The organism is Nocardiopsis sp. NRRL B-16309 (assembly GCF_001279585.1).
Classification (GTDB): Bacteria; Actinomycetota; Actinomycetes; order Streptosporangiales; family Streptosporangiaceae; genus Nocardiopsis.
On record NZ_LGEC01000038.1, the window covers coordinates 57,672 to 114,512 of the forward strand.

At 73.2% G+C, this 56,841-nt stretch carries 49 protein-coding genes (2 of these 49 running past the window's edge); 24 read left to right on the forward strand and 25 right to left on the reverse strand.

The annotated features are described in order from the left end of the window. Positions 1–575, reverse strand: partial view of an HNH endonuclease gene (locus ADL05_RS05770; protein ID WP_053615868.1) — the 5' portion only. It extends 397 nt beyond the left edge of the window; 575 of the gene's 972 nt are visible here — the first part of the coding sequence; the start codon lies at positions 573–575; the stop codon falls past the left edge of the window. Positions 576–1,192: 617 nt separating this feature from the next. Between ADL05_RS05770 and ADL05_RS05775 the strand changes: the two genes are divergently transcribed. The 4 genes from ADL05_RS05775 to ADL05_RS05790 all read left to right on the forward strand — a co-directional run bounded on the left by ADL05_RS05775 (position 1,193) and on the right by ADL05_RS05790 (position 4,366). After that, the gene (locus tag ADL05_RS05775) at positions 1,193–1,891 is read left to right on the forward strand and encodes a DUF429 domain-containing protein (protein ID WP_053615822.1); all 699 of its coding nucleotides are present in this window, start codon (positions 1,193–1,195) and stop codon (positions 1,889–1,891) included. A gap of 146 nt (positions 1,892–2,037) precedes the next feature. Further along, a complete protein-coding gene (locus ADL05_RS05780) occupies positions 2,038–2,427 on the forward strand; it encodes a hypothetical protein (RefSeq protein ID WP_053615823.1) in 390 nt (129 codons plus the stop codon). Beyond that, the gene (locus ADL05_RS31585) at positions 2,424–3,923 is read left to right on the forward strand and encodes a caspase family protein (protein WP_053615824.1); all 1,500 of its coding nucleotides are present in this window, start codon (positions 2,424–2,426) and stop codon (positions 3,921–3,923) included. Before ADL05_RS05780 ends, ADL05_RS31585 begins: the two co-directional genes overlap by 4 nt. Before the next feature lie 32 nt (positions 3,924–3,955). Next, on the forward strand, positions 3,956–4,366 hold the full coding sequence (locus tag ADL05_RS05790; RefSeq protein WP_231640618.1) for an RDD family protein: 411 nt from the start codon (positions 3,956–3,958) through the stop codon (positions 4,364–4,366). 142 nt (positions 4,367–4,508) lie between these two features. Here ADL05_RS05790 and ADL05_RS05795 read toward each other — a convergent pair whose 3' ends face one another. From ADL05_RS05795 to ADL05_RS05805, 3 genes are all read right to left on the reverse strand, one after another. Further along, positions 4,509–5,207 carry a zf-HC2 domain-containing protein gene (locus tag ADL05_RS05795; RefSeq protein WP_053615825.1) on the reverse strand — a complete coding sequence of 233 codons (699 nt, stop codon included), beginning with the start codon at positions 5,205–5,207 and terminating at the stop codon, positions 4,509–4,511. Continuing rightward, entirely contained in the window at positions 5,204–5,755 is a 552-nt protein-coding gene (locus tag ADL05_RS05800) for a sigma-70 family RNA polymerase sigma factor (protein ID WP_053615826.1), read from the reverse strand. The genes ADL05_RS05795 and ADL05_RS05800 overlap by 4 nt, the downstream gene beginning before the upstream one ends. Before the next feature lie 157 nt (positions 5,756–5,912). Next, positions 5,913–6,872, reverse strand: a complete 960-nt coding sequence (locus tag ADL05_RS05805; RefSeq protein WP_053615827.1) for a hypothetical protein — start codon at positions 6,870–6,872, stop codon at positions 5,913–5,915. 237 nt (positions 6,873–7,109) lie between these two features. Between ADL05_RS05805 and ADL05_RS05810 the strand changes: the two genes are divergently transcribed. Further along, positions 7,110–7,313, forward strand: a complete 204-nt coding sequence (locus ADL05_RS05810; RefSeq protein WP_053615828.1) for a hypothetical protein — start codon at positions 7,110–7,112, stop codon at positions 7,311–7,313. On the opposite strand, the gene ADL05_RS05815 is transcribed toward ADL05_RS05810, so the two are convergent. Continuing rightward, positions 7,303–7,950, reverse strand: coding sequence for a metalloregulator ArsR/SmtB family transcription factor (locus ADL05_RS05815; RefSeq protein ID WP_053615829.1), 648 nt, complete (start codon positions 7,948–7,950; stop codon positions 7,303–7,305). The genes ADL05_RS05810 and ADL05_RS05815 overlap by 11 nt on opposite strands. Before the next feature lie 123 nt (positions 7,951–8,073). Between ADL05_RS05815 and ADL05_RS05820 the strand changes: the two genes are divergently transcribed. From ADL05_RS05820 to ADL05_RS05830, 3 genes are all read left to right on the forward strand, one after another. Next, a complete protein-coding gene (locus tag ADL05_RS05820; RefSeq protein ID WP_231640619.1) occupies positions 8,074–8,736 on the forward strand; it encodes a class I SAM-dependent methyltransferase in 663 nt (220 codons plus the stop codon). 361 nt (positions 8,737–9,097) lie between these two features. Further along, entirely contained in the window at positions 9,098–9,964 is an 867-nt protein-coding gene (locus tag ADL05_RS05825) for an acetylxylan esterase (protein ID WP_053615830.1), read from the forward strand. A 76-nt stretch (positions 9,965–10,040) separates the two neighbouring features. Further along, positions 10,041–11,654, forward strand: a complete 1,614-nt coding sequence (locus ADL05_RS05830; protein WP_053615831.1) for a carboxylesterase/lipase family protein — start codon at positions 10,041–10,043, stop codon at positions 11,652–11,654. Positions 11,655–11,719: 65 nt separating this feature from the next. Here ADL05_RS05830 and ADL05_RS32245 read toward each other — a convergent pair whose 3' ends face one another. Further along, positions 11,720–12,832 carry a helix-turn-helix domain-containing protein gene (locus tag ADL05_RS32245; RefSeq protein ID WP_156365730.1) on the reverse strand — a complete coding sequence of 371 codons (1,113 nt, stop codon included), beginning with the start codon at positions 12,830–12,832 and terminating at the stop codon, positions 11,720–11,722. A 317-nt stretch (positions 12,833–13,149) separates the two neighbouring features. On the opposite strand from ADL05_RS32245, the gene ADL05_RS05840 reads away from it, so the two are divergent. Then, a complete protein-coding gene (locus ADL05_RS05840; RefSeq protein ID WP_231640620.1) occupies positions 13,150–14,157 on the forward strand; it encodes a sodium:calcium antiporter in 1,008 nt (335 codons plus the stop codon). Between the two features lie 20 nt (positions 14,158–14,177). Here the strand turns inward: ADL05_RS05840 and ADL05_RS05845 are convergent, their stop codons facing one another. The 3 genes from ADL05_RS05845 to ADL05_RS05855 form a co-directional block, all read right to left on the reverse strand. Next, on the reverse strand, positions 14,178–15,332 hold the full coding sequence (locus ADL05_RS05845; protein WP_231640621.1) for an ImmA/IrrE family metallo-endopeptidase: 1,155 nt from the start codon (positions 15,330–15,332) through the stop codon (positions 14,178–14,180). Between the two features lie 37 nt (positions 15,333–15,369). Beyond that, positions 15,370–16,041 carry a hypothetical protein gene (locus tag ADL05_RS05850; protein ID WP_053615833.1) on the reverse strand — a complete coding sequence of 224 codons (672 nt, stop codon included), beginning with the start codon at positions 16,039–16,041 and terminating at the stop codon, positions 15,370–15,372. 445 nt (positions 16,042–16,486) lie between these two features. Then, complete coding sequence (locus ADL05_RS05855) at positions 16,487–17,305, reverse strand: hypothetical protein (RefSeq protein ID WP_053615834.1); 819 nt, start codon at positions 17,303–17,305, stop codon at positions 16,487–16,489. 710 nt (positions 17,306–18,015) lie between these two features. Here ADL05_RS05855 and ADL05_RS05860 point away from each other — a divergent pair. Beyond that, a complete protein-coding gene (locus ADL05_RS05860; protein WP_053615835.1) occupies positions 18,016–18,492 on the forward strand; it encodes a helix-hairpin-helix domain-containing protein in 477 nt (158 codons plus the stop codon). Positions 18,493–18,663: 171 nt separating this feature from the next. On the opposite strand, the gene ADL05_RS05865 is transcribed toward ADL05_RS05860, so the two are convergent. The 5 genes from ADL05_RS05865 to ADL05_RS05885 form a co-directional block, all read right to left on the reverse strand. Beyond that, positions 18,664–19,338, reverse strand: coding sequence for an HNH endonuclease family protein (locus ADL05_RS05865; protein ID WP_053615836.1), 675 nt, complete (start codon positions 19,336–19,338; stop codon positions 18,664–18,666). Positions 19,339–19,612: 274 nt separating this feature from the next. Next, positions 19,613–20,434: a metallophosphoesterase gene (locus ADL05_RS05870; protein ID WP_053615837.1), complete on the reverse strand. Its 822-nt coding sequence runs from the start codon at positions 20,432–20,434 to the stop codon at positions 19,613–19,615. A 312-nt stretch (positions 20,435–20,746) separates the two neighbouring features. Then, on the reverse strand, positions 20,747–21,574 hold the full coding sequence (locus ADL05_RS05875) for an SDR family NAD(P)-dependent oxidoreductase (protein ID WP_156365731.1): 828 nt from the start codon (positions 21,572–21,574) through the stop codon (positions 20,747–20,749). Positions 21,575–21,680: 106 nt separating this feature from the next. Further along, on the reverse strand, positions 21,681–22,178 hold the full coding sequence (locus tag ADL05_RS05880) for a DoxX family protein (protein WP_053615839.1): 498 nt from the start codon (positions 22,176–22,178) through the stop codon (positions 21,681–21,683). Between the two features lie 388 nt (positions 22,179–22,566). After that, entirely contained in the window at positions 22,567–23,958 is a 1,392-nt protein-coding gene (locus ADL05_RS05885) for a hypothetical protein (protein WP_231640622.1), read from the reverse strand. Between the two features lie 154 nt (positions 23,959–24,112). Between ADL05_RS05885 and ADL05_RS05890 the strand changes: the two genes are divergently transcribed. The 3 genes from ADL05_RS05890 (at position 24,113) to ADL05_RS05900 (ending at position 26,363) form a co-directional block, all read left to right on the forward strand. Then, positions 24,113–24,706 carry a histidine phosphatase family protein gene (locus ADL05_RS05890; protein WP_053615840.1) on the forward strand — a complete coding sequence of 198 codons (594 nt, stop codon included), beginning with the start codon at positions 24,113–24,115 and terminating at the stop codon, positions 24,704–24,706. Between the two features lie 180 nt (positions 24,707–24,886). After that, positions 24,887–25,723 carry a hypothetical protein gene (locus ADL05_RS05895; protein WP_053615841.1) on the forward strand — a complete coding sequence of 279 codons (837 nt, stop codon included), beginning with the start codon at positions 24,887–24,889 and terminating at the stop codon, positions 25,721–25,723. 184 nt (positions 25,724–25,907) lie between these two features. Further along, positions 25,908–26,363, forward strand: a complete 456-nt coding sequence (locus ADL05_RS05900) for a GNAT family N-acetyltransferase (RefSeq protein WP_053615874.1) — start codon at positions 25,908–25,910, stop codon at positions 26,361–26,363. Here the strand turns inward: ADL05_RS05900 and ADL05_RS05905 are convergent. Beyond that, a complete protein-coding gene (locus tag ADL05_RS05905) occupies positions 26,316–27,932 on the reverse strand; it encodes a hypothetical protein (protein ID WP_053615842.1) in 1,617 nt (538 codons plus the stop codon). The genes ADL05_RS05900 and ADL05_RS05905 overlap by 48 nt on opposite strands. Positions 27,933–28,518: 586 nt before the next feature. Between ADL05_RS05905 and ADL05_RS05910 the strand changes: the two genes are divergently transcribed. Beyond that, positions 28,519–29,790, forward strand: coding sequence for an FxsB family cyclophane-forming radical SAM/SPASM peptide maturase (locus ADL05_RS05910; protein WP_082376137.1), 1,272 nt, complete (start codon positions 28,519–28,521; stop codon positions 29,788–29,790). Further along, the gene (locus ADL05_RS32250; protein WP_304437776.1) at positions 29,787–31,121 is read left to right on the forward strand and encodes an HEXXH motif domain-containing protein; all 1,335 of its coding nucleotides are present in this window, start codon (positions 29,787–29,789) and stop codon (positions 31,119–31,121) included. The genes ADL05_RS05910 and ADL05_RS32250 overlap by 4 nt, the downstream gene beginning before the upstream one ends. Positions 31,122–31,309: 188 nt before the next feature. Here the strand turns inward: ADL05_RS32250 and fxsT are convergent, their stop codons facing one another. After that, positions 31,310–33,808, reverse strand: coding sequence for an FxSxx-COOH system tetratricopeptide repeat protein (fxsT, locus tag ADL05_RS05920; RefSeq protein ID WP_082376138.1), 2,499 nt, complete (start codon positions 33,806–33,808; stop codon positions 31,310–31,312). Positions 33,809–33,970: 162 nt separating this feature from the next. Here fxsT and ADL05_RS05925 point away from each other — a divergent pair, with 162 nt between their 5' ends. Next, positions 33,971–34,228: a hypothetical protein gene (locus tag ADL05_RS05925; protein WP_053615843.1), complete on the forward strand. Its 258-nt coding sequence runs from the start codon at positions 33,971–33,973 to the stop codon at positions 34,226–34,228. Between the two features lie 190 nt (positions 34,229–34,418). After that, entirely contained in the window at positions 34,419–36,065 is a 1,647-nt protein-coding gene (locus tag ADL05_RS05930) for an ATP-binding protein (RefSeq protein ID WP_053615844.1), read from the forward strand. Positions 36,066–36,483: 418 nt separating this feature from the next. Here the strand turns inward: ADL05_RS05930 and ADL05_RS05940 are convergent, their stop codons facing one another. The 4 genes from ADL05_RS05940 to ADL05_RS05955 all read right to left on the reverse strand — a co-directional run bounded on the left by ADL05_RS05940 (position 36,484) and on the right by ADL05_RS05955 (position 41,588). Beyond that, complete coding sequence (locus ADL05_RS05940; protein ID WP_231640623.1) at positions 36,484–37,866, reverse strand: MFS transporter; 1,383 nt, start codon at positions 37,864–37,866, stop codon at positions 36,484–36,486. Positions 37,867–38,184: 318 nt separating this feature from the next. After that, positions 38,185–39,315, reverse strand: coding sequence for an AAA family ATPase (locus ADL05_RS05945; protein WP_053615846.1), 1,131 nt, complete (start codon positions 39,313–39,315; stop codon positions 38,185–38,187). Further along, positions 39,299–40,087 (reverse strand): RNA ligase family protein, encoded by a 789-nt coding sequence (locus tag ADL05_RS05950; protein WP_053615847.1) that lies wholly within the window; start codon positions 40,085–40,087, stop codon positions 39,299–39,301. The genes ADL05_RS05945 and ADL05_RS05950 overlap by 17 nt, the downstream gene beginning before the upstream one ends. Positions 40,088–40,283: 196 nt before the next feature. Next, positions 40,284–41,588: a DUF2786 domain-containing protein gene (locus ADL05_RS05955; RefSeq protein ID WP_369800893.1), complete on the reverse strand. Its 1,305-nt coding sequence runs from the start codon at positions 41,586–41,588 to the stop codon at positions 40,284–40,286. 334 nt (positions 41,589–41,922) lie between these two features. Between ADL05_RS05955 and ADL05_RS05960 the strand changes: the two genes are divergently transcribed. Continuing rightward, positions 41,923–43,437, forward strand: coding sequence for a cytochrome P450 (locus ADL05_RS05960; RefSeq protein WP_053615849.1), 1,515 nt, complete (start codon positions 41,923–41,925; stop codon positions 43,435–43,437). A gap of 324 nt (positions 43,438–43,761) precedes the next feature. On the opposite strand, the gene ADL05_RS05965 is transcribed toward ADL05_RS05960, so the two are convergent. The 3 genes from ADL05_RS05965 to ADL05_RS05975 are packed head-to-tail and all read right to left on the reverse strand — an operon-like array spanning position 43,762 to position 46,558. Further along, entirely contained in the window at positions 43,762–44,397 is a 636-nt protein-coding gene (locus tag ADL05_RS05965; RefSeq protein ID WP_053615850.1) for an LUD domain-containing protein, read from the reverse strand. Further along, positions 44,394–45,821 (reverse strand): lactate utilization protein B, encoded by a 1,428-nt coding sequence (locus ADL05_RS05970; RefSeq protein ID WP_053615851.1) that lies wholly within the window; start codon positions 45,819–45,821, stop codon positions 44,394–44,396. Before ADL05_RS05970 ends, ADL05_RS05965 begins: the two co-directional genes overlap by 4 nt. Then, on the reverse strand, positions 45,818–46,558 hold the full coding sequence (locus tag ADL05_RS05975; protein ID WP_053615852.1) for a (Fe-S)-binding protein: 741 nt from the start codon (positions 46,556–46,558) through the stop codon (positions 45,818–45,820). Before ADL05_RS05975 ends, ADL05_RS05970 begins: the two co-directional genes overlap by 4 nt. A gap of 246 nt (positions 46,559–46,804) precedes the next feature. On the opposite strand from ADL05_RS05975, the gene ADL05_RS05980 reads away from it, so the two are divergent. Further along, a complete protein-coding gene (locus tag ADL05_RS05980) occupies positions 46,805–47,521 on the forward strand; it encodes a FadR/GntR family transcriptional regulator (protein ID WP_053615853.1) in 717 nt (238 codons plus the stop codon). Between the two features lie 53 nt (positions 47,522–47,574). Here the strand turns inward: ADL05_RS05980 and ADL05_RS05985 are convergent, their stop codons facing one another. Then, on the reverse strand, positions 47,575–47,943 hold the full coding sequence (locus ADL05_RS05985; protein ID WP_053615854.1) for a hypothetical protein: 369 nt from the start codon (positions 47,941–47,943) through the stop codon (positions 47,575–47,577). 162 nt (positions 47,944–48,105) lie between these two features. On the opposite strand from ADL05_RS05985, the gene ADL05_RS05990 reads away from it, so the two are divergent. The 5 genes from ADL05_RS05990 (at position 48,106) to ADL05_RS06010 (ending at position 56,248) form a co-directional block, all read left to right on the forward strand. Beyond that, positions 48,106–48,960 (forward strand): ion transporter, encoded by an 855-nt coding sequence (locus ADL05_RS05990; protein ID WP_053615855.1) that lies wholly within the window; start codon positions 48,106–48,108, stop codon positions 48,958–48,960. Between the two features lie 282 nt (positions 48,961–49,242). After that, positions 49,243–50,925, forward strand: coding sequence for a glucose-6-phosphate isomerase (gene pgi, locus ADL05_RS05995; protein ID WP_053615856.1), 1,683 nt, complete (start codon positions 49,243–49,245; stop codon positions 50,923–50,925). 557 nt (positions 50,926–51,482) lie between these two features. Further along, complete coding sequence (locus ADL05_RS06000; RefSeq protein WP_053615857.1) at positions 51,483–53,135, forward strand: ABC-F family ATP-binding cassette domain-containing protein; 1,653 nt, start codon at positions 51,483–51,485, stop codon at positions 53,133–53,135. Between the two features lie 170 nt (positions 53,136–53,305). After that, complete coding sequence (locus tag ADL05_RS06005) at positions 53,306–54,331, forward strand: ABC transporter permease (protein ID WP_053615858.1); 1,026 nt, start codon at positions 53,306–53,308, stop codon at positions 54,329–54,331. Between the two features lie 114 nt (positions 54,332–54,445). Further along, the gene (locus ADL05_RS06010) at positions 54,446–56,248 is read left to right on the forward strand and encodes an ABC transporter substrate-binding protein (RefSeq protein ID WP_369800894.1); all 1,803 of its coding nucleotides are present in this window, start codon (positions 54,446–54,448) and stop codon (positions 56,246–56,248) included. Positions 56,249–56,348: 100 nt separating this feature from the next. On the opposite strand, the gene ADL05_RS06015 is transcribed toward ADL05_RS06010, so the two are convergent. Then, positions 56,349–56,841, reverse strand: partial view of a WD40 repeat domain-containing serine/threonine protein kinase gene (locus tag ADL05_RS06015; RefSeq protein ID WP_053615860.1) — the final stretch only. It continues 1,688 nt past the right edge of the window; only the last 493 of its 2,181 coding nucleotides appear in the window; the start codon falls outside the window, past its right edge — the gene reads right to left on this strand; it ends in the stop codon at positions 56,349–56,351.

Genomic DNA, 56,841 nt, shown 5'->3' on the forward strand with positions numbered 1-56,841 from the left:
AACATCGGGCCGCTCCGCCGCCAGGTGTCGGTCTCATCCGCCGGATCCTCCTCGAGCGCCTTCTCCGCCGGCCGTCCCAGGACCTGGGCTGCGATCGGGGCGAAGTAGTCCGCGTGAGGGGCGGCCCCGATGTCGTCGTACCCCTTGCCCTGAACGAGGCTCTTGGCGAAGTCCGGCGGCGGGTCAAAGGTCGCGTTCTCGGAGAAGAACACCGGGTCGCGCAGCATGATGCAGCCGATGAGTGGGTCCTCTCCGGGCCGGATGGCGGCCATCTTGTTCTTCGCGCGGTAGCTGTTGATCGCCGCACGCACCTCGGCGACGCTGTCTCTTCCGTTGCCCTGCCCGAAGGTGGCCCAGGCTTCGGAGAGGGGCACGCGGGCGAACCCGCTGAATACGGCACCTCCGACGATCCGGTTCTGTGGGAAATGGGTCTTGAACAGGAACAGGTCGCCCAACTCGATGCGTTTGAACACGCTGCCGGACGAGGGTCGCCAGAAGTTGATCTCGTTCAGGTGGGAGCGTTCGGAGAGGAAGTCAGCCCATGCCTTGTCGGTAACCCCGACATATGCCTTCATGACCGACATTATGAATCTTTGGGATGGTGGGTTCGACTGCTTGAACGGGCCTCCCGCCGCCTGCCAGCCACGGGACCTACTCACGTGTCCAGAAGTGGCCACTTGCCTTGCCGAGCGCCCCACCACGGTGCTCAGGCGAAGGCCTGGACCATCAGGGGCCAGAGGCCGCTGTGTCGTCAAACCTGAGGCTGGTGACGCCGTTGTTGGAGAGTTCGCGAGCGGCAGTTTTGCCGATCGCGTTCGGGAGATCCCCGACCGGGCGTACGTCCGTTGTGGCGGCCATGGCGAATCCCTCCGGTCAGATCACTGTGAACGCCAGGTTCACGACGAGGAGTGTTCCGGACCATCGGACACCACTGCCGAGTTCCACTGCGTGGGTCGGCCTGGCCGGGGGAGTGGAGCTACTCGGGGAGCTGGAGAAACGGGTGCTGCGGCGAATGGACCCGCCGCTGAACCTGGGTTCGGTACCGGTGATGCCACTGCGTCAGCGTCTGGGTGAGCCGCGTCGGGCCCGGCGTGTTTCCTGACCACGCTCCGCAGAGTGACAGCGGTCGCTTCCGGATCACTGATAACGGGTAGTGCATCCTCACAGCGATCATGGACGGAACGGGATTGCCATGACAGCCGAACGGGGGGACGCGCAGGTGGAGGTCCTCGGCGTCGACGCCTGCGCTCAGGGGTGGGTGGCGGTACGTCTGGTCGACGGGTGGTTTCGCGACGCTCATGTCTGCAAGCGCTTGGAGGATGTCGCGGTGGGGGCCGACCCCGAGATCGTCGCGGTGGACATTCCGCTCGGTCTCACCGATCAGGGCTGGCGTGAATGCGACCTACTCGTGAAGGACGAGTTGGGACCTCTCAGGAACAGCGTTTTCCGGATCCCGTCCCGGCCGGTCGTGGAGACCTCGGTCTACAAGAAGGCGAACGCCAAGTGCAGGGAAGTGATGGGACAAGGTCTGTCCAAGCAGTCCCACGCCCTCTTCCCGAAGATCCTGGAAGCCGACCGACTTCGGAGTTCTGGCGCGCTGCCCCTGCATGAAGTGCATCCCGAAATGTCGTTCCGTGCCATGGCCGGAACGCCGTTGCAGTGGTCCAAGCGGACCTGGAACGGCCAGAGCCATCGTCGTTCTCTGCTCGCCGAGGAGGGCGTCCTTCTTCCGGATGACCTGGGTACGGCCGGTCGGGTGGCGGTCGATGACATCCTGGACGCCGCCGCCGCGGCGTGGAGCGCGCACCGCATCGCCACGGACCGGGCGAAGTCCCTTCCCACGCCCGCGCAGCTCGACCCCTCCGGTGCGCCGATCGCGATCTGGTACTGACGCGGCCGAGCGAGTTCCCTGCACTGGCCTGGCCGAAGTCCTTGTCGCGCCCTTGACTGAGATTGTGAACAAACTGGGGCATTATGGGATATAAGACGTGCGGCGGGATGGGGTCGCGCCGCACTCTCCTGGTAGGGGGCGGCCTGATGGAGACCTCGCTGCAGATCCTCCTCACCGAGGACGAGGCGCCGGCCGAACAGCTCGAGGAACTGGCGGGCCAACTCAGACGCGAACTGCTCCAGCTCGACGTGGACGACGTCACGCCGGTGCGGTCAGCGGGAGCCCCTCCGGGCGCGCGTGGCTGGGACATGACCCAGGTCGGGGCGCTGCTGGTGATCATGAACCAGTCGGCCACCGCATTGGGCGCGGTCGTCGGTGCGGTCAGGCGCTGGCGCGACCGCTGCCGGGAGCGGCCGACCATCCGGCTGGAGATCGACGGAGACGTCCTGGAGATCGCCGAGACCTCTCCGGAACTGACGGCGCGTGCGTTCGAGCTGTTCGTGGATCGCCACTCGCCCGCGGGCGACCGGTCATGAGCGACGTCGCGCGGCACGCCCTGATCGTCGCCACGGACACGTACCTGAACGACGGTCTCGACCACCTGCGCTCGCCCGGTCAGGACGCCGTGGTTCTGGCCGGTGTGCTGGAGAACCCCGAGATCGGCGGATTCGACGTCGAAGTCGTGCGCAACGAGCCCGCGCACGTCATCCGTCGGAGGGTGGAGGACTTCTTCGCTGATCGCACAAAGGGGCACTCTCTGCTGCTGCACTTCTCCTGCCACGGTCTGAAGAACGCCTCGGGAGAACTCTTCTTCGCCGCCACCGACACCCTTCCCGGGCGGCTCGCCTCCACCGCGGTGCCGGCGGACTTCGTGCGCAGGTGCATGAACGAGGGGCGCTCGCGCAACACGGTCCTGTTCCTCGACTGCTGCTATGGCGGAGCCTTCATGGAGGGCATGCGCACGCGGGCGGGCGCGGACGCCCACGTGTTCGACTCCTTCTCCGCCCGGGGTTTCGACAGCGGACGCGGGTGGGCGGTGATCACCGCCTCCAACGCCATGGAGTACGCCTTCGAGGGGACGGAACTGGCCGCGGACCACCAGGCGCGGCCGTCGGTCTTCACCCGTGCGCTCGCGGACGGACTGGCCTCGGGGGAGGCGGATCTGGACGCGGACGGACTCGTGTCGATCAACGAGATCTACGACTTCGTCTACGACGAGGTACGGCGGGAGAACCCGCACCAGACGCCCAGTCGCAGCATTCACCTCCAGGGAGACCTCTACATCGCCTGCAGCAAGCGGCGCAGAACTGGGGGCGAGGGGCTGCCGGAGGCCCTCAGGGAAGCCGTCTCCAGCCCTGTCGCGTTCAGCCGGCTCGGAGCCGTTCCCGAACTCCGGCGCTGCTTGGAGAGTCCGGATCTCGCACTGGCTGAGGCGGCGTGCCGTGCCCTGCGCGCTCTGGTTCGCAACGACGGCAAGTCCGTCGCGGGCGAGGCCGCGCGTGCCCTCGAGGAGGTGTCGGTCCGTCCTCGCCCGGGTCGCTCGACTTCGGTCGGGTCGGCCAGTTCCAGCCCGAACCGCATCGGCGGATCGAACTGCTGGGTCCCGCGCTGGCCCACGACTGCGTCCCGCACCCTGGTGACCACTGGATCCGTGCGCAGGCGGTCGAGGACACCGTGGACGTGTCGGTCGACACGGCTCGGCCGGGCAGACGGGAGGGCTCGCTCACGCTCGAAGGGAAGGCCGGAGAGACCGCCGTGCCCGTTCGCGTGGAGGTGGTCCCCGTGTCCGTTCCCACGCCAGCGCCCCCGCCACCGTCGCCGCCCCGGCAGGCCCCGGCGTCGCGTCCGGCTCCGCCGGATCGTGTGCCGCGCGGACCGGTCGGCGGTGTCCCCGGGCCGATGGCCGGGTCCGCCCCCGTGCCTTCTCCTCGACTCGCACAGCGGTTCGGACCCGTGTCGGGGCCGGTTCCGCCTCCCGCTCCCGCGGGCTCTTCTCCCTCGCCACCCGCACGTCACTCGCCGGCCAGCCTGAAGAGGAGGTTCGCCGCCCGCACCATCGACTACGTGCTGGCGTTCCTCTTCGCGTTCGGAGCCGTCACCGTCTTGGGGGTGGCGTGGTCGCTGGTCGATGACAGCGACAGCTCCATGAACATCATGGCCAACATCGTGGTCACGCTGTTCCTTCTGGGCTGGGGTCCGCTTCTCTTCCTCTACGACTGGTACTTCCTCGGACACGGTGGAGCCACCCTGGGCAAGATGCTCCTGGGCATCAGGGTCGTGGACGCCAGGACCGGTGGGCGACCCTCTCAGCGGCAGGCCGTCAGGAGGGCCGCCCTCTTCGGCTTGCCGCAGACGATCCCGGTGCTGGGGAACCTCCTGGTGCTCATCGAGTCGCTCCTGGCACACACGGACCCCTGGACACGCGCCCCTCATGATCGGCGCGTGGGGACACTGGTCGTGCGCGTCCACAGGTAGGGGCAGCGGCCGGGGCGGCCCGGGGCGGACGGGTCGGGGCTTCTCGCGCTGGCGGGTCCGTCGGTCCGCGGCCGGTGGAGGATCCGCCGGACGCCTCAGGGACCAGTCGGTGGACACGAGCACACCGGTCACCGGTCACCGGTCACAGGACGATGGTCACGAACTCCGTGTCGGCCGTGTTGCGCACCACCACCGAGGCCACGTCCTGCGGGTCGACGTCCACGAAGCCGCTGGGACGGCTGCCCGCGACCGCGGTCTCGGCGGAGACCGTCCAGGTGGCGGCGACCTCCACACCGCCGTCCTCGGTGAGGACGACCACCTCGCACTCCTCGCCCTCCGGGATACCGGTGATCAACGACTCCAGTCGCAGGCCGGTGGACTCGGGTTCCAGGCGCACCGTGGCGCTCGCCCCGGTGTCCGGGTCCTCCTGCGCGGCGACCACGGTGCCCGACGCCAGATGGGTCACCTCCGACCGCTGGGGCTCCGCGGGCGCCAGGACCCGCCCCGTGATGACCCCGGCCCCGGCGAGCACCACTCCGGCCAGGACGGCGGCCAGGGCCAGGCGCAGGGCGCGGCGGCGGCGCTGGACCGCGCGTTCGGCCCCCGCTCGCCGGATCGTGGCGTGCAGCGGGCCCTGGGCCCCCTCGGGCGGCGGACCGTCCAGGAAGGCCTCCGGGGGCAGCTCGCCCAGGGTGTCGCGGACGGCGTCCAGCTCGCGCAGCTCCGCCCGGCACGGTTCGCAACCCGCCAGGTGGGCCTCCAGCGCGGCGGCCTCGTGCGTGTCCAGCGCTCCCAGGGCGTAGGCGCCCAGCAGTTCCGGGTCGTGGGTCCCTGACGTCATCGGACCCTCCCCTTCCCCGGCGACGCACGGCGGTCGAAGCGGCGGCGCAGGGCCTGCAGTGCGTGGTACGAGCGCGACTTGACCGTTCCCGGCGGCACCCCCAGCACCCGTGCGGCCTCCGCCACGCTGCGCTTGCGGAAATATACCTCGACCAGGACCGCGCGGTGGTCGGGGGAGAGGCTGTCCAGAGCGTCCATGACCACGATCGAGTCCACCACGGAATCGGCGTGGTCGTCCTGCGGCGGCTCGGTACCGGGGGCGGGGGCGACCTCCGCGGGCCGTGCCTGGCGGGCCCGGGCCCGGTCGACGACGATGTTGCGCGCCACGGTCAACAGCCAGCCCCGCACCGAGCCCTTGGAGTTCACCAGCACATCGGGATTGCGCCAGGCCCGGATGAAGGTCTCCTGGGTGACGTCCTCGGACGCGGCCCGGTCACCCGTCAGGCGGGCGGCGTAGGCCAGCACCGCCCTGCCGTGCTCGTCGTAGAGCGAACGGATCAGCGCCTCGTCCTCGGCTTCTCGCCGACGGCGCGAGCCCCACAGGGCCATCCGTCCCTCCCCCCTCTGCGGTTGGTCGGCCCCAGCCTCGCGGACTCGGGCCCCGTCCGCAATCCCCTTGTCGCTCCGGGCGGAGCCGAAGGGCCCCGGGGCGGGTGAGGGGGTCTCTCCCCGCCCCGGGGCCGCGGGGCCGCGCGGAGCGCGGGGGTCAGTATCCGCTGCCGGAGTCGTCATCGTCAGCGTCGTCATCGCCGGTGCCGTTGTCGTCTCCGGCGATCTCGCCGGTCGGGGTGACCGCGAACCAGACGTCGTCCACGCCGTGGCCGCTGACGTCGCCGGGGGCGTCGTCGGCGGCGTAGCGGTACAGCGCCCATCCGTTCAGGGTCACCTGGTCCAGCCGGTCCTCGCGCTCCACCGAGTCGAACAGGGAGGCGTCGAGGCCGTCGGAGAAGTCGAACTCCGACATCGCCAGGACCGGCGGCCAGATCTCGGCGCAGTCGTCGAAGCAGGTCGCCTCGGGCGGGTCGGCGGAGTCCTGCTCGAAGCGGTACAGAGTGAAGCCCTCGTCGTCGACCAGGACCTCACCCAGTTCGGGGTCCTGCCTCACCTGGAAGCCCAGCGGGCAGTAGCCCTCGGTCCAGGGCTCGTCCTGGGCCTTGGTGCCCGTCGGGCTCACGGCGTACCACTTCTCCTGCGCGCCCTCGCCGTTGGTGTCGCCGGGGGCGGCGTCGGCCGCGTGGCGGTACAGCGGCCATCCGCCCAGGGTCACCTGCTCGATGCCGTCCTCGCGGTCGATGCTGCCCAGTCGCTCGGCGCCCCCGGGGATCGTCATCTCCTCCGCCGCGGCGACCGGGATCCAGTCGTCGGCGCAGTCGTCGTAGCACGCCGACGTCTGCTCCTCGGGGGAGTCCTCGTCGAAGCGGTACAGGGTGTGTCCGGCGGCGTCGGTGACCAGCTCGCCGAGGGTCTCGTGCCCCCGCAGGGCCAGGTCCAGCACGGCGTCGGCGGGGTTGGCCTCCTCGGCACCGTCCTCCACGGGGGAGGACTCCTGCTGGGGGTCGGAGGCGTCGGCGCCGGCCGTGGTGTAGGGGTCGGCGACGCCGCACCCGGTGAGCAGGGCCAGTCCGAGCGCCCCGGCGGCCAGGGGGTAGAACTTCTTCGCACGCATGCTCCGCGTCCCTTCCAAGGTTTCCTGTCCCGGGCTGCGGTCAGAACCCGCGGGTGCTGAGTCCGGGCCCGAGGTCTCACGGTCACCAGGTACACGGATGCCTGCCGGATCCGGTTCAAACTTTTCTCGAAGGAATTCCCGCGGGGCCCCGGAAGGCGGAGCCGCGAGCCCGCCCGCGCACGCCACGCCCACGGCTTCGCCCGCACCGGTAGGGCGGGACAGTGAAGGAGGCCTCCCGTGGTCAGGGGCCCGGCCCCCACGCGCCGCCGCCCCCGAGAGCGCAGCTCATCGACCCTCGGCCTGCGCGACCCTGTGGCGGCTGCGGAGGGAGGCGCGGGCGATGCCGCGCACGGCGGGGGATCGGAGGCCCTGAGTTCCGTCCTGCCCGTCCTGCGCCTGGGCGAGGCCCTGCCGTCGAAGAGGGCGAGGGTCAGCGGGTGACGGCCAGGCCGTCCGAACGCCACTCCAGAACGCCCTCCTCCAGCAGCGCGGCGTCGCGGCCGTGGGCGCGCAGCAGGCGCACCGCGTCGTAGGAGAGCACACAGTAGCGGCCCCGGCAGTAGGCCACGACCTCGGTGTCGGCGGGGATCTCGGCCATGCGTTCGGCCAGCTCCTCCAGCGGGATGGACACTGCTCCGGGCAGATGCCCGGCTTCGTACTCCTGGCTCGGTCGCACGTCCAGGACCAGGGCTGTGCCGGCGGCGGCCGAGGCCAGCAGTTCCCGGCGCCCCACGAGACGGATGCCGTCGTGGTCCAGGTAGGCGCGGCGGGCGGCCTCCACCTCGGCCTGGTGGGTGTCGGCCACCCGGCACAGCACCGACATCAGCGCGGCGACGTCGTCCCCGGCCAGCCGGTAGAAGAGCTTGGTGCCCTCGGACCGGGCGGTCACCAGCCCGGCCTGGCGCAGCACCTGCAGGTGGGCCGAGGCGGTGGACAGCTTGAGCTCCACCGTGCGGGCCAGATCCTGGACGGGGCGTTCCCCCTGTGCCAGCAGTTCGACGATCTCCAGGCGTTTGCCGTGGGCCAGGGCCTTGCCCGTTCGGGCGATGGCGTCGTACAGGTCGGTCTTGCTCGCCACAGCGACTCCATAATTCCATGTATCTTTGGAATAGATACTAGGCGCAACGCGCGGCCGAGGAAAGGAGCTTCGCGGCTCCGCCGCCTGGCCGTCGCCGCGCACCGCCTACCGAAGGAGGCCGACGTGGGCGCCGAACTGGGCAACTCCCAGCGCGAGCACTGGAAGGACGTCTACGACCGCACCCCGCACATGTACGGCGCCGACCCCTCCGACGCCGCCAGGCACGCGCTGGAGGTGTTCACCGCGCGCGGCGCCCAGGAGGTGCTGGAGCTGGGCGCGGGCCACGGGCGCGACGCCCTGTGGCTGGCCGCCCGGGGACTGCGGGTGCACGCCGCCGACTTCAGCGCCACCGCCCTGGAGCAGCTCGCACGCTCCGCCGACGCACAGGACGTGGCGGATCGTGTGCGCGCCCACCTGCACGACGCCCGCACACCCCTGCCCCTGGCGGATGCCTCCGTGGACGGGGTCTTCGCCCACATGCTGCTGTGCATGGCCCTGTCCACCGACCAGATCCACGCGCTCATCGGCGAGATCGGCCGGGTGCTGCGCCCCGGCGGCGCGCTGGTGTACACGGTGCGCCACACGGGTGACGCCCACTACGGGACCGGGACCTCCCACGGTGACGACATCTTCGAGCACGGCGGGTTCGCCGTGCACTTCTTCGACCGCGACCTGGTCGGCGACCTCGCAGGGGGATGGGATCTCGTCGAGGTCGCCCCCTTCGAGGAGGGCGAGCTGCCCCGTCGGCTCTGGCGCGTCACCCAGACCAGGCCTGCACGCCGCTGAGCACCGCCCGTCCCGGGACCTTCAGCGGACGGGGCGGGGCGTCCCAGGGGGCACCGACGTCCTGGCCGACCACATCGCCCAGGACGGGCCCCTCCTGGGCGGCCGTGCGGTTCGTCCGCGGCGGTCCACGACAGCGGTGGGCGGAAGGGTCAGGACCGGGCCCCGTGCGGGCACGGGTCCCCGGCGGGGTGCCGCCTGCGCCCGAGCGCCCTGCCCTGTTCGGGACAATGCACAAACCGCGGGGTCAAGGATTGCCGCGGTTGCGGAGAGACGGCGGCCGGAATCTTGGCGAGGATGTGAGCTCGAACCAGGTGGGACGGAATCAGGATCCGGCCCACCGCGACGTCAGGAGCCACCCCCCATGCTCGCAAGACGATTGTTCGTTCCGCTGACCGCGCTGGTGCTCGCACTGGCCGGTTCCGCCGGTCCCGTCGGCGCCGCCGCCGCGCCCGCGCCCCTCGACACCGATCTCGGCACCGCGTCCGCCGGCGGGTACGGAGACCCCGGTCCGTACGACACCGCCGTGGACGTCGGCGCGGTGACCACTCTGTACTACCCGCGCGACATCGCCGACAGCGACCGCAGGCACCCCGTCATCGTGTGGGGCAACGGCACGTTCGCCTTCCCGGTGGTCTACCGGGACCTGCTGCTGCACTGGGCGAGCCACGGCTTCATCGTCGCGGCCGCCAACACCCCTCAGTCCAACCTCGGGATATCCATGCGGGCGGGCATCGACCTGCTCGAGCACAGGGACTCCGACTCCGGCAGTGAGTTCCACGACCGGGTCGACCTGGAGAACATCGGCGCGTCGGGCCACTCGCAGGGCGGCGCGGCCTCGATCGTGGTCGGTGACGACCCGCGGGTGGACACCGTGCTGCCGATCCAGCCCGGCCCCCTGGCCGACATCGACGACGTGGACGACCCGGCGCTGCTCCTGGCCGGGCAGCGCGACAGCATCGTCTGGCCCTGGCTGGTCAAGCGCTTCTACAAGGACGCCGACCACATCCCGGCGATCTACGGCGAGGTCCGCGGCGCCAACCACTTCACGGTGGTCGGGGATCCCGGGCCGTTCGCCGCGCCGACGACCGCGTGGTTCCGCCTGCACCTGATGGGCGACCAGGCGGCCCACTCGGAGTTCTTCGGACCCGACTGCGGCATCTGCACCGACTCCGACACGTGGTCGGACGTCCGCCGCAACGACCTGGCGACCAGTTTCCCGGCCGCCTAGTCACCCCTGAGACCGATACCGCTCCCGGCCCCGGTGGCCGGGAGCGGTTCGCTGATCGTCCGTCGAAAGGACACCGATGCACACCATCGCGAGCACCCGGCAGGGCAGGGTACGGGGCCTGGTCCGGGACGGGGTCGCGGCCTATCTCGGTATCCCCTACGCGGCGCCGCCCTTCGGCGCCCTCCGGTTCCGCGCCCCGGCTCCCGCCGAACCCTGGGAGGGCGTGCGGGACGCGCTGGAGTTCGGCCCGACCGCCCCCCAGCGCCCCTACCGGGCGCCGCTGGACCGGCTGATCCCCACGGTGGACGTCCCGGGGGACGGGTGCCTCAACCTCAACGTCTGGGCTCCGGACGGCGGGGAGGGAGGACGGCCGGTGATGGTGTGGATCCACGGGGGCTCGCTGCGCAACGGGTCCACGGGCCTGCCGCTCTACGACGGATCGGCCTTCGCGCGTGACGGCGTGGTGCTGGTGTCGGTCAACTACCGGCTCGGGGTGGAGGGCTTCGGGGTCTTCCCCGACGCGCCCGACAACCGCGGCCTGCTCGACCAGATCGCGGCGCTGAGGTGGGTCCGCGACAACGTCGCCGCCTTCGGCGGGGACCCGGACAACGTCACCGTGTTCGGCGAGTCGGCGGGCGCCATCAGCATCGCGGCCCTGACCACCAGCCCGCGGGCGAGGGGATTGTTCCGCCGGGCGGTCATGCAGAGCGGGCCGCCGCACACCGTCCCGCGCGGTGAGGGCGCCGAGGTGGTGCGGTTGATGGCGAAGGAGCTGGGGGCACCCGCCACGGCCGAGGCGTTCGCGGGGGTGGACCGGGAGCGGCTGCTGGACGCCCAGGACGCGGTCGTCGGCGGCGCCGACCCGATCGGCGGCGGGCCGGGCTTCCACATCGTGGTCGACGACGACGTGGTGCCCGCGGACCCCGGGCCCGCCGACGTCGATCTGCTGCTGGGCGCCAACCGGGAGGAGTACCGGCTGTGGTTCGTGCCGACCGGGGCGGTCGAGCGGGTCAACGCTCTGACCCTGCGGTTGGCGCTGCTGAAGTTCCGGATCCCGGGACGTGTGGCGCGGCTGTACCGGGCCGGCCGGCCGGGCGCCAAGCCGGGGGAGATCCTCGGGGAGATGGCCACGGACATGCTGCTGCGCGGCCCCCTGAACCGGCTGGCGGACTCCCGCCTGGCCACTTCGGCCACTTCAGGCTCTTCCACGCCGACGGGCCCTTCGACCTCTCCGGGCTCTTCCACGCCGACGGGCCCTTCGGCCTTTCCGGGCTCCCCGACCCCTTCCGCTCTTTCAGCCTCTCCTCCCTCTTCTGCCCCTTCATCCACTCTGGGCTCTCCCACCCCCTCCGCCTCTCCGGGCTCCTCCGGTCCAGGCCAGCGGCACCGGGCGCCCCGGACGTTCGTCTACGAGTTCGCCTGGCGCTCGCCGGTGATGGGTCTCGGCGCCTGCCACGCACTGGAGATCGGCTTCGTCTTCGACACCCTGCGCTCCAGCGAGGAGCTGACCGGTTCCGGCGCACCACAGCCGCTGGCCGACGCCATGCACCGGGCCTGGGTGTCCTTCGCCGTCTCGGGGGATCCCGGCTGGGCCGAGTGGTCGCGGCGGCGGCCGGTCAGGGTCTTCGACCATCCGGACCCGGGCGTGGCCCACGCACCGCGGGACGAGGAGTTGCGGGTGTGGCTCTGACGCGCGTCACCGGACAGCCCTGAGGCCGTGGTCGAGGTCGCTGTCGCGGCCGAGGTCGCGAGACCTCAGCTGAGCTCGCGGGCGGTGAGCGCCGCCTGGAGCAGGCGCGCCTCGGCGGGCACCGCGAGGTCCAGCCCGGTCAGCGCGCTCACCCGCTGCAACCGGTAGTCGAGGGTGTTGCGGTGGATGGACAGCGCCAAGGCGGTCTGGCGGCGGTTGTGCCCGTGTTCGACGAACAGCCGCAGGGTTTCCAGCAGGTAGGGGTGCTCCGCCAACGGGTCGAGCTTGGCGGCCAGTCGCGCGAGCGCGTCGCCGGGCCGGGCGAGCTGGTACTCCAACAGCACGTCGTCGAGGCGGTAGAACCCCGGTGGACGGCCGAGCCGTTGGACCAGGTCCAGCACGCGACCCGCCTCCTCCGCCGCCGCGGGGACGGCCGCGGGGTCGGCGGCGGGCGCGGCCGCGGCGAGCAGGGGGCTGCCCGCGTCGCGCGCCAGCGTGGCGACCAGGTCCGGCAGATCCGGTCGGCCCGGCAGCAGGGCGATCCCCGCGACGGGGTCCATCAGCACCGGAACGCCCGTGTGGGCGTCGAGTGAGGACTGCACCAGCCTGGTCGGCGGATCCGCGTCGAAGGAGAACGCCACGACCTCGTGCTCCTCGGCCACGGTGACCCCCGCCGCCTCCGCCGGTGCCGCGTACGGCCGACCCTCCAGGAGGGCGGTGAGCAGGGCGCGGCGCAGGCGCTTGTCCTCGCTGTTGAGGTCCTCCTGCGCCCGTTGGTGGGCGAGGACGACGGCGGGCATGGCCGTGTGCAGACAGGTGAGCAGGCTCGCGCCCGCCTCGGCCAGCTGATCGGGCTCCGCCGCCGCGGTCAGGCTCCGCCACCACTCCTGGGCACCGACGAGGTAGGCGGCGGTCACGGCCTCCAGGGGCACGCGCTCCTCCGCCCGGCGGGCCGACCACTCGATGAGCCGGGTCAGGTCGCCCGGCCTCACCCCGCCGCCCTCGCGCAGAGTGCGCAGCAGCAGGGCGTGCACGGCCGTGACCGAGCGCGCCACCTCGCCGTCGAGTACCTCGCGCGGCAGGTCACGGTAGTACGGCACCTCGGCCCCACAGCGCGCGATGACGGCCGCCGTGACGTCGGTGCTCAGCGCTGCCATCCGCGTGTGCAGGTCGGACACCAGCACATCGTCACACCGCCGAAACCCAGCCGTCAACAACGGGCCCGGACGAGTACCGCGACCGCGCGGCCGCGGCACGCCGGTGGCGCTCCGGCCCGCCGTCCTGGGCGCCGGTCCTCGCGGCCAGGACACGCCAGCGTTCGCCCATTGAGCACGCGTCCCGGCCGCGCGGCCCATGATCGACGGTGGCGAGACCTCGCCGTCCGGTCCTGCGCGTACCGGCCCCGGGAGTGCGACGGATTCGACGGGGCCGCGGCGGAGCGGGTAGCCAAGGGGTGCGGGGGCCGTGGAGTGTGGAGCTGACGGGAGGGTCGGGCTTGGTCTGGGACGTGGCGGTCATCGTGGGTGCGGCCGTGCTCCTGGTCGTGGGGGCCGGTCCGTTCACCCGGCTGGTCGACCGGCTGGCCGACCGCACCGGCATGGGCGAGACCCTGGCCGGGATCATCCTGATCGGCGCGGTGACCTCGTTGCCCGGCCTGATCACCAGCATCGTCGGCGCGGCCGACGGAGACGCCGCCTTCGCCATGAACAACGCCCTGGGCGGGATCGCCGCGCAGACCGTGTTCATCGCGCTGGCGGACCTGTTCTACCGGCGGGCGAACCTGGAACACGCGGCCGCCTCCGTGCCCAACCTGCTCGCACCGGTGGGGCTGTGCATCATGCTCGGCGTGGCGCTGGTGGCCGGCGCCGGTCCGCCGATCAGCATCCTGGGCGTCCACCCGGCGTCGCTTCTGATCGTCGGCTGCTACGTGTACTGGCTGCGCCTGTCACGCAAGGTCGGGGCGTCACCGATGTGGCTGGTGAAGCAGACGCACCGCACCCGCCAGGACGTTCCGGCCCCGGACTCCTTCGACGAGGGAGAGCCGTTGGCGTGGATGTGGGCGAAGTTCCTCGCCCTCGCCGCCGTGGTCGCCGTCACCGGCTACCTGGTGGGTGAGGCCGGGCTGTCGCTGGTCGAACGCACGGGGATGTCGAGCGGGCTGGTGGGCGCGCTCATCACCGGGGTGGTCACCTCCCTGCCCGAACTCGTGACGGTGCTGTACGCGGTCCGCATCCGCGCGCTGCACCTGGCGCTCGGCGACATCGTGGGCGGCAACGGTTTCGACGTGCTGTTCCTGTTCGCCTCCGACATCGCCTACCGGGAGGGGCCCCTCTACGCCGAGATGGACGACCGGGTGTACCTGTTCATCGGACTGGGCATCGTCCTCAACCTCCTGGTGGCCGCGGGCCTGATCCGCCGACAGGAGTCCGGGATCGGGTTCGAGGGGATCGCGCTGTTCGCCTTCTACGCGGCGGGCGCGGCCATGCTGGTCGGTCTCGGCTGACCCTGCGGGGCCCGGACCGGTCAGTCCTCGGCACCGTTTCCGGGACCAGTGCCGGGGTCGGGGACCACGCGCAGGACGGGCTTGGTGGAGCGAGCAGCGCCCTGCCGCCCGCCCGACCCCGGCCGGGCGACGAACGACAACCCGAACACCAGCGCGTTCAGCTCCGTCAGCGGCACGCACAGCTCGGCGGCGACCGAGGCGGGCGTCCGCCCCCCGCGGCGCAGCAGCGCGAAGACCTTGGGCAGGATCTGCGAGGTCTCCCGCGCGATCCCGTCCGGTTCGCCCGAGCGGTAGCCCAGTTCCGCGAGCCGCCGACAGGCCGCGCGGTACTCCCAGTCCGTGAGCAGGTCGAGGTCGTGCAGGCGGTAGGTCAGCGCCATCGCCGACACCCGCCAGATCCCCTTGGCCTTGAGGAGCTGGTCGACCTGGGCGCCCGAGGGCATCCGGCCGACGACGTCGGCGCGCGGCAGCAGGAAGGCGCTCGCGAACTGGTTGGCCTCGCGCTCGGCCTCCGGGCCGCTGGAGGGGCGCTCGTGGCCGTGCATGACCAGGTGCCCGAGTTCGTGGGCGGCGTCGAACCGGCCGCGCTCGCCGCTCTTGGCCGTGTTGAGGAAGACGTAGGGCACGGAGTCGCGCCAGAAGCTGAAGGCGTCGACGTCCTGGTGCTCGGTGTCCAGCGAGAACACCCGGACGCCGCGCGCCTCCAGCAGGTGCACCATGTTCGGCGCGGCGGCGTCGCCCAGTTCCCACAGGGAGCGCACCATCTCCGCGGCGGCCTCGGGGAAGGGCTTGCCGTAGGTGGGCACGTGCGGCGCGGGCAGGGTGAAGTGGTCGGTCAGCCAGTCGTTGAGCTCCACCCCCAGCGCGGCCTGCGCGCGCACCGCCCGCTGCTTGCGCAGGGACGTCTTGGTGCGGGCACGGAAGGCCACGGCGTCGGAGGGGATCTCCTCGATCTCGTCCGCGGCGAGGAACGCGACGGGGAAGCCGAGGGCGTCGGCGATCGCGCGCACCGCCTCCCGGGAGGGCTCGGCGTGGCCGTTCTCGTACCCGGACAGCTGCTGCTGGGAGACCCCGCTCATCCGCGCCAACCGCGCGAGGGTGAGTGCCCTGCGCTCCCGAGCGAGCCGGAGGCGTGATGGCGTGACCATGGTGTGTGCAGCCCTGTCGTCGTTCATGACCCGGCGGGAAGCCCGCCCGCCGGGCCGGTGGTCGTCAGCGGTCGTTGACCGGGATGCGGATCCGCTCCGGTTCCTCCTCCACTCCCGGGTGCGCCACGGTACCGATCTCCACGGTGGGGAGCGTGATGCGCTCGAACCAGCCGGTGATCAGGCCCTGGTCGTTCGGAGGGTGCGGACGAGACAGCTCACTATGCCAGAACACGCGGCCGTCCTCGCGGCCGGCGGCGCGGTGGACGAGGAACACCCACGTGCGCAGGTTCTCGTAGCCCTCCAGGTCCCCGACGTCCTGCACGGGGACCGGCAGCACGTCGTCGGGGAAGAGGCTGAGCTGGTCGGTCTCGTGCTCGCCGGTCAGCAGGAGGCGGCCGTTGAACCCGCGCGGGTTCTTGTTGCGCGGGCACGCCGCCAGCGGGTCGCCGGTGTTGTGGTCGCCCAGCAGGGTCTGGATGGCGACCGTGCGCCCGGGGTCGACGGTGAGTTCGATCTGGAGGAGGCAGGCGTTCTCCCAGCCGAAGCGGGTCTTCTGCTCCTCGCGGAGCGCGGCCAGGCGTTCGTCGTAGGCGCGCTGGCCGGGGGCGGTGCGACTGTGGTTGGGGGTGGCGCTGCGCCAGCCGGCCTCGCTCCGGCGCAGTGCCGTCTCCAGGACCTCCCAGGAGGTGCCGATCTGCCGCAGTCGATTCTCTCGGGCCAGTGGGTCGATGAGCACGGGGCCGCCTTTCGGGCTCGTCGGCTGGGGGGACGCCGCCTCGTGGTGGGACGAAGGTTGAGAGTCGGCACTCCCGGTCACCATCATCGGTCGGGGTGGTGACATTTCGCGGCTCGGATGCGGCGTCGATCCGGGGAACGAAGAACGTCCCGAGGAGCCGTGCGGCGTTGACGAAGGCGCCGACAGTCGTGCACCGCCGCATGGGCACCTCCTGTGGTCCGGCGTCGGCCTGACGGTCCGGCCGCACCATCCCGGACGACCGAGGCGGATGCCGATCCCGGCATCGACCTCGTCGCGGTCACCGGCGACAGTCTGGGCGAGGACGGGGCGGGCGCGACGGTGGTGCGGGGGCAGGTCCACGTCCACGCCGGCCGGACAGCGTGCTGACGACCGCCTGGCGTTCACCCTCGTTTCGGTGCGACACCCGCGTGCGCGACGAGCTCACTCATGCGGTGCCGTGGCGGAAGGCCACCGAGACCACGACTGTGTCGTCTCCGCCGTGTCCCGCGCTCACCAGCACGCGGTGGTCGCTCTGCCGGCGGGCCCTGAGCACGATCGGCGTGCCGGGAGCGAGCAGTGTCCGGGCTTGGAGGAGTTCCACCCGGAACGGTGGACCGGTGTCCTCCGGATCTTCCAAGAGGCGCTCGGAGAGATCGACCAGAGCCGTCAACAGGTAGGCCAGCGGAACAGCGGGAAACCCGGCGAAATGCCCCGCACACTGTTCGGCCCGCAGGTTCACCGCCGCCTGTGCCGTCGCTCCGGACACCGACACGTCGTCCAGCCGCAAAGGCGAACCGTAGGGAGAGGAGACGCTCTGTGCGGAGGTGGGGTCGGCCAGGTGCTCGAAGGTTCGGGCGAAGCTCTCCTCGTCGATGACCACGTAGTCGCAGTGCAGGTCGAACAGGGTCGTGTGTTCGGAGTCGTAGAGGAAGGCCGCGGCCGAGGCCGAGTCCGGTCTGCTGAGACCGCCGAGTGCGGTCACGTGCAGCTCCCGCGACGGTGTTCCCGGCGCGGGAGGGGTCAGGCGGCGCAGCCGTGCCTTGCGCGCCAGGTAGTAGCGACGGCCCGGGCCGGCCGTCGTGGCGGCCGCGCACAGACCCATGATGGGCAGGTGGCGAGCCGCTTCGATGATCGAGACCGGTCCCTCGGACGCGGAGGGAAACTCCGGGAGGAACGACGCGGTGGCGCACCCGGGCGTCGGGGAGGAGATGCTGTGCACTGCTCGGTACGGAGGGGAGACGCAGATGCGCGAGGTGATGTCCATATCAGGGAAACTCCTGTAAACGTGGAAATGGAACACAAGGTCGGGTGGAGTTCTATTGATCAATGAAGAAGGGCCATGGGTATGGCCTGCCACAGGGGCCGCCGCGGGCCGGGGCTCGTCGGAGTTTCTCGGCTACCTGGCCCTGCGCCGGTTCCGGAGAATCGCGAGGCGTTTCAGAGCGTTTCCGGAGTCCCGTCCTCGTCTGCCGCCCGATGCCGGTCGTCGGGCATGACCGGGAAACGTGATCGGGACGCGCGCTGATCGAGTGGGATGCCGAGCGCGTCCGCGAGCGTTTCCGGCTCCACCTCACCGATCAGGGACCGGCCGTGCGACCTCCAACGCGTGGAGGAAGCCGGTGCCCGCGTTCCCCGCGTCCATCACGGCCGCGTTCCGCGCCCTGACGTGTGCCCGGATGCGGCAGGCCACCGAGGGCCCGAAGCCGTTCGTCAGGAGGTAGCCCTGACGATGGGTCCGGCGTCCCCTGCCCACAGCACGGCGGAGGAGTGGGTATCCGCCTACTCCGGAAATGGCAACAGCCAACAGACTTCCAGATGCATGTGGGCTATCAACTTATGGACTTGACCGTACCCGAGTGTGGCGCATAAAACCTGCCATCCTCATCTGTTGCGCAAGGGGAATGTGGCTCGATTGTGGTTTTTGTTGCTCAGGCATAATAAGGTGGCGATATTTTTCCTCGGCGTCTATTTTCCATGGCCTGCCGGGGCGGAGGAGTCGCGGATCGGTTCGGTGCACGCCGAAACGACCACGGCGACTCCGGCCGCGTCTTCGACTCGATCAGCGAGATCAACGCGGCCCGCCGGCCCGATCACCGGCCGGTCGCGGTCACCGACCCCAACGCGATCGCCGAGCAGCAGGTGCGCCGACGGCGGCGACTGCGGGTCGAGGCCAGACGGATCGCCGCCACCGACGCCGGATACGCGCGGGAACTGGGCATCGGGCGCCCCGACCTGCGCGGGCTCTTCGACGACGGAGGCCTCGTCGACGTCAACACCGCGCCGGCCCACGTGTTGTCGTGCCTTCCCGGTATCGACGGCTCCACGGCACGGCGCATCGTGGAGCACCGGAGCACCTACGGGCGCCTGGTGTCGGCCGTGGAGGTCTCGGCGGTGTTCGGGCTCGACCCCAGGACGCTCCCGGAACTCGCCGAGTTCACCGTGTTCACGTGAGGCGGCCGCAGGCGTGCGCCGCGCGTGCTGACGTGATCGACCGGGCGACGGCCGGGGCGGAAGGGGAGCCGGTGGCGCGGTGGACGCCGTGACCCGCTTCGTGGGCGGGCCCTGGTCCCGCTGGTACCGGGTGCCGTGCGGGCGGGGGCGGCCGCCCGCACGGCGGGCGCGTCAGCAGCGGTCGTCGATGGTCCGCTGGACGGCCGACTTCTCCGTCGAGGTCACCGAGAGGCCGTAGCGGTACTTCACGTTGACCCAGGACTTGACGTAGTCGCAGTGGATCGCGGTGCGGGGCGGCAGCCACGACGCGGGGTCGCGGTCGCCCTTGGAGCGGTTGCTGGAGGCGCTGACCGCCCACAGCTGCGGGGCGTCGACGTCGTTGGCGAAGGCGCGCCGCTGGGAGGTGGTCCAGGTGTTGGCGCCGGAGCGCCAGGCGTCGTGGAGCGGCACCATGTGGTCGATGTCGAAGTCCGAGGAGTCACCGGTCCAGACGCCGTCGTACTCGCTGGACCAGCGGCCGGAGGTCGCGCGGCAGGAACCGTCGACCGAGACGGTGTGGCCGTCGCGGCGCAGCACGTACTCGCGGGCGTCGCACGGGGACTCGACGGTGACCCAGTGCGGGAACAGGCTGCGGTCGTAGCCGGCGCCGCTGTTCTTCGGGCGCACGGTCAGGGAGTCGAGCTGGGACTGGGCCGCAGAGGTCGACGGGATGCCCGGCGGGAGGACGTGGTGGGCGGAGGCCGGGGCGGCCCAGCCCAGGACGGCGACGAGGACGGCGGTGACGGCGAGGGCCAGCAGGCGGAGCGCGGTGGGTCTCGGGGGAAGGGGGAGAGGGGATGTGCGCAACGTGATTCCTCCGGTACGGGAGGCGGGCGTTCGGACACCCACACGATGATGGCTGTCGCCGCCCTCGGCCAGAGCCGTACGGTGAAATCGTCCCTACACCCGTGTTGCCGCCCGGTGTCCGGTCCGCTCGCGGCGGGGACCGGCACGGGGTGCCGGGAGGTGGGCGCGCGGGTCGGACCGGCAGGGCACGGATCCCGCGTTCCCCGGTGGGGGCGGGTCGGACCGGCGGGACGCTGGGGCGGGTCCTGTGCTCCCGGGCGAGGGACTGGGCGGGTCAGCCCGGGAGGACCATGCGGGGTCCCTGCGGCGGCTGCGGGCGCGGGCCCCACTCGCGGGGGTAGCCGAGGGAGACCTCGATGTGCGGCACGTCGTCGACGACGATGGTGCGGGGGATGTGCAGGTGCCCGTAGACGACCGCGCGGGCCCGGTAGCGCGTGTGCCAGTCGGCGGTCTCCTCGGTGCCGCACCACTGCGCGAACTCCGGGTAGCGCAGGATCCGGGTGGGCTCGCGAACCAGCGGCCAGTGGTTGACCAGCACCGTGGGCGTGTCCCGGGGCAGGGCGTCCAGGCGCGCGCGGGTCGCCGCGAGGCGGTCGCGGCACCAGGCGTCCCGGCTGGGGCGGGGGTCGGGGTGCAGGAGGTACTCGTCGGTGCACACCACCCCCGAGGCGTGGGCCACCGCCAGCGCCTCCTCCTTGGTGCTGGTGCCCTCGGGGCGGAAGGTGTGGTCGTAGAGGAGGAAGAGCGGGGCGACGACGACCGGGCCGTCGGGGCCGTGCCAGGTCGGGTAGGGATCCTCGGGGGTGTGCACGCCGAGGTCGCGCAGCGCGTTCACGAGGTAGAGGTAGCGGGCCTCGCCGCGCAGTTGGACGGGGTCGGCGGGCACCGTCCACAGGTCGTGGTTGCCGGGCACCCACACCACGGTGGAGAACCGCTTGCTCAGCAGTTCCATGGCCCACAGGATGTCGTCGGCGGTCTCGGCGACGTCCCCGGCCACCAGGAGCCAGTCGTCGTCGGACTCCGGTCGCAGGGCCTCGGTGAAGGCGCGGTTCTCCAGGTGCCTGACGTGGAGGTCGCTGATGGCGACCAGACTCATCTTCGCCCCTTCCGGCGGACTCCGGTGCGGTCACCCTATCCCCCGGGCCCCGCTGAACCGCGTGCCGGGCACCACCGCCCGTCCCGCACCGGGCACGGCCGCACGTCGGGCACGACCGCCCGTTCCGTGTGCCGGGCACGGCCACTTGTCCCGTACGCCGGGCGCGACCACCCGTCCCGCACGACCGCACGTCGGGCGCGAACACCGGGCACGGCCGCACGTCCCGCGTGCCGGGCACGACCGCCCGGCCGCGTGCGGCCGAGAGCCTGTCCGTGCCCGCCCGCCGGGCACGCGGGCGGTGCCGGGGCGGTGTCAGCGCAGGTGTGAGGCGCCGTTGACGTCCAGGACCGCGCCGGAGGACCACACCGCCTCGGGGGAGGCGAGGTAGCGCACGGCCGAGGCCACCTCCCGGGGCGTGGCGACGCGGCCGAAGGGGCTGTCGGCGCGTACCCGCGGGGTGAGCCGCTCGGCCACGCGCTCGGTCTCGACGAAGCCGGGCGCCACGGAGGCCACGGTGATGCCGTGCGGGGCCAGGGCGACGGCGAGGGACTGGCCCAGGGCGTGCAGGGCGGCCTTGCTCGCGCCGTAGGCGGGGTGGTCGGGCTCGCCGCGGAAGGCACCGCGCGACCCGACGTTGACGATGTGGCCGGCCGTGCCCGCGTCGATCATGTGCCGTGCCGCCACGTAGCTCGCGTTGGCGGCGCCGAGCACGTTGACGTCCAGCGTCGAGCGCCAGGCCCGCTGCCAGTCCTCGAAGGAGGTGGTGGCGACGGGGTGGGCGATGTTGACCGCGGCGTTGTTGACCAGCACGGCCAGCCCGCCCAGCTCGGCGGCGGCGCGCTCGACCAGGTCCGCGGTGGCGTCGGGGTCGCCGAGGTCGGCCTGGAGGAGGACGTGGCCCTCGCCGGGGAGCCCGGAGAGGGTGCGTTCGGCCTCGTCGCGGCGGGTCCCGCAGTGGACGGCGACCCGGTCGCCCGCTTCGGCGAACGCCGTGGCCACGGCGCGTCCGATGCCCCGGGAGGCCCCGGTGACGAGCACGCCGCGGCCGGACGGAGGCCCGCCCGGCGCCGGGGCGGCCGCCGCCCCGGGGGACGGTGAGGTGGAACGGGAGGAGTCATCCGATGATGGCATGCCCGGCATCCTAGTCGTCGCGCACCCGCGGTGGCGGTGCCCGCGTCGGAGGGGACCCGTCCGGCGGCCGACCGGGGCGACGGCCGAGGGGCGGGTCGGCCGCGGCCCGCACGGCTCAGTGCCCGGCCATCGACTCCTCCGCCTCCCGCGAGGCCGGGCAGCGGGCCCACCCGCGCACGTGGGCGACCGCGACGGCGGTGGCCGCGGCCAGGAACACCACCTGCATCGCGGTGCGCGGGAGGAGTTCCTGGTGCGGCGGCAGGTCCGTGCCCGTCAGAGCCAGATGGACGTTGGCGGGGAACATCGCCACGAGCAGGACGGCGAGCCCGGCCGCCGCCCAGGGCGCCGTCCGCGACCACAGCAGTGCGGCCGCGCCCGCCAGTTCCAGCACACCGGTGACCGTGACCAGGAGTTCCGGCGCGGGCAGTGCGGGCGGCACCATCGCGACGAGTTCCTCGCGCATCCCCACGAAGTGGACCACGCCCGTGAGGGCGAACATCGCGGCCAGACCGCCGCGCAGGGCGACCGGCCACGGGCGCAGCCGGTGGACGCCGAGCGCTCCGGCGGACCAGAGGACCAGAGTGACGCCGACGAGGGCGATGAGGGGTTCCATGGTGACTCCTTCGCTAACTTTCCATTGGAAAGATATGAGCACGAGCGAATCTTGTCAATGGAAAGTCCCGGCGGGGGTCGAGCGCCCGGAGGGCTCGGGCAGCGCCGGCCCGTGCGCCCGGACCCGAGTACGGCCCGGACGCCGCTGACGTGCCGCCTGGCAAGGCACGGCGATGCCGGGGTCCACGCGCGGCTGGGCGCCCCCCGGGGAAGGTCCCTCCCCCCGAGACTCCGCCGCGGAGAGCACACGCGCCTTCCGGGACGCGTCGGACGGAAGGCCCTCGACTCGCGCACCGCCGTGGGGAGCACGCGCGCCTCCGGTGGCCCCTCGGGCACGGGGCCAGGCACCGCTGTAGGGAGCACGCGCCCCTCATGCCCGCAGGGCCGCCCTACCCCTCGGCCGGGCCGCGGTCCAGGACCCGGACGGCCGCCGCGGCCGTCGCCGGGTCCGGGTGGTGGCGGGCCAGGGCGCCCAGGACCCGCGCGGTGTCGGGGTGCTCGGACTCCCACAGGCGCACGGGGTCGGCCAGGAGCAACCGCTCGATACCCGTGGTGTCGTCGGCGTCGAGCAGGAAGCGGATGCCCGCCTCACCACCGGCCATCGACGCCGCGAACATGTCGATCACCACCCAGGGGCCGAACTCGGACATGATCTCGTCGATCTCGTGCTGGGGCAGCATGCGCGAGGTGAGCAGCACGATCGCGGCCAGGCTCACCACCGCGGGCCGCGCGGAGTGCAGCAGCGCGCGCAGCTCGTGCTCGATCTGCGAACTGGTCGCGTTCAGCACCTTGGTGCCCGCCCACCGGCGCTGGGCGTGGTCGGGGCCCGAGACCACCGACGCGATCTCCCGCAGCGCCCGCGCGGGGGTGCGCCGGTCCAGCCAGGGTCCGACCGCCGTGAGCTGGCCCTCGGCGGACAGGGTGGCCAGGGTGTCCAGGAACTCCGCCGCGTCGGCGTCGGCCAGGTCGCCGATGAGCGGAGCGGGCACACCGACCTCCTGGAGCAGTCGGCGCACCCCGTACCGGCCCAGCGGCGTGAGCTCGACGACGGGGCCGTCGTCGGCGTCGGCGGGAGCGGGCAGGAGGACGGCACCGGTCGTGGCCAGCTGGCGCAGCGTGTGCAGGAGCAGGTCCTCGGCCTGGGGGCGCAGGCGCTCGGGCAGCGCGCTGACCGCGCCGGGGGCGAGCAGGACGTCGCGCACCAGGGTGTCCAGGGGCGCCCTGCACCCGTCGGGCGCCTCGTACAGGTAGCGCAGCACGTTGGGCAGGAGTTCGGGCCCGGAGGTGCCCGGTTCGGGGGCGGAGCCGCCCTCGCTGTCGCCCCGCGCGTACTCGAAGGTGTTCTCGAAGACGCGGGTCCACCAGTCCAGGACGTGCTCGGGGCCGCGGGCCAGGGCGCGCAGATCCGGGCGCGGGCGCGCGAGGCCGTCGTCGAGCACCACCAGGCCCAGGCCCACGGCCGTCTCCCAGGGGACGACGAAGTCCACGACGTCGCCGCCGGCGGCCGTGTGCTCCAGCCACGCGGTCCGGCGGTCGGGGGAGTGGGCGAGGGAGTGCGGCCACAGACCGAGCCGCTCGACCGCGTCGCGCACGTCGGCGAGGGCGGGGAGCCCGTGCGGTGTGACCGGTGTGGAGGGGGAGCACCACAGGGCCAGGCCCAGGGCGTCGCGCAACCGGGCGGTGCGCAGGGCCGCGTGGGCGAGCTCCCGCGGGGGCGGCAGTGACACGGGCCTGGCGGAGATCTGGCGGTGGCCCGGGGCGGGCGGCTCGTGCGCGGGCATGGGGCCTCCCGGATTCTGACGGCACGGCGGTTCCCCTTCTTCTATCGCTCCGGTGCGGGCCCGTGGGGCGGTTTCGCCAGGATCGGTCCGAGAATCACCAGGGGCCCGGGCCCCGGCGCGAGTGGGCCGGGCCGGGGTGGGGCAGGATGGCGCCATGGGCGAACTGGTGCTGATCAGACACGGGCAGACCGAGTGGAGCAGGCAGCGGCGGCACACCGGCCGCACCGATCTGCCGCTGACCGCGGAGGGTGAGGCGCAGGCCGAGGCACTGCGTCCGCTGCTCGCCAAGCGGGACGTCGGACTGGTCGTCACGAGCCCTCTGACCCGTGCCGTGCGCACCGCCGAGCTGGCGGGACTGCACGAGACCGCGGTCGACCCGGACCTGGCCGAGTGGGACTACGGCGGCTACGAGGGCATCACCACCGCCGAGATCCAGCGCGACCGCCCGGGCTGGAACCTGTGGCGCGACGGCGTCCCTCCCGGCGACGCCGAGCACCCGGGTGAGCTCGTGGAACAGGTGGGGGAGCGGGCCGACCGGGTCCTGGCCCTGGTCACGGCCGAACTCGACGCCGGTGGTCCCGACGTGGTGCTGGTGGCGCACGGGCACGTGCTCCGGGTGCTCACCGCCCGCTGGCTGGGCCTGCCCTCCTCGAAGGGCGTGCTGTTCCGGCTGGACACCGGCAGTCTGAGCACTCTGAGCCGGGAGCACGACCGCCCCGTCATCGCCTCCTGGAACACGGGCCGCTGAGTCCGCCGCCCGATCGCGGCGAAGGCGGGGCCGCGGCCCCGCCGGCCACCGGGTCCGGCGCTCGGCGCCGTGGACCGGAAGGCGAAGGGGCGGGCGCGCGGATGTCCGTTCGTGGTGATAGAACACCAGGCGAAACGTTCACGTTCGCACGAACACTCCGAGAGAACACAGGCATCCCCCATGTCACCACGCAAGCGCGCCGCCCTGGGTGCGGCCGCCCTGACCGCGCTCACCCTCACCGGATGCGCGCAGGTCCTGGAACAGGCCGACCGCTTCCTCCTCGAACAGGGCGGCCACATGGTCGGCGCCGTCGACTTCGACGAGGTCGACCGCGACGACCCCTTCTCCGGGAGCCCCGCCGCCGACTACGGCGTCGGGTTCGACACCCCCGAGGCCGCCGCCGAGGGCGACTTCACGGCCGAGCAGGTGGAGTGGGCCCAGGACCGCACCCAGCTGTTCCTGGAGACGGTCTACCTCGACACCGACGCGGTCTTCGATGAGGACAACAGCGAGTTCACCGGTCTGCTCACGGGCCAGTCCCTGGAGTGGTACATGGACAACCTCGGGCACGAGGACCCCGAACTCGACAGCCGGCACCTTCCGTTCAACCTCACCCCCGGCACGGCCGAGCTGATCGGCGACGAGATCCGCGTCGACGGCCGGATGTGGGCCGAGCAGGCGCAGGACCCGTACGGCCAGGACTACCTGGCCGTACGGACCGAGTACGTCGTCGTCTACCCGATCGCCCGCCCCGGCGCACCGGTGTCGACGCGCCTGGTCGTGACCCACCTCGGGGAGGTCTCCTTCCACGACCGCGGGGACGGCACCCTGGAGGCGTGGCCGAACTGGAACCGCGGGGTGGCCCCGGCGCACTGCCTCCCCGACCAGTTCACGTTCACCCCCTCCTTCCCCGACGAGAGGCCCGAGGGCGAGCAGCCCCGGGGGAGGACGCAGGACGCCTACGACCTGGAGGACACCCGCGAATGGCAGGGGTGTGCTTCGGTCGAGGGCACCTGATCCCGTGACACCCGCCCGCTGCGCCGGAGGCGGAGTCCGGCTCGCGGCCGGCCGCGGCCCGGGGAGGCGGCCCCGGGAGGCGGCCCGGGGAGGCGGCCCGCCGAGGTGCGGCGAACGCCCGCTCACGGCGGTCCGATCAGGTTGAATGTCGTCCATGATCGTGCGTCGAATGCTGCCAGACGAGATGACCGCCGTCAGCGACCTGCGAGAGATCGCCTACCGGGCCGATCGACTGCTGGACGCGAGCCCGACCTACGCCGAGGCCCTGCGGCTCCTGGGAGCCGACGGGCACGGCGAGGTCCTGGTGGCCGCGGACGGTGACCAGCTGCTGGGAACGATCATGTTCGCGCCCTGGTCGGACCGCAGCGAGCTCGCCCGCGGAGCCGACGAGGCGGAGGTGCGCGCGTTCGCGGTGGGCCCCCAGGCGCGGGGGCGGGGGGTCGGCCGGGCCCTGGTGAACGCGATCGTGGACCGCGCCCGGCAGGAGGGCGTCTCCCGGCTGCTGCTGTCCACCCAGCCCGCGATGGTCTCCGCCCAGTACGTGTACCGGGCACGCGGCTTCACCCGCGTGCCCGAACGCGACTGGTCGCCGCTACCGGGCGTCGACCTGCTGGCCTACGAGCTGGTGCTCAAGGACTGACCGCGCGGCCTCGGCCACCTCCCCGCCCAGCGCGCCCTCGGCGCAGCGGGCGAGCACGGCGTCGGCGACCGGGTGCCCGGTCAGCCAGACGGCCCGGGCGAAGTCGCGGGCGTGCGGCGCGTACCGCTCCCCGTCCTCGACCGGGAGCGGCAGACCCGCGTCGAGCAGGAGCGCGTAGTCGTCCAGCACCACCCACGCCGCCTGGTGGGAGGTGGGCGGCTCGGGCGCGGCACCGAGCAGGCGGCGCGCCCAGCCGCCCAGCACCGGGTGGTGGGTGTACAGGCTCAGCATCGGGAACAGGTCCGCCTCCAGCACGGACAGGTGGGCGGCGACCCGGGCACGGCGGCGCCAGGACTCGGGCGCGGCGCCGGCCTCCCAGAGCTGACGGGCCGCGGTGGCGGTGTCGCGGGCGGCGGTCCAGCGTTCGAGCAGCGTCGCGGTGTCCACCGGCCGCCCCTGCTCCACCAGGGCGAGGGCCTCGTCGGCGCTCATCGCCCCGACCGTCGGGGTGAGCGGTACGCGGGCGCCGGAGTGGCGGAGGCGGCCGACCATGAAGTGGTCGCCCAGCGGCGTGGTGCGGAAGCCGGGGCCGTCGCGGGCCACGGCGCCCAGCTCGGCCAGGGTCTCCAGCACGCGCCGTACCGCCTGCTCCGGGTCGGTGCCGTGGTCGCCCAGCACCACGGCGGGCCCGTAGGCGTCCACGACCTCGGCGGGTGTGCGCAGGTCGCCGCAGACGAAGAGGTTGGTGAGTACGAGGAAGGCCGCCATGCCGCGCAGGCGGGTCATGGCCAGCAGCGCGCCCGCCCAGGCGTCGGCGACCGCCCCGGGCTCGCCGTCGGCCCAGGCCCGCGCGGTGGGACCGGGCAGGACCCGGGTGTAGGTGGTGCGCAGCAGTCCGGCGTCGCGGGCGATGGCGAACAGCTCGCGGACCCGGTCGGGGTCCAGGTCCAGCGCGGCGGCGGCCTCCTCGGTGTCGGCGGCGGTGAGGGCGTCGTCGTCGCGGTCGGGGTCCAGGTCGAGCCCGCGGTCGGCCCAGACCGTGAGCCGGGCCGCGTCGGCCAGGACGGCGCACGAGCGCGCCGCCGCGTCGAGGTCGCCGGGCCGGGTGCGCAGGACGGGGCGCAGCGGCTCGGGCTCCCCGTCCTCGCCGGCGCCGAGCCGGTGCAGCAAAGGGAGCGCTCCCTCCTCGACGGGGTCGGGGCGGTGCGCGGGGCCGTCAGGCTCGGAGCTGTCGGGCTCGGGGCCGCCGGGCTCCAGGTCGACGGTGGCGATGGCCGAGCGCAGGCGGCGCGGACTCTCGGTGCACACCAGCTGGCCGGTGTCGACCAGGAAGTCGCACCAGGTCAGCCAGGCGGGGCGCAGGTCACCGGACACGCCCGTCCAGTGCTGGACGGTCCGGGCGATGTCGTCGACGTCGCTGACCGACCAGTCCATCGGGTCGGGGGAGCCGGCGTCGAGGTGGGCCGTCAGGAGGAAGAGGAGGGCGTCGGGGTCCGGGGCGAGCGGCGGATCGAGGGCGCGGGCCCAGTCGAGGCAGTCGTGCACGACGGAAAAGATGCGCTCAGTCATTGTCTCATCACCGAATGTGAGTCGCAGATGTCGCATCAGCGTAACCCCGCCCGGTCCTCCTCCGTGGCCGAACGCCGAAATCGTTCGGGTTCGCCCCCGGGGCCGCCCGGCGCGGACCCGGGCCCGCCGCCGTCGCCGGGTGCGCCCCGGGCCCCGGGCGGAGTCCTTCGCGAGTCCGCCGCCCGCGCCCGAGCGGGCGCCTCCGGCGGGTGCGCCCGCCCTCGGCGAGGGCCGCACCGCTCGTGCAGGTGAGGAGGGGCGCCGCGTTTTCGAGAGGCGTTCCACGGGCGCTGACAACGGTGGCGGAAAGGCTCGACAAACGCCGGGAGAACGCGTTTACCCGTTTCCCGGAATCGTCGCGAGTGACAGCTCGACGGAGAATCGAACCATAGTTCGGGTGACCGAAACCGGCCACCGCGTCAACGCCGCGGGCGTTTGGTCCGCGCTTGGGCGGAAACACCGGGGAGGCGGACGGTGTGGTCCGTCCGGCCACGGTGTCTGCCGAGGACAGGTCACTCGTACCACCGCGCCCGCAGGTCCGACCCGCGAGTGAGATTGGCCGGTGTCCGGGACGAGAACATAGGTCATGCACGACCGCGCGATCGCGCGTGCTCCCCTTCCCCAGGAGGTCACCGGCGTGGCAGCGAGCGCCCGAGAGCGAAGCCCCGACCACTGGCCGACCGAACTCGACGTCCGGGACCTGCTCGCCCAGGGATGGCGGCCCACTCCCTTTCACGAGTACGTCCTGAAGATCCACAGCCGCTGCAATCTCGCCTGCGACTACTGCTACATGTACGAAATGGCCGACCAGGGCTGGCGAAGACAGCCGCGGCGCATGGCCGTACCCACGGTCGAACGCGTCGCGGAACGCATCGCCGAACACGCCCGCGCGCACGGGCGCTCCCGGGTCGAGATCGTCCTGCACGGCGGGGAACCGCTCCTGGTCGGCCACGGCCACCTGCGCACGACCGCACAACTGCTGCGCAAGGCCACCGAACCCGACGTGCTCGCCGCCCTGAGCATCCAGACCAACGGCGTCCTCATCGACGACCAGTACCTCGACCTCTTCGACGAACTGGGCATCCGGGTGGGCGTCAGCATCGACGGCGCCGAGCGCGACCACGACCGCCACCGCCGCCGCGCCAACGGCCGCGGGACCCACGCCGAGGTCGACGCCGGACTCCGCCTGCTCACCGCGCCCCCGTACCGCCACCTGTTCTCCGGCCTGCTGGCCACCATCGACCTGGAGTCCGACCCGGTCGGCACCTACGAGGCCCTGCTCGCCTACGACCCGCCCGGCATCGCCTTCCTGCTGCCGCACGGCAACTGGGAGGCCCCGCCCCCCGGCTGGGACCCCGAGGGGCGCGGCTACGGCGACTGGCTCATCGCGCTCTTCGACCGCTGGTACCACGCGCCCCGGCGGGAGACCGACATCCGGATGTTCCACGACATCATCCGGATGCTCCTGGGCAGCCACTCGCGCACCGAGAGCATCGGGCTGTCCCCGGCCGCGCTCGTGGTCGTGGAGACCGACGGCAGCATCGAACAGGTCGACAGCCTCAAGTCCGCCTACGAGGGCGCCGCCGGCACCCGCCTGCACACCTTCACCCACCCCTTCGACGACGCCCTGTACCTGCCCTCGACGGCGGCGCGGCAGATCGGCGCGCGGGCCCTGGCGCCGGAGTGCCGGGCCTGCCCCGTGCACACGGTGTGCGGCGCGGGCCTCTACCCCCACCGCTACCGGGCCGGGACGGGATTCCGGAACCCGTCGGTGTACTGCCAGGACCTGTACCGCCTCATCACCCACGTCCACCGGGCCGTCGCCGCGGACGTGGCCCGCATCCGGGAGGAACTGTGACCGCAGCGGCCGTGCCGATCAGTCGACCGGTGCCGGGGCCGGTCTTCGACGCCCTGGCCCGGGGCGCGGGGGGCGCCACCGCCGCCCGCTACCTGCGCGAGGCCGAGTACGGCAAGCACCTGCTGCTCGTGCGCCAGGTCGTGGACCACGCGCGGGCACGGGAGCACCCCCTGGCGGAGCGGGCCGGGGCGGCCTACGAACTGCTCATGCGCGCCGAGGAGGCGGCCCCCGACGCCGTGGCGCGCCTCCTGCGCCATCCGACCGTGGGGGTGTGGGCCCGGCGCACCGTCCTGGCCCTGGGCGGCCACCGCGACGAGGAGCCCCGGGTGGCGGCTATGTCGGCCCTGGCGGCCTCCGCGGCCGCCCGCTCGGGCATCGCGGCCCGCCTGCGGGTTCCCCTGTACGGGCCCACCGCGCCCCTGCCGGGCCTCGGACGCGCGCTGCTGCGGCCGGGCGCCGACGGCGAGGAGGCGGTGTTCGAGTCCGGCGCCGACGGCGCCGGACTCTCCCTCGGCCGCACGGCCGTGCGGGTACCGGACGACCCGCACGAGGACGCCGAGGGCTGGCACGCGCTGCGCCGGATGGCGGCCGAGCACCGGGGCCGCCGCCTGGAGCTGCTCCTGGACGACCAGGAGGCCGACCGCATGCCGGGGGCGAGGGTGGCCGAGTCCCGCCTGGAGGGCGAGCGGGTGGAGCACTGGCGCGCCGTGCTCCGCCGGGCGTGGGCGCTCCTGGTCGACCACCACTGGACGATCGCCGAGGAGACCCCGGAGACCGTCTTCACGATGACCCCGATCACCACCTCCAGCGGCGCGTACTGCAGCGCCACGGCCAAGCACTGCTTCGGCAACCTGGGCCTGTCCACCCCGCTCGACCCGGTCTCGCTCGCGCTCACCTTCGCCCACGAGGTCCAGCACGCCAAGCTGACGGCGCTCCTGGACGTGGTGGACCTGTCGCTGCCCGACGACGGGCCGCGCTTCTACGCCCCCTGGCGCCTGGACGCCCGGCCGATGAGCGGCCTGATCCAGGGCGTGTACGCCCATCTGGGCGTGGCGGGGTTCTGGCGCCGGCAGCGGCACGTCTCCACGGGAGAGGCGGCCGCGCTGGCGCAGACCGAGTTCGCGCACTGGGGGCGCTCCTCGGTGGACGCGGGCCGGACCGTGCTGGCCTCACGGATGCTCACTCCGGCGGGCGAGCGGTTCCTGTCCGCGACCCAGGCCACCCTGCTCGGCTGGCAGGACGAACCGGTGCCCGCCGCCGCCCTGGAGAGGGCCGAGGCCGCCGCGCGCCGGCACCGCGCGCGGTGGCGCGAACACAACCCCGGCCTGTGAGGTGAGGTCCCCCCGCCCCGACCGTGTCCTCCGTCCCGACCGTCCCGTCCGTGCAACGTGCCCCGCACGTCCTACCTCGCACCGCGCGCCTCGCACAGGAGAGCGTCACCGCGTCCCGTGCCCGGACGAGGCGTCCACCACCACGCGAGGCGTTCTCGACGGACCCGAGCCGTTCCGGGCCGAGTCGGTCACAGCAGGGGCGGGTCGAAGTCGTAGACGAGCCGGTTCCCCTGGAGCGCGGACTGGCTGAGCGGGTGCTCACGGCCCAGGACACGGGAGAACGCCGGCAGGATGCGGCTGCTCAGCTCATCGGCCTCCTCCGACTCCTCCGCGCGCAGGTCCAGGCACAGGTTGGCCGCGCACGTCAGGGACAGCGGGTGCTCCTCACCCAGCAGGGCGTGGGTCCGGCGCAGGTTGCCGCGCCCGAGCCGCACCGCGTTCTTGGTCTCGCCCAGCGCCGCGAGGTCGCTGGCCAGGTTGATGGCCACCCCCAGCGTGTAGTGGTGGTCGCGGCCCAGCCTCTCGTCCAGGGCGGCCAGCGCCGCCTCGTCGATCTCGCGCGCCCGGGCGGGGTTGCCGAGGATCCGGTGCAGCAGGGCGACGTTGCTGCTGCAGCCGAAGTTGTAGGGGTGCTGGGGGCCGTACACCTTCTCGTAGCGCCGGTAGGTGTCCTCGGCCAGGGCCATGGCCTCGTTCGGCTCACCGCGCATCCGCAGGACGTTGGCCAGGCACATGGCGGCCGCGATGGTCTCCGGGTGGTTGAGCGTGTACCGGTTGAGGTAGCGCGAGTGCACGTCCTGGACCAGGTCGAAGGCCTCGTCGATCTCGCCCGCCATCCGCCGGGAGATGGCCAGGGTCAGCTGCACGCTCAGCGTCCTGGGGTGGTCCCGCTGGATCTTCTCCTGACCGAAGGCCAGGCAGTCCTCTCCCAGGTCGCACGCCTCGGTGTAGTCGCCGGAGAGGCGCACCGCCTGGGCCATGCCGCTCTGGTAGTTGAGCAGGGTGGCCGGCGGCGTGCCCCCCGGCGAGCGCCGGGCCATCATGTAGGCGCGCTCGTGCAGCCGCCGGGCACCGGCGAAGTCGCTGGTCAGCATGTAGCTGATGCCGAGGTTGTGGGCCGCGCGCAGGGTGTTGGGCGCCTCGGGCCCCAGGGTCTCCTCGTGCAGGCGCAGGGTCTCCTCGTCGGTCGCCCTGGCCTCGTGGAAGTCGCCCCGCGCCCGCAGGTCGGCGCCGATGCCCATGTGCAGCGACAGGGTGTCGCTGTGCGTGGGGCCGAGCACCTCGCGCATCCTCGGCAGCAGCGCCCGGTCCATCTCGCGCACCCTGGGGTACTGGCCCAGGTCGCGCAGGATGTTGGCGTGGGTGCGCTGGGCCTGAAGCGTGTACGGGTCGTGCGGGCCCGACACCTCCGTCCAGCGCGCGATGAACTCCGCCGCCAGCGTCTGGGCGCTGTCCAGGTCGCCGGCGCCGTGCAGGTACCGCAGGACGTTGACCACGAACCGGCGGGCGGCGGGCTCGGTGCTCTCGGCGATCCCGGTGCTGCGCAGGTGCGGGAGCAGTTCGGCGTAGCGCTCCTCGTCCTCGGCCGCGCTCATCAGGGCCCACACCTCCGCGCGGACCGTCTGGTGCTCGTCGGCGGGGATGTCGTCGCGCACCAGGGCCTGGATGAGTCGGTGGACCTGGATGGTGCGGTTGGCGTCGAGCCGGATCAGGGCGTAGCGGCCCAGTTGCGCGATGGCCCGTCCCAACCGGATCGGGTCGGCCATGAGCTCGGCCATCTCCGGGCGGATCCGCCCGGTGTCGGTGGGGAAGAAGATGTCCCGGGGGATGGGCTCGGGGCTGAAGAACGCGCAGCAGCGCAGCAGGTCCATCGCCTCGGGCAGGTCCTCCTCCAGTTTGGCGACCGACAGCCGCCAGGCCGCGGCCATGGAGGCCGGGTACTCCGGCGGCTTGCCCTCGCCCATCAGGGAGGTGGGCTGCTCCTTGAGCAGCCTCAGGTACTCCTGCACCGACATCCCGGTCTCGGCCTGGAGCGCGCCCGCCTGCTCCAGGGCCAGGGGCAGGTGCCCGAGGGCGTCCGCGAGCCTGGCGGCCTGGGCCGTGGTGATGGGGCGGCCGATCCGCCGGCGCAGGAACTCCTCGCTCTCGTGGGGCGTGAACTCCTCCAGGGACACGGCCTCGGCGACCCCCTGCCACCGGTGGTTGCGGGAGGTGATCAGCACGTGCCCCGGGCCCTGCGGGATGATGTCCTTCAGGTCCTCCGGCTCGTCGGCGTTGTCGAAGACCAGCAGCCACCGCGAGTACGGTTCGCCCCTGCGCAGGGCGTTCAGGACGCTGCCGGCGGCCTCGTCGATACCGACCTCGTTGGGCCCCGGCAGGCTCAGGTGCGGCGCCAGGTGGGCCAGCGAGGAGCGGACCAGGCCGGGCTGGTCGGCCATGATCCACCACACCACGTCGTAGTCGCCGCGGTACCGGTGGGCGTACTCCACGGCGATGAGGGTCTTGCCCACCCCGCCGTAGCCGTGCAGGGCGTGCGGCAGGACGGCCGTCACCGTGCTGTTCAGCGTGGCGTTGAGCTGTTCCAGGTGGGCGGCGCGCCCGGTGAAGTTCTTGTTGCGCGACGGCACCCTGCCCCAGACCGAGGGGAGCGGACCCAGAGTCGGGTTGGACGGCTTCGGAAGGGGCACGCTATTCCTCCTGTTTCACACTGTCCCCACCAGCTCCATTTTTTCCGAGCTGTGAGGAGCGTGTCGAGGTCTCCGTTGATTCTCGGTCTGCGGACGGTCGAGGGATATTCAGGGTAGGTGATCATGGTTAGCGGAGGACAGGCGTGGTAAGAACTTTTCAGGATGGCCGCCGCGAATGCGAACGGCGCGGAGATCCGCTTCACGACCGCTCTCCAGGTGTTGGACGGGCGGACCGGAGAGAGAGGACGGACGATCGTGCGAGAAGGCGTCGGTGACACGCTGTTGGTGGAGGTCGCGGGCCTTTCCCTGAAGCAGCTCCAGGGCCTGGGCGAGTCCGCCATCGAGGTGACGCTGCGCGACATCCTCGACCCCGCGAACGCCGACATGGAGTTCCTGGCCGACTTCGACAGCGGATACTGACCGATCGTGGAACCGGCGGCGGTTCCGGTCCCGTCCGGCCTCCGTCGGCTTCACCCGGAAACGACAGGTCACTGGCGACAGGGCTAGAGAAGTGTGGTGACCGCTCGCGGCCCCCGGTTTTTCGTGGCACCATGGGCACCATTGTTTCGCGTCGGTACTGCCACCATTCTCGCTGGCCGGGAGCTGTTTCATGTTACGAATCTCGGACGGGCGCGTTTCTCCCGGCAACCCCTTCGTGGGCGCTCGTCCCTTCGGTGAACGCGACCGCCACCTGTTCTTCGGCCGCACCGAGGAGACCGGGGCCCTGCTCAGGGCGTGGCGCGGCTCACGCCTGACGGTCCTGCACGGCGAGTGCGGGGTCGGCAAGAGCTCCCTGCTCCGGGCCGCCCTGGTCCCCGCGCTCACCGACCTGGGCGCCCGCGTCCTGCCCGTGGGCACCCTGTGCTTCGACCCCGCCTTCCCCTCCGCGGTCCTGCCCGAGCAGAACCCCTACACCCGCGCGCTGGTCGCCGCCTGGGACCCCGTCGCCTTCCCCAGCCACAGCCCCGGGACGTCGATCGCCGACTTCCTGCGCTCCCGCGCCCCGACCGACCGCCGCGGAGGGCCCCGGCCCCTGTTCGCCGCCCTGGACCAGACCGAGACGCTCATGCGGGGGGACCGGCCCGGCCGCCGGCGGTTCATGGAGGAACTCCTGTCCGCCGCCGAGACCGCGCCCGGACTGCGCCTCCTGGTCACCACGCGCACCGACCACCTCGACGGGCTGCGCCGCCTCATCGACAAGTACGAACTGGACCACGTCGAGGTCCCCCTGCGACCGCTGGACCCCGACGCCGCGGCCGAGGCCGCCCGCGGCACCCTGGCCGTCGCCGGGACGCGCTACGGGCCCGGCGCGGCCGACCGGCTGGTCCGGGCCGCGCTCGCCCCCGACCCGGCGGGGGACCCCGCCGCCGGGCCCGAGGGCGGTGTCGACCCCGCCCTGTTCCAGGTCCTCGGACGGATCCTGTGCGAGCACGGGCCCGGCGGAGCCGAGGAGTTCGATGTCGACGCACCGCTGTCCGCCTTCCTCGTCCGGGTGGTGCACGAGGTCGCGGCCGAGCACCTGGTGCCGCCCGACGTCCCCCACGCCTGGCTCCGCCGTGTGGTCGTGGCGGGCGACGAGGGCGTGGACGTGCCCGACCGCGCCCACCGCGGCGAGGCCCTCACCCGCGGCCTGGCCCACAGCCTCCAGGACCGGCACCTGGTGACCGCCGGGGGCGACGGCTACGTGCTGCGCCACCCGCGTCTGGCCCGGCCGCTGATGGCGCTGTTCTCCCAGGCCGGACAGGCGATGCCGCCGTGGTCCCTCGACGAACTGCTGGGGCTCGCGCGCCGGGCGTACACCCGCGGCGAGCACGGCCTGGCACGGGAGCACACCCGGCGGGCCCTGCGCTCCGGGCCGCGCGCGTCCCCCCGGACCCGGGCGCTGCTGACCTCGCTCCTGGGCGACCTGGCCTTCGGCCGCGGCGACCACGAGGCGGCGGCCGGACACTACGCCGAGGCCGCCGTCCTGTTCGAGACCCAAGGGGACGGCGCCGCCGTCGCCCGTGCCCTGGTCGCCCAGGCCCGCAGCCACCTCGGCGCGGGCCACCGGTCGCAGGCCCTGGGCGGCCTGACCGCGGCCGCCAACCGGGTGCACGGCGACCCGAGCCTGAGCACCGGGATCGGACAGGCCCTCTGGCGGGCCGGGCAGGGCGCGCTGGCCCGCGAGGTGCTGGACGGGGTGTTCGTCGGCGCGGGTGCCACGAGCGAGGCCAGACGCACGCGCGCCGAGGTGATCGCGGCGAACGGAAGGGGTTGAGGGCCGCTGATGGAGGTCGTACTGGTCGCGCTGGTGACCGGAGTGAGCGCCTTGGGCGCCAGTTTCCTGACCGGGTTCTGGACCTACCGGACCGCGCAGTGGCGGGGCCGGCACGAGCAGCGGTTGGAGGAGGACCGCCGCCGGTTCGCGCAGGACGAGGAGTTCACCCGCCAGGTGCGCGACCGCTTCGAGCAGGCGGGCCGGTCCGTGCTCCAGTTGGGCGTGACCGTCCGCGTCCTCGCGCACGTGCGCGCCTCGGGGGCGCACGGCGGTGCCGACGCCGAACTGGCCGTGCTGCTGCGCCAGGCCCGCCAGGACGCGGTGGAGGCGGGCGTGGCCGTCGAACGCCTGCGCGGGGTGGTCCGGCCGCAGGACCGCGAGCTGGTCGAGGACCTGCGCGAGGCCACCGACCGCGCGTTCATTCACGGCCAGACGGCCACAGGTCCCGAGGCGGAGGCGGCGCGGGTGCAGCGGGAGCTGGACTCCCGGCTCCGGCAGATCGAGGAGACCCTGTTCCCCGTCCTGGCGGTGTCGTGGGACGAGCAGGGCGGCGGGGCCGTCGAAGCCGTCGACGGAGCGACCCCGGAACGAGCGTCGCCGCCGTGAACACCGCCGCCAGCACGGCGATGACCGCGGTCACGGCCAGCGTCGTCGCGCGGATGCCGACGCCCTCCAGCAGGTAGCCGCCCGCCAGGACCCCGACGGGCAGCGCCCCGCCGCTGAAGAAGCGCAGGGTGCCGGTCACCCGGCCCAGCAGCTCGGGCGGCAGGTGCGTGGTGTGGTAGGTCAGCACGGTCACGTTCAGATGGGCGCCCACGAAGCCCACTCCGCTCCACGTCACGGGCAGGAGCACCAGGAGCCAGGCCACGTCGGCGTGGTCGGCGAAGGCCAACAGGGCGGTGACGCCCGTCCACGCCCACAGGCACAGGGTGACCATCGTGCCGGGCCGGTTGCGGCTCACCAGCAGCGGAGCGAGGGCGGAGCCGAGCAGGCCGCCCGCCCCGCTGGCGGCCAGGACCACCCCGAGCAGGAAGGTCGACAGGCCCTCCTGGGTGCCCAGGGTGAGGATCACCAGCCAGATCATCTGGAAGAGGGCGTTGGTGACCGTGGCCGCCACCGTCGTCAGCAGCAGGAAGCGGTCGCGTCCCAGGTGGCCGAACCCCCGGGACAGGTCGGTGAGCAGCCGGACCCCCGTGGCGGCCGGGCGCGCGGGCCGGATCCGGGGCAGGCGCAGGGCCAGCCACAGCGACGCCGCCGAGAGCACGGCGTCGCACAGCGCGGGCAGGCCGCCCGCCACCGCGAACAGGCCGCCGCCCAGCGGGCGCCCCGCGAGCTGGGTGGCGTGCGTGCGGGCCTCGTTCTTGGCCGCCGCGCCCGTCAGTTCGCCGCGGGGCACGAGGTAGGGCACGGCCGTGGTGGCGGCGGTGGAGTGGCAGGTGGCGCACACGCTGTGGACGGCCGCGGCGACGCCGAGCAGGGCCACGGGGGCGTCCAGGAGCAGCACGGGGCCCACCAGACCAACGACGCACACGATGCGCACCACGTGGCCGGCGACCATGACGGCTCGGGGGTCGCGGCGGTCGACCAGCACGCCGATCGGGATGTGCAGCAGGGTGCGCGGCACCATGCCCATGGCGGCGATCCACCCCGCGGTGACCGGCGAGCCGGTCTGGTGCAGGGCCAGGAGCGGGAACGCCAGGCCGAGGGTGACGTAGCCGAGGCCGGACAGGGCGCTGCCGGCCCACAGCAGGCCGAAGTCGCGCCGCCAGGGCCGAGCGGCCTGCCGCGCGGTACCGTTCACCACCGCGAACGGGAGGGGCGGGAACGGCGGTGCTCCTCGGGGTGCGTCACGGGCTCTGGTTCTCGCTCCGGCCGTCGGGTGATCAGAGAAGGGCCCGATGCGCGGGGCGGCGTGGATGCGGTGCCGTGCCCCGCGAGTGCCGGTGTGGTGGTCCCATGGCCGCGGTGGCTCCGCCAGGCGGGTCACGCCTGGCGCGAGCGGGCAGGGCACATGCTATCGGTTGTGGAACGGCGGCCGTACGCCCGAATTCCGGGCGGGTCCGGGGCATACGCCAGCAAAAGGTGTGTCTTGCGCGGCGGTTTGTTCCTCCGTGTCGCGCTATGAGCCGTTCGTCGCGATGCGCGTCAGCGTGTGGGCCTCGGTCGGATCGGCGCACTCCCAGCGCCGGACCATGCGCTCGACCACGGCCGCCGGGACGGGGTTCTCCCGCCGGTCCAGCCGCGCGCGCAGTACGTCGGGCGGGGACTCCAGGGCGACGATCTCCACCCGGGCGCGGTAGGCGGCGGTCAGGTCCACGCACTGGGAGCGCAGCGAGCGCGAGACGTTCGTGGCGTTCCACACGAACGACCGCCCCGCCCGCAGGTGCTCACGGGCCCGCGCGAACGCGGCCGCGGCGACCGGCCGCTGGTCGGCGGTCGGCCGCACGCCCAGTTCGGCGCGCAGCGCGTCCAGGCTCACCACCGGCGTCCCGCCGCGGTGGCGGCCGATCCAGGTGTCCTTGCCCGCGCCCGGCAGCCCCGACATGACCGTCACCGTCCCCCGGGTGTCGTCGTAGGCGGCGTAGTCGGGGTCGCGGTCGGGCGTGCGGAACCACTGGAAGCGGGCGTGGTCGGAGGGGAAGTCGCGCGGCCCCTCCAGGCAGCGCTGCTCGGCGCAGTACTCCTCGTAGAGCGCGACGTTCTCCAGCACCTCGGCGGTGTCCCCGCAGTGCCTGCCCAGGATGTCGGCGGTGGCCAGCAGCACCAGGTCGTCGTTGCGTGCCAACAGGCTCACCCGGAACGCGATCTGGCGCAGGTCCGGGCGCTCCAGCGCCCAGAACGGCACCTGGTGGTGGCGGACCAGGGCGGCCACGTGCTCCCGCCACTCCACGGGGGCGCCCGCCCGCCACAGCAACCGCCGGGCCAGCAGGTCGCCGCGCCGGGAGTGGCCGTGCGCGGTCACCCGCCCGTCCTCGTCACGGCGGGTGCACTGGGGTTTGGCGGAGTCGTGCAGGAGCACGGCCGCGAAGAGCCGCACGCGCTCGGCCTCGGGCCGGTTCCGCCACCCGGGCAGGCCGGCCAGTGCCTCGCACGCCATCCGGGTGTGCGTCTCCACGTCGCCCTCGGCGTGGTGCACGGGGTCCTGCTCCACCCCGGCCAGGTCGCGCACCCAGGCGAACGCCTCCCGGACCCGGGCCCAGTCCAGGTCCCAGGCCGGCGGCGCCGGGCACAGCTCAGCGAACGTCCGCATAGAGCACCTCCGGGTCGGCCAGCGCGTTGGCGATCAGCGGCCGGTCGAGCCAGTGCGTGCCCGAGTCCAGGACGGCCGTGGTGAACTCGCGGCGCACCCACTTGTAGCGGTCCACGGTGTGGTCGCCGTCCTCGACCTTGACGTAGAGGCCCTCCATGAGGTCGGAACCGTCGCTCTCGGCCAGGGACCGGGCGGGGTCGGCCCCGGCGGCGGCCGCCGCCGCGGCGAGGGCCCCGCGCCAGTCGGGCGTGCGGGCCGTGGAGGGCCCCACCAGGGCGGTGAGGTCGGCCAGCGAGTCCAGCGGGCCCGAGCGCAGGACCGGGACCGACACCACCGGCGTGCCCTCCAGCAGCTCCCGGCGCCGGGGCGTGGACAGGAACACGTCCTCGCGGGTGTCCAGCACGTCGAACTCGCAGAAGTAGTGCGGCAGCGCGTCGTAGAAGACGGTGTGCTTGGCGTAGAGCCACTCCCCGTACAGGACGTAGCGCTCGCCCAGGCGCGGCCACAACCGCGGCGCGACGGAGGCCGCCCACGCCTTGAGCGGCGCGAACTGCCGCTCGCGCGGCCCACCGGACAGGTAGTGCCCCCGGCTCTGCAACCGCAGCTCTCCGCCCGGCCCGAAGCTGATCCCGGTGTTGGCTCCGTCCAACTTCTCCTCCACCACCAGGTGGCGCCCGGCCAGCGCGTCGAAGGGCTCGGCGGACAGGTCGCCGTCACCCGGTTGGAGGCGAGACCCCCGGATGTGGCGGGTGCGAGGGTACTTGCGGAGCATGCCCCTGGTTGTACACACCCGCGCGGTGCCGCGGCCACTGGTTTTCCGGCGCTGCGGAAAGGACGCCGGTGACGGGGCCCCACGGGGGAATCCGCGCCGCGGGTGCGCGGGCCGTCCGCGCGCGGACGGGCCGTCCGCCGTCCCGGTCGCCGCCCGGGGCCCGAACGTGTGGCCCAGGCGCGTGTCCGGGGCCGGCTCAGCGGTCGCGGACGGGGCGCCGGGAGTCCAGCGACGCGGCGTCGGCCGCGGCGCGCCCCTCGTCCCAGCCGTCGGCGTCGGAGGGCCCGCGCACCCGCGAGTAGGTCAGCTCCCCGAACGCCTCGGCCACGGCCTCCTCCACCCGCCGCTCACGCTCGGCGAACACCGGCACCAGGTCGGTGCCGGTCTCGGCGGCGGCCGACGCCTCGGCCGCCCGAGCCGAGGACACCAGGCGCTCGCCCACCCGCGCGGCGAAGGCCGACACGAACGACTCGCGGTAGGACCGCCCCGCCGCCCGGCCGGACCGGTCGCGGACCGACCCCTGGGCGCGCATCGCCGACTCCAGCTGCACCAGCAGCGACGTGAACATCACCTCGACCGCCGCCAGGTCGCCCTCGAAACCCATGACCGTGCACAGCCCCAGCGCGCCGTCCCACACCGCACGGCAGTGGTTGGCCTCGGCGACCTCGTGCAGCAGGACCGCCTTGTACTCGTCGTAGGGGGCCTCCACCGGCAGCCGCCGGGCCGCCGCCGCGGGCGACGACCCGGGCTCGGCGTCCAGCAGCGCGCGGTCGATGCTGTGCCGCGCCATGAGCTCCTGGGCCCGCGCGCTCAGCGCCTCGGCCTCACTGGGGAACTCCGTCGACTCGGCCTTGGCCAGCAGGGCCCGCACCCGCGCCAGCTTGCCCTGGTCGACCCCCGCGGCCCGGTGCGAGGCCGCCGCGCTCCCCGGCCGGTAGGCGCCCGGTACCGGGCCCAGCCGACGCAGGGGCGGCAGCACGCGCAGGTCGGCGAGCAGCCGCAGGGCGGCCTCCACCACCTCGAACCGCAGCAGACCGTACTCGGCGCCCGCCCACGCGAGGTAGTCCTCGGGGGCCTCGAACGGAGCGCGCGACCCCAGCTCCCGCACCTGCTCGCTCCAGCGCGGGTCGACGGTGGCGGGCGCGTACCGGGCCAGATCGGCGGTGACCGCGTCGGCGCACATCGACGCCGCCACCGGTCCCCGCGCCCGGCGGACCTGGCGGACCGCCTCGGCGGGCTGCCAGCCCCGCGACCACGCACCCGTCACCGCCTGGAGCAGGGCGTCCGTGAGCGCGCCGGCGCACGCCGCCGCCCAGGCGTCGGACTCTGCGTCGGCCAGCCGCGCCGCGGCCAGGTCGAGGCCGTCGCCCCCGCGGCCCAGGACCAGCGCGTCGACGGCGCCGGCCGCGATCTCGGCGGGGGTGTCGGCCGGCGCGGGCCCGGGCCAGGGCTCGACCTCCGGGACGGCACGGCGACGACCGGTCCGCTTCCTGCTGCCCACGGCGCCCCTTTCGGAATTCGGTCGTGAAAGCCGACAGGCCATGGTACCGACCGATGCGCACGTAATGGACCCGGCAAGGGAGCGGAAAGGCCGGGGGCAAAGGGGAAAGCGGCGCGAATGGCGCGGACCGGGAGCGCCCGGTCCGGAGGGTGGCCGACCTGCGCGGTCGAGGGGCGGAGTGTGTCCCCCTGGCCGGGGTGCGCCGTTTTCCCGCCTTGGCCCGGGGTCGAACTCCGCGCCCCACGCGGAAAGGTGCCGCTATCGTCCCGGAAGCATCCCGGAAACATCAGCGGCATAGCGTCGGCAGGCATCACGTAGCCACTGAGGAGTCTCCATGCACCAGGGAACCGACGCCACCGGCCAGGGCGACGACGACCCGCGCGGAGCCGTGACAGCACGGTGCCCGGTCCGCCACGGCGGACCCCTGCCCCTGCACGAGGGCGCCGGAACCGACGTTCCCTGGTCGCGGCTGCGCGAGACCTACGGCGGCCTGGCCCCGGTCGAGATCAGCCCGGGCGTCCCCGGGTGGCTGCTGCTCGGCTACAAGGAGAACCTCCAGGTCCTGCGCGACCAGACCTACTTCTCCGCCGACCCGCGCCCCTGGAGCCCCGGCGGTCGGGCACCGGCGCGCAGCGGCGCCCTGTCCCACGACGGCGAGGAGCACCAGCGGCTGCGCGTGCCCATCGTCGACGCCCTCGCCCAGGTGGGTACCGCCCAGCTGGTCCCGGTGGTCGAGCGCGCCGCCGTCCGCCTCGTCGGCGCGGTGTCCGCCGAGGGCAAGGCTGACCTCATCGGACAGTACGCCGCCCCGCTGCCCGCGCTCGTCCTCAACGAGCTCTTCGGCCTGCCCGACTCCTACGGGCAGCTGCTGGCCGACCTCACCGACCGGCTGTGGAGCGGCGACCCCGACCGCGCCGAACCCGCCGCCCTGGCGATCCGCGCTTACTTCACCGGGCTGGTCGCCCGCAAGCGCGCCGAACCGGGCCAGGACCTCACCAGCACGCTCCTGGAGCACCGGCACGCCCTCACCGACGACGAGGCGGTGGAGGCGCTGTCCCTGCTGTGGGAGACCGGGCACGAGCCCACCACCCACCTCATCGGCAACGCCCTGCTCAGGCTCCTGGAGGACCCGGCCGTGTGGACCTCCTACCTCGGGGGCACCCTCACCCCGGAGGACTTCCTCGACTACGTCATGTGGACCGACGCGCCGCTGCGGATGCTGGCCGGGCGCTACTCGACCATGGACATCCGCTTCTCGGGAGCCCGGATCCGCCGGGGCGAGCCGATGCTCCTCGGATTCTCCGCCGCGCACGCCGACCAGTCCGCGGTCCGCGGCGGCGACGACCCCGGTGCGCTGACCGGGAACCGCTCCCACCTGGCCTGGGGCGCCGGAGCCCACCGCTGCCCCGCCACGTCCTTCACCCGCGAACTGGTGCGCACCGCCATCGACATCGCCGTCGACCGACTGCGGGGGATGGTCCTGGCCGTGGAGGCCGAGGAGCTGCGCCGACGCGACTCGATGGCGGTCAACGGGCTGACGGCACTCCCGGTGTGGTTCACCGCGACGGGGGAGAAGGCCCAGGAGGCGGCCGCGCCCGTCCGGGAGGCGCCCCGGACGCGCTGGGTCCGCCGCAGGCGCACACCGCCGTCGCAGGGCGCCCGCTACCAGGCGCCGCTGGCCAAGGCGGCGGAGGAGGGCCCGGCGGTCGCGCGCAGGTCCGGTCCCGCGTCGTCGGCGAGGAAGGCGCCGCCCGCGCTGGGCGCCCGCTACCAGGCGCCCTTCGCCCGGCAGGAACCGGAACCCGACTCCCTGGAGCGGCTCCTGAGCACCTGGCGGGGCCGCGCCTGACGGTGCCGCCGCCGAGACGGCGCCCGATCTGGGAGAGCGGTGGCCCGGTCGTGTCGTCGTACTCCCTGGCGTCCTCCCGCCGCCCACACGGAGGCGGCGGGTGACCGCACTTGACCGTGGCGCCGTCCGACGGCCTGATGCGGGAGAGCGGCGGCGCGAAGGTGTCGTGGCGATTCCCTGCCTCGCGCCATCACGCGACCGCGCCTGTCCGTGCAGGCCTCCTACAGCGCCGGACCTGGGAGGGTGGTGGCCCGGTCGTGTCGCCGTACTCCCTGGCGTCCTCCCGCCGCCCACACGGAGGCGGCGGGTGACCGCACCGCCGCGCTACTCCACGAGAAGGACCTCCAGGGTCCGGGGGCCGTGGACGCCCTCGACCCGGTTCAGCTCGATATCGCTCGTGGCCGAGGGTCCGCTGATCCACGTGAGCGGCCGGGCCGGGTCCAGCCGCCGGACCCCCTGCGGGACCCCGTCCACGACCTGGTCCGCGCGCACCACGCACAGGTGGTAGTCCGGTACCAGCGTGATGGCCCGCCTGCCCTGGTCCGGGCCGCCGTCCAGGACGATCGTGCCCGTCTCGGCGATCGCGACCGCGCACGCGGTGACCACCCCGTCGACGGAGTCCAGCTCGCGCAGCTCCAGCGGCCGGTCGCGGCTGTCGGGCCTGCGTACGGCCTCCGTACGCGAGAACCAGTCCGCGTCGATGCCGTCGGGCACCGCGACGGTCGAGGCGCCGCGCCGCTCCAGGGCCGCGGCCACCTCCTCGGCCAGCCGGTCCGCGGGCACCCGGCGCACCAGGGCCTTGTAGTCGCGCAGCCGGTCCTCCAGGACCTCCAGCGCGGCGCCCATACCGTGGCTGTCGGCGTAGGGCCGCTCCACTGGTCGGACCACCGGCTCGTCGGCCGGGACGTCGGTGAGGGCGGCCCGGACCCGGGCCAGCACGCGCTCGCGTGAGGTGCTCAACTCTGCCCCTTCTCGTGCTTGTTCCACCACTGGCGGAAGGACTCGGCCGGGACGTCGGGCAGGTCGCGGGTGTCGGTCCAGGCGCCCGCCATGCCCGGCAGGTGGCGCGGCACCAGGTTCCGGGCCGCGCCCGCGGCGCGCTGTGCCGCCTCCAGCGCGTGCGAGGAGCCCAGGACGGCCTCGGCGCCCTTCATCACCGCCTTCTCGCCCAGGTGCCCCGACCCGGCGGCGACCTCCTCGCGCAGGTGGACCAGCACCTCGGGGATGTCGATCGCCACCGGGCAGACCTCGTAGCAGGCCCCGCACAGCGACGACGCGTACGGCAGCGCCTCGTCCACCTCCGACGACATCCCGCGCAGCTGCGGCGTGAGGATCGCGCCGATCGGGCCCGGGTACACCGAGCCGTAGGCGTGCCCGCCCGTGCGCTCGTAGACCGGGCACGTGTTCAGGCACGCCGAGCAGCGGATACAGCGCAGCGCCTGGCGGCCCACGGTGTCGGCCAGCACGTCGGTGCGGCCGTTGTCCAGCAGGACCAGGTGGAACTCCTGCGGGCCGTCGCCGGGCGTCACGCCCGTCCAGGTGGAGGTGTAGGGGTTCATCCGCTCGCCGGTGGAGGAGCGCGGCAGCGTCTGCAGGAACACCTCCAGATCCGCCCAGGTCGGCACGATCTTCTCGATCCCGACCACGGAGATCAGCGTCTCCGGCAGGGTCAGGCACATCCGGCCGTTGCCCTCCGACTCCAGGACCACCAGGGTCCCCGAGTCGGCCACCGCGAAGTTCGCCCCCGAGATGGCGGTGCGGGTGCGCAGGAAGCGCTCGCGCAGGTGGACCCGGGCGGCCTCGGCCAGCGCCCGCGGGTCGTCGGTGAGCCCTTCGGGGGCCGGCACGCCCCACTCGGCCATCTGGGCCAGGAAGGTCTCCCGGATCTGGGCCCGGCCCAGGTGGATGGCGGGCACGAGGATGTGCGAGGGCAGGTCGTCGCCCAGCTGGACGATCAGCTCGGCCAGGTCGGTCTCGTAGGCGGTGATGCCTGCCTCGGCCAGGGCGTTGTTGAGCTCGATCTCCTGGGTGGCCATCGACTTGACCTTGACCACGTCGGTCTCGCCGGTCGCGCGTACGAGCCGGGTGACGATCTCGTTGGCCTCCTCGGCGTCGGCGGCCCAGTGCACGTGGCCGCCCGCGCGCTCGACCGAGGCCTCCAGCTGCTCCAGGTAGTGGTCGAGGTGGCGCAGCGTGTGGCTCTTGATCGCCGCGCCCTCGGAGCGCAGGCGCTCCCAGTCGTCCTCCAGCTCCGTGACGACCGCGCCGCGCTTGTCGCGGATGGTGTGGGTGGCCTTGCGCAGGTTGTGCCGCAGCCGGGAGTCGTTGACCGCGGCGCGCGCGGCCTCGGGGAAGGGCGGGATGCCCAGGAACGTCGCGCTCATCGGAGGGCGCCCTCCTTCTCGGTACTGGCCAGGATCTCGGCGATGTGCGCCACCCGCAGCCCCGAACGCTGCCGGGACAGGGTGCCGCCGATGTGCATGAGGCAGGAGTTGTCCACGGCGCACAGCACCTCGGCGCCGGACTCGACCGCGTGGCGCGCCTTGTCGGCGCCCATCGCCGAGGAGACGTCGCCGTTCTTGAGCGCGAACGTGCCGCCGAAGCCGCAGCACTCGGTGGCGCCCGCGAGTTCGACCAGCTCCAGCCCGCGCACCGCGCGCAGCAGCGCGTAGGGCCGGTCGCCCAGGCCGAGCATGCGCAGGCCGTGGCAGGTGGGGTGGTAGGCGACCTTGTGCGGGTAGTAGGCGCCCACGTCGGTCACCCCGAGCACGTCCACGAGCAGCTCGGTGAGGTCGTACACGCGCGGGGCCAATCCGGCGACCTTGCGCGAGAGGCGGCTGCCGCTGCCGCCCAGGCGGGGATAGTTGTCGCGGATCATCGCCGCGCACGACCCCGAGGGTACGACGACCGCGTCGGCGTCCTCGAAGGTGCGCACGAACCGCACCGCCAGCTTGGCCGCGGGCCTGCGGTAACCGGTGTTGTAGTGCATCTGCCCGCAGCAGGTCTGCCCCTCGGGGAAGACGACCTCGTGGCCCAGCCGCTCCAGCAGGCGGACCACGTGCCTGCCGGTGTCGGGGAAGAGCGTGTCGTTGACACAGGTGATGAACAGCGCGATGCGCATGGGCCTCCTTCGTGCACCCGCCGCCGCGGGTCGGCGACCATGATCGGCCCGCCCCGGGCGCCGGGGTGTTCGACGCGCCGCGCAGCACCCGCGCCACGCCAAGTGGTCCGACCACTTTGGCATGATCGGTGGTGATCCGGCAAGAACGCGACGGAATTCGGCCGCAGGGTCGCGCATGGGAAGGATTGGTATGATGTCTCGGGGTCGGCGGTCGCCGCCCAGGTCACCGAACACCAGGAGCCACGCGTGCACGAACCCGACGGCGAACGGACCTCCGTCACCCAGCGGGCCGTCGAGAGCGTCAAGGCGATGATCGCCGACGGCGAGGTCGGGCCGGGGGAGCGCCTGCCCACCGAGCGGGACCTGTCCGCCCGCCTGGGGGTGTCCCGCAGCTCCATGCGCGAGGCCATCCGCGCCCTGACCACCCTGGGCGTGCTGGAGGCCCGCCACGGCGCGGGCGTCTACGTCACCGCGCTGCGCCCCGCCGACCTCCTGGAGACCTTCTCCGTCCTGGCCGAGGTCTCCCAGGGCCGGACCCTGCTGGAGGTCCTCCAGGTCCGCCGGATGCTCGAACCCGCCGCCACGGCCCTGGCCGCCGCGCGGGCCAGCGACGCCCAGCTCGACCGCCTCGGCGCCCTGCTGGAGCGGATGGACGGCGAACCGGACACCTTCTGCGCCGACACCGTCTCGGCCGACCTCGGCTTCCACCAGGCGATCGTGGAGAGCACCGGCAACGCCACCCTGGCGGCGATCAACGAGGGCCTGTCCTCACGGACCTTCAACGCCCGCGTGTGGGCGGGGCACCGCGAGGCCGGGCTGACCGCCAAGCTCCGCGAGGACCACGTCCTCATCCACGAGGCCCTGGTCGCCCGTGATCCCGACGCCGCCCGGGCCGCGGCCACCACGCACGTGATGCGTGTGGAGCGCTGGCTCGGTGCCGACCTGGCGCGCGACGCCTCCTGACCGCACCTGACCGGGCGGACCGGCGCGGCCGACCACCCGTCCGTCCCGGGTGGTCAGGTCTCCCCGCGCCGACGGCGGACACGGTCGGCGAACTCCTCCGCGTTGAGCAGCCTCGCCAGATCCTCGCGGTGGCCCGTCGGCCTGCCGCCGCGGCCGGCCGCGCCGTTGCCGGGCACCTCGGTCCCCACGGCGTCCTCAGGGTCCTCGGTGGGCTCCGGGTCCTCCTGCGCGAGCTCCGCCCCGATGCCCAGGGCGTCGTGGTCCTCGACCTCGTCGATCCGGTGGCCGTACGGGAAGTCCAGCAGGTAGCTCGCCACGGCGGTGTCCTGGTCGGCGGCGCCCACGTCCATGACCGCGTCGACGTCGTCGATGTCGGCGGTGTCGTCGGGGTCCTTCTCGAAGTCTTCGGTGCGATCCGTCACCGGCCGCCCCCTCGCGTTCGGTTCCTCCTTCGATCATGCCTGGTCACGACGAGCGGCGCCAGTGGGGGCGGCCGGACCGGCTCCCGTGGCGGAATCCGGGCCCCTCGCCCGGCGATAAGCTCGTGCGCCACCGCCCCATCCCCGAACGGAGCCCCCTCACCCGTGTCCGCGCGCGACCGGGTCCGGACCATCGTCGACTCCTCGTGGTTCCAGGCCCTCATCATCACCCTGATCCTCGTCAACGCGCTCATCCTGGGCGTGGAGACCTCGCCCCGCGTCACGGCCGCCCACGGCGACCTGCTGCACCGCGTGGACGTGGCCATCCTGGGCGTCTTCGTCCTGGAACTCCTGCTCCGGCTGTTCGCCCACCGGCGCGACTTCCTGCGGGACCCGTGGAGCTGGTTCGACATGGTGATCGTGGGCGTGGCCCTGCTCCCCACCTCCGGCCCCTTCGCGGTCCTGCGCGTCCTGAGGGTCCTGCGCGTCCTGCGCCTGCTGTCGGTCATCCCAACGCTGCGCCACGTCGTCTCCGGCCTGTTCCGGGCCATGCCCGGCATGGTCTCCATCCTGTTCCTGGTGATGCTGCTGCTCTACGTGTCCGCGGTGATGGCCACGGAGCTCTTCCGCGACGTGTCCCCGGAGTACTTCGGCGACCTGCCCACGTCCCTGTTCTCGCTCTTCCAGATCTCCACGGGCGACAGCTGGGCGTCCATCGCCCACACCGTCATGGAGCACAAGCCGCTGGCGTGGATCTTCTTCGTCCTGTTCATCCTGGTGTCGACCTTCGTGGCGCTCAACCTCTTCATCGCCGTCGCGGTGGAGGCGCTCGAACAGGACTCCGGCGGCCGCGGCGGCGACGGGGGAAGCGCCCAGGCCTCCGGCGCCGACCCCGACGACGGGCCCGAGCAGGGGCAGGAGCTGATCCTGGCCGAGCTGCGGGCCCTGCGCGCGGAGGTGGCGGACCTGCGCCGCGAACGGGAACGGGAGCGCGAGCCCGAGCGGGCGGGCAGCGGCTGAGCCCGGTACCGAACCGCTCGCGCGGGCCGACACCGGCCCGCCTCCCGCACCGCTCCCACCCGCCCCAACTCCCGCACCTCCCCCACCCGCACCGGCGGGGGCCGACGCGCGTCGCCGTCACCGCGGCCGCCTCCTGAGCCCGTCCCGCGGGGGAGCGGCGGCACCGCTGCCGCCGCCGCACTGTGCGGGACGGAACACACCCCGTCCGCGGGCGTCTGTGGAAGGCTAGGGCGTACAGCCGCAGGGCGGGCGCGGCCCGCGAGGACGACGAGGAGCGACCGGATGTCTGGCAGTACCACCACCTCCCGTGCCGACGACACCGCGGGACCCACCCCCCTGGACCAGCGGGGCGAGTGGACGGCGCTGGGCAAGCACCGCGCCCAGCTGGGCTCGGCCCACCTGCGCGACCTGTTCGCCGACGACCCCGGCCGCGCGGACCGGTACACGGTCGAGGTCGGCGACCTGTACGCCGACTACTCCAAGAACCTGGTCACCGACGAGACCCTGCGCCTGCTCACCGAACTCGCCCGGGCCTGCGGCGTGGCCGAACTGCGCGACGCGATGCTGCGCGGCGACCACATCAACGTCACCGAGGACCGCGCCGTCCTGCACACCGCCCTGCGCGCGCCCCGCACGGCGGTCGTCACCACGGACGGACACGACGTCGTCCCCGAGGTGCACGCGGTCCTGGACCGGATGGGCGCCTTCGCCGACCAGGTCCGCTCGCGGTCCTGGCTCGGCCACACCGGCCGCCCGGTGCGGCGGATCGTCAACATCGGCATCGGCGGCTCCGACCTGGGCCCCGCGATGGCCTACGAGGCCCTGCGCCCGTACACCGACCGCGGCCTGGAGTTCCGGTTCGTCTCCAACGTCGACGGCGGTGACATGCACGAGGCCCTCGTGGACGCCGACCCCGAGACGACCCTGTTCATCGTGGCCTCCAAGACCTTCACCACGATCGAGACCATCACCAACGCCACGGTCGCCCGCTCCTGGCTGCTGGACGGGCTCGGCGGCGACGAGGCCTCGATCGCCCGGCACTTCGTGGCGGTGTCCACCAACGCCGACGAGGTCGCCCGCTTCGGCATCGACACGGCCAACATGTTCGGCTTCTGGGACTGGGTGGGCGGCCGCTACTCCTACGACTCCGCCATCGGCCTGTCGCTCATGGTCGCGCTGGGCCCCGACCGCTTCCGGGAGATGCTCGCCGGCTTCCACCTGATGGACGAGCACTTCGCCACCGCGCCGCCCGAGCGCAACCTGCCCTTCCTGCTCGGCCTGCTCGGCGTGTGGTACGGCGGGTTCTTCGACGCCCAGAGCCACGCGGTGCTGCCCTACAGCCACCACATGGCGAAGTTCACCGCCTACCTCCAGCAGCTCGACATGGAGTCCAACGGCAAGTCCACCCAGCGCGACGGGCGTCCCGTCACCTGGCAGACCGGGCCCGTGGTGTGGGGCACGCCCGGCACCAACGGCCAGCACGCCTACTTCCAGCTGCTGCACCAGGGCACCCGGTTCATCCCGGCCGACCTCATCGGTTTCGCGCGGCCGGTGCCCGGCCTGCCCGACGCGCTCGTGCCCCAGCACGACCTGCTGATGGCCAACCTGTTCGCGCAGGGGCAGGCACTGGCCTTCGGCAGGACCGCCGAGGAGGTCGCCGCCGAGGGCGTGCCCGCCGACCTCGTGCCGCACCGCACCTTCGCGGGGAACCGGCCCACCACCACCGTCCTGGCCGACCGGCTCACTCCCTCCGTGCTCGGCCAGCTCGTGGCGCTCTACGAGCACAAGGTGTTCGTCCAGGGCGCGGTGTGGAACATCAACTCCTTCGACCAGTGGGGCGTGCAGCTCGGCAAGGTGCTGGCCAAGCGGGTCGAGCCCGCGCTGACCGAGGGCTCCGACGTACCGGGGCTGGACGCCTCCACCTCCGCCCTGGTCCGGCGCTACCGCGCCCAGCGCGGACGCTGACCCGGGGACCGCGCCCGGCGGGACGGGGCGGCGGGCGACCGCCGCCCCGGCTGGGAACGCCCGTGCCGGCCCTACGCGGGCAGGTTGTGCGGGCGCTCGACCCGGCCCCGCTGCCGTTCCGGGGCCGCCGCGGTACGGTCGGCCGGAGCGGTTCGGCTCTTGGGCCCCTGCACCCTGGACAGCCCCGAGCAGGCCTGACCAGGCATGGGGACCGGAGCCCCAGCCACCGTGAGCAGCCCGGAGCAGTGCTGGTCGGCAGCCCTCGTGCCCGGTTAGCCGCAGCACGGGGAAAAGCCCTTGCGGATCCCGCCCGGGTCGGATTAGCCTCGTCGACGACATGCGTAGCTGACATCGAGACCCACCGCCGAGCGCGCGGAGCTCGCCTTCCGACAGGCTTGAGCGCACACCCCGCTCGGCGCTTCCACGTCCGAACCCGTGGTGCGGTCTCGATGTCGGCGACTCCCGTCGTCCTCCGGACCCGCCGCCGCGTGCGTCCGGGCGCATCGAGGCCCACCTCAGACGAAGGGTGGTTCCCTCTCTTGACTTTCCACACGACCATGCCGACCACGGCACACGGCTCTCCGCTGCTCAGCGCGCGCGACCTGGCCAAGGCCTACGGCACCCGCGTGGTCCTCGACGGTGTCGGCCTGGACGCCGCGCCAGGCCAGCGGATCGGCCTCGTGGGGGAGAACGGCTCCGGCAAGTCCACCCTGTTGCGCCTGCTGGGCGGTCAGGAGGAGCCCGACGCGGGAAGCGTCGTCCGGCCGCCGGACACCGGCTTCCTGCGGCAGGAGCTGCCGCACGCCCCCGGGGCCACGCTGGGGGAGGTCATCGGCGAGGCGCTCGCGCCCAGCCGCGAGGTGGAGCGGCGCCTGACCGCGGGCGCCGCGGCCCTGGACGCGTCGCCCGAGGACCCCGGGGTGCTCGCCGCCTACGGCGAGGTCCTCGGCGAGGCCGAGCGCCTCGACGTGTGGGACGCCGGGCGCAGGGCCGAGATGGTGGTGGCCGGGCTGGGCCTGGACGGGGTCGGCGCCGACCGTCCCGTGGGCAGGATGTCCGGCGGGCAGCGCGCCCGACTGGCCCTGGCGGCCCTGCTCATCGGCCGCCCGCGCGCCCTGCTCCTGGACGAGCCCACCAACCACCTGGACGACCGCGCGCTGGAGTTCCTGGAGGGGTACCTGCGCGCGCTTCCGGGACTGGTGGTGCTGGCGAGCCACGACCGGGTGTTCCTCGACGCCGTCTGCACCGGCCTGGTCGACCTCGACCCTGCCGTGGACGGGCCGGTCACCTACGGCGGGGCCTACTCCTTCCACCTGCGCGAGAAGCGTCTGGAGCGTGCTCGCTGGGAGCAGCGCCACCGCGAGGAGCAGGACGCCATCCAGTCGCTGCGCGAGGCCGTGCGGGGGACCGCCCGGCAGGTCGCGCACGGGCGGGCGCCACGTGACAACGCGAAGATGGCCTACGACTACAAGGGAGGCCGCGTGGACAAGCAGGTCTCGCGCCGGGTGCGCGACGCCCGGGCGAGGCTGGAGGAGCTGGAACGCGACCAGGTGCGCAGGCCGCCGCGTCCCCTCTCGTTCACCGCGCCGCTCACGGGCGACAGTTGCCAGGAGGGCGGGAGCGCGGTCTCGGTCCGCGACCTCGTGGTGCCCGGGCGCCTGTGGGTCGACCACCTGGACGTGCCGGGGGACGGGCGGCTGCTGGTCACCGGACCCAACGGCGCGGGCAAGTCCACGCTCCTGTACGCGATGGGGCACCGGCTGCGGCCGGCGTCGGGACGGGTGGCCTGGCGGCGCGGGGCCACGGTGGCGCTCCTGGAACAGGACGTGGTGTTCCCCGACCCCGAGCGCACGGCGCGCGAGCTGTACGAGGGCCTCAACGGCTCGGTACCGGGGGCGCCGAAGCTGAACTCGCTCGGTCTGGTCGCGCCGCGCGACCTCGACCGGCCGGTGGGCGTGCTCAGCGTGGGACAGCGCCGGCGCCTGGCGCTGGCGATGCTCGTGGGCAGGGCACCGGACGTGCTGCTGCTGGACGAGCCCACCAACCACCTCTCCCTGGCCCTGGCCGAGGAACTGGAGGAGGCGCTGGGCACCGCGCCCGGCGCGGTGGTGGTCGCCTCGCACGACCGCTGGCTGCGCCGCCGGTGGTCGTGGGCGGAGCTGCGCCTCGAACAGGGCCGCCCCGTCGCCCGAAAGGAATCTACAACGTAAAGGTGGCCCTTCCGGCGGGTCCGCCCAGACCCCGGGGTCGGGGGCGTTCGCCGCCTCCGCGCCCGGGTGCGTCGGGGCTTCCGGCGCGGACGCTGGAAACCCTCGTACGCCTCATGTCATCTTTGCGTAGTCGAACACTCACGCATGGCGACGATGGGGGTCCCTGGTTCATGACCGCGCCGATGGACGTGCCGGAGTCGTCCCAGCACGCCGAGCCGGAGGCGGTGGCCGCGGGAGCCAAGGGCGCCGCGAGCCGCTCCCTCCGCCAGATCGCCTGGCAGCGCTTCCGCCGGGACCGGGCCGGTATGGCCGGCGGCATCGTCGTCATCCTGCTCATCCTGGTCGCGCTGCTGGCCCCCCTGCTCACGGCCTGGCTGGGCCAGCCGCCCAACCAGTTCAACCAGGAGCTCATCGACCCCCTCACCGGCGGGGTCCTGCGCGACCCCGACGACCCGGCCCAGGGACTCGACCCCTGGGGCGGCATGAGCGCGGAACACCTCCTGGGCGTCGAACCCGTCAACGGCCGCGACCTGTTCAGCCGCATCGTCTACGGCGCCCGCACCTCGCTGCTCGTGGCCACCGTCGCCACGGTGATCTGCGTGGTCATCGGTACCGTCCTGGGCATCGTCGCCGGGTACTTCGGCGGCTGGGTCGACACCGTCATCAGCCGGGCCATGGACATCTTCCTGGCCTTCCCGCTGCTGCTCTTCGCCATCGCGCTCGTGGGCGTCATCCCCGACGGCGCGTTCGGACTGACCGGCAACGGGCTGCGCATCGGTGTCCTGGTGTTCATCATCGGGTTCTTCAACTGGCCCTACATCGGCCGCATCGTGCGGGGCCAGACCCTCACCCTCAAGGAGCGCGAGTTCGTCGAGGCCTCGCGCAGCCTGGGCGCGGGCAGCGCCCACATCGTCTTCCGCGAGATCCTGCCCAACCTCGTCACGCCGATCCTGGTCTACTCCACGCTGCTCATCCCCACGAACATCCTGTTCGAGGCCGCGCTGAGCTTCCTGGGGGTGGGCATCAACCCGCCCACGGCCACCTGGGGCGGCATGCTGGAGGGCGCGCTGCGCTTCTACACCACCTCGCCGCACTTCGTCATCGTGCCGGGCCTGGCCATCTTCGTCACCGTGCTGGCCTTCAACCTCTTCGGCGACGGCCTGCGCGACGCGTTCGACCCCCGCTCCTCGGACTGACCCCGCTCCTCGGACTGACCGGTCCCGAACGGCCGCGCGCGGTCCCGAACGACCCTTCCCGGCCCCGGGGCGTGCGCCGCACGGCTCCGACACCGAACCCGATCAGGAGGCATGGTGAGTACCCATCACTTCACACGCGCGGGGCGTCTTCCGCGCACACGCGCACGCGCGGTCGCGGCCACCGCGGCCGGAGCGGCGGCGGTCCTGCTGCTGGCCGCCTGCGGAGGGGACGGGGGCGGCGGGGGAGGGGCGACCGACGCGGAGTTCAACGAGGGCGAGAACAGCATCGTCAACCCCTCGGACCAGGCGGGCGGGACCCTGCGCTACGCCATCTCGGCGGACTTCGACTCACCCGACCCGGGCAACACCTACTACGCGTTCAGCTGGAACTTCTCCCGGTACTACGCCCGCACCCTGCTGACCTACGTCGAGGAGCCGGGCGAGGGCGGGACCGAACTCCAACCGGACCTGGCCGAGGAGATGCCCGAGCCCAACGAGGACGCCACCGAGTGGACGGTCCGGATCAAGGAGGGCCTCACCTACGAGGACGGCGACCCGATCACCGCCCAGGACATCAAGTACGCGATCGCGCGCAGCAACTTCGGTGACCAGGCCCTGCCCAACGGGCCCAAGTACTTCCAGGCGCTGCTGGCCGACAGCGAGGACTACGAGGGTCCCTACACCGACGTCGCCGACCCGCTGGAGGGCTTCGGCGGGATCGAGACGCCCGACGACCACACGCTGGTCTTCCACCTCAACAAGAGCTTCGCGGAGTTCCCCTTCGTGCTCATCCAGCCGCAGACGGCGCCGGTGCCCCCGGACGCCGACCGGGGTGAGCAGTACCAGAGCCAGGTGGTCTCCTCGGGGCCCTACAAGTACGAGGGCGAGTACCGGCCCGGGGTGTCGCTGAACCTGGTGCGCAACGACGAGTGGGACCCGGAGACCGACCCCACCCGCGAGGCGCTGCCTGACCGCATCGAGGTGCAGATCGGGGTCGACCAGAACGAGATCGACCAGCGGCTGGTCAACGGCGAACTCGACGTCGACCTGGCCGGTTCGGGCGTGGGTCCGGCGATGAAGGGCACGCTGATCTCCGACGAGGAGCACAAGCGCAGCGTCGACAACCCGCAGACCAACACCCTGCGCTACGTCAACGTCAACACGGTCGTGGAACCGCTCGACGACCTCGCGTGCCGCCAGGCGGTCATGTACGCGGCCAACCGCGACTCGCTCCAGCGGGCCTGGGGCGGGGACACCGGCGGTGACGTCGCCACGCAGATCATGCCGGCGGCGCTGCCCGGCGCGGATCCGGACCTGAACCCGTACCCGTCAGAGGACGGTGAGGGCGACCTGGACATGGCCCGCCAGAAGCTGGAGGAGTGCGGGGAGCCGGACGGGTTCACCACCTCGATCGGCGCCCGCGCGGACCGTCCCTCGGACGTCAGTACGGCCGAGGCGCTGCAGGCTGCGCTGGCCCGGGTGGGCATCGACACGGAGATCAAGCAGTACCCGTCGGACACCTACACCAACACCCAGGCGGGGTCGCCGGACTTCGTGCACGAGAACGACCTGGGGCTGACCGTGTACGGGTGGGCGCCGGACTGGGCCAGCGGGTACGGGTTCATGAGCAAGATCCTGGACGGCGACGCGATCCAGAGCGCGGGCAACGCCAACATCTCCGAGCTCGACGACCCGCAGATCAACGAGTGGTTCGACGAGGTCGTCACCGTGGACGACCAGGCCGAGCGCGCGGACATCTACCGCCAGATCGACGAGAGGGCCATGGAGCAGGCGGCGATCCTTCCGGCCGTGTTCGAGCGGACGGTGCTGTACCGGCCCTCGACCCTGACCAACGTGTACTACCACGCGGGTTACTCCATGTACGACTACATGTCGCTGGGAACGACCCGGGAGTAGGAGGCGGCGGGCCGGTGGCCGTCCCCCGCCCCGCGGGGAGCGGGCGGACACCGGCCCGCGGTGGCTTCCGCGGGAGCGGATCCGCCGTCGCGGCGCGGGATCAGTCGAGGCTCCACAGGCGGACGGTGCCGTCGTCGGCGGTGGCGGCGGAGGTGCCGTCCTGGTCGGAGTGCACCGCGGCCACGTAGCCCTCCATGTCGACCGTGGAGACCTCCTCGCCGGTGGCGGTGTCCCATACCCGGGTCGTGCCGTCGTCGCCGCCGGTGAACAGGGTGGTTCCGTCGTGGCCGAAGGCGATGGACCGGATCCGGCCGGTGTGCCCTTCGAGGGAGGCGATCTCGTCGCCGCTCCCGGTGTCCCAGAGGTGGCCGGACAGGTCCAGGCTTCCCGCGGCGACGGTGCCGCCGTCCGGGCTGAAGGCGATGTCCAGGGGCGAGCCGATGGACCCCTCCAGGGTGGCGGTGGGTTCGCCCTCCCGCGGGTCCCACAGCCGTACGGTTCCGTCGTCGCCGCCGGAAGCCACGACCGAACCGTCGGCGTTGAAGGCCACGGCCCGGATCCAGTCGGTGTGCCCCTCCATCGAGGCCGTCTCG

What these genes read in the sequence shown, in the direction of transcription:
- ADL05_RS05970 (WP_053615851.1), bottom strand. Translation starts at nt 45,821, where the DNA reads ATGAGCGCGACGTTCCTGGGCATCCCGCCCTTCCCCGAGGCCGCGCGC.
- ADL05_RS05930 (WP_053615844.1), top strand. Translation starts at nt 34,419, where the DNA reads ATGTTACGAATCTCGGACGGGCGCGTTTCTCCCGGCAACCCCTTCGTG.
- ADL05_RS05805 (WP_053615827.1), bottom strand. Translation starts at nt 6,872, where the DNA reads ATGCGTGCGAAGAAGTTCTACCCCCTGGCCGCCGGGGCGCTCGGACTG.
- ADL05_RS05800 (WP_053615826.1), bottom strand. Translation starts at nt 5,755, where the DNA reads ATGGCCCTGTGGGGCTCGCGCCGTCGGCGAGAAGCCGAGGACGAGGCG.
- ADL05_RS05870 (WP_053615837.1), bottom strand. Translation starts at nt 20,434, where the DNA reads ATGAGTCTGGTCGCCATCAGCGACCTCCACGTCAGGCACCTGGAGAAC.
- ADL05_RS05975 (WP_053615852.1), bottom strand. Translation starts at nt 46,558, where the DNA reads ATGCGCATCGCGCTGTTCATCACCTGTGTCAACGACACGCTCTTCCCC.
- ADL05_RS05910 (WP_082376137.1), top strand. Translation starts at nt 28,519, where the DNA reads ATGCACGACCGCGCGATCGCGCGTGCTCCCCTTCCCCAGGAGGTCACC.
- ADL05_RS05875 (WP_156365731.1), bottom strand. Translation starts at nt 21,574, where the DNA reads ATGCCGGGCATGCCATCATCGGATGACTCCTCCCGTTCCACCTCACCG.
- ADL05_RS05900 (WP_053615874.1), top strand. Translation starts at nt 25,908, where the DNA reads ATGACCGCCGTCAGCGACCTGCGAGAGATCGCCTACCGGGCCGATCGA.
- ADL05_RS05905 (WP_053615842.1), bottom strand. Translation starts at nt 27,932, where the DNA reads ATGACTGAGCGCATCTTTTCCGTCGTGCACGACTGCCTCGACTGGGCC.
- ADL05_RS05825 (WP_053615830.1), top strand. Translation starts at nt 9,098, where the DNA reads ATGCTCGCAAGACGATTGTTCGTTCCGCTGACCGCGCTGGTGCTCGCA.
- ADL05_RS05885 (WP_231640622.1), bottom strand. Translation starts at nt 23,958, where the DNA reads ATGCCCGCGCACGAGCCGCCCGCCCCGGGCCACCGCCAGATCTCCGCC.
- ADL05_RS05855 (WP_053615834.1), bottom strand. Translation starts at nt 17,305, where the DNA reads ATGGACATCACCTCGCGCATCTGCGTCTCCCCTCCGTACCGAGCAGTG.
- ADL05_RS05830 (WP_053615831.1), top strand. Translation starts at nt 10,041, where the DNA reads ATGCACACCATCGCGAGCACCCGGCAGGGCAGGGTACGGGGCCTGGTC.
- ADL05_RS05795 (WP_053615825.1), bottom strand. Translation starts at nt 5,207, where the DNA reads ATGACGTCAGGGACCCACGACCCGGAACTGCTGGGCGCCTACGCCCTG.
- ADL05_RS05775 (WP_053615822.1), top strand. Translation starts at nt 1,193, where the DNA reads ATGACAGCCGAACGGGGGGACGCGCAGGTGGAGGTCCTCGGCGTCGAC.
- ADL05_RS06005 (WP_053615858.1), top strand. Translation starts at nt 53,306, where the DNA reads ATGACCGCGCCGATGGACGTGCCGGAGTCGTCCCAGCACGCCGAGCCG.
- ADL05_RS05845 (WP_231640621.1), bottom strand. Translation starts at nt 15,332, where the DNA reads ATGAACGACGACAGGGCTGCACACACCATGGTCACGCCATCACGCCTC.
- ADL05_RS05960 (WP_053615849.1), top strand. Translation starts at nt 41,923, where the DNA reads ATGCACCAGGGAACCGACGCCACCGGCCAGGGCGACGACGACCCGCGC.
- ADL05_RS05860 (WP_053615835.1), top strand. Translation starts at nt 18,016, where the DNA reads ATGGCCTGCCGGGGCGGAGGAGTCGCGGATCGGTTCGGTGCACGCCGA.
- ADL05_RS05895 (WP_053615841.1), top strand. Translation starts at nt 24,887, where the DNA reads ATGTCACCACGCAAGCGCGCCGCCCTGGGTGCGGCCGCCCTGACCGCG.
- ADL05_RS31585 (WP_053615824.1), top strand. Translation starts at nt 2,424, where the DNA reads ATGAGCGACGTCGCGCGGCACGCCCTGATCGTCGCCACGGACACGTAC.
- ADL05_RS05945 (WP_053615846.1), bottom strand. Translation starts at nt 39,315, where the DNA reads ATGCGGACGTTCGCTGAGCTGTGCCCGGCGCCGCCGGCCTGGGACCTG.
- ADL05_RS05950 (WP_053615847.1), bottom strand. Translation starts at nt 40,087, where the DNA reads ATGCTCCGCAAGTACCCTCGCACCCGCCACATCCGGGGGTCTCGCCTC.
- ADL05_RS05890 (WP_053615840.1), top strand. Translation starts at nt 24,113, where the DNA reads ATGGGCGAACTGGTGCTGATCAGACACGGGCAGACCGAGTGGAGCAGG.
- ADL05_RS06000 (WP_053615857.1), top strand. Translation starts at nt 51,483, where the DNA reads ATGCCGACCACGGCACACGGCTCTCCGCTGCTCAGCGCGCGCGACCTG.
- ADL05_RS05925 (WP_053615843.1), top strand. Translation starts at nt 33,971, where the DNA reads ATGGCCGCCGCGAATGCGAACGGCGCGGAGATCCGCTTCACGACCGCT.
- pgi (WP_053615856.1), top strand. Translation starts at nt 49,243, where the DNA reads ATGTCTGGCAGTACCACCACCTCCCGTGCCGACGACACCGCGGGACCC.
- ADL05_RS05780 (WP_053615823.1), top strand. Translation starts at nt 2,038, where the DNA reads ATGGAGACCTCGCTGCAGATCCTCCTCACCGAGGACGAGGCGCCGGCC.
- ADL05_RS05880 (WP_053615839.1), bottom strand. Translation starts at nt 22,178, where the DNA reads ATGGAACCCCTCATCGCCCTCGTCGGCGTCACTCTGGTCCTCTGGTCC.